This window comes from Cellulomonas sp. Root485 (genome assembly GCF_001426705.1).
Taxonomy (GTDB): Bacteria; Actinomycetota; Actinomycetes; order Actinomycetales; family Cellulomonadaceae; genus Cellulomonas.
The window spans coordinates 1-55,580 of record NZ_LMFC01000006.1 but is presented as its reverse complement, the minus strand read 5'-3'; the positions used below and the strand labels follow the sequence as shown (position 1 = coordinate 55,580).

The 55,580-nt window shown below is 71.6% G+C and carries 54 protein-coding genes and 2 pseudogenes (1 of these 56 running past the window's edge); 35 read left to right on the top strand and 21 right to left on the bottom strand.

Annotated features, from left to right (window positions below; genetic code table 11):
- The 3 genes from gatA to ASD16_RS21015 all read left to right on the top strand — a co-directional run.
- Positions 1-1,428, top strand: partial view of an Asp-tRNA(Asn)/Glu-tRNA(Gln) amidotransferase subunit GatA gene (gene gatA, locus ASD16_RS21025; RefSeq protein ID WP_055922728.1) — the 3' portion only. The gene continues 84 nt to the left of window position 1, outside the view; the window shows 1,428 of its 1,512 coding nt (coding positions 85-1,512); its start codon lies off the left edge, out of view; the stop codon is at positions 1,426-1,428.
- Complete coding sequence (gene gatB / locus ASD16_RS21020) at positions 1,425-2,921, top strand: Asp-tRNA(Asn)/Glu-tRNA(Gln) amidotransferase subunit GatB (protein ID WP_055922725.1); 1,497 nt, start codon at positions 1,425-1,427, stop codon at positions 2,919-2,921. Before gatA ends, gatB begins: the two co-directional genes overlap by 4 nt.
- A 122-nt stretch (positions 2,922-3,043) precedes the next feature.
- Positions 3,044-3,589, top strand: a complete 546-nt coding sequence (locus ASD16_RS21015; RefSeq protein ID WP_055922722.1) for a GNAT family N-acetyltransferase — start codon at positions 3,044-3,046, stop codon at positions 3,587-3,589.
- Positions 3,590-3,594: 5 nt separating this feature from the next.
- Here the strand turns inward: ASD16_RS21015 and ASD16_RS21010 are convergent, their stop codons facing one another.
- Positions 3,595-4,188: a TetR/AcrR family transcriptional regulator gene (locus ASD16_RS21010; protein WP_055922719.1), complete on the bottom strand. Its 594-nt coding sequence runs from the start codon at positions 4,186-4,188 to the stop codon at positions 3,595-3,597.
- 100 nt (positions 4,189-4,288) lie between these two features.
- On the opposite strand from ASD16_RS21010, the gene ASD16_RS21005 reads away from it, so the two are divergent.
- Positions 4,289-5,293: a hypothetical protein gene (locus ASD16_RS21005; protein ID WP_055922716.1), complete on the top strand. Its 1,005-nt coding sequence runs from the start codon at positions 4,289-4,291 to the stop codon at positions 5,291-5,293.
- Positions 5,294-5,351: 58 nt separating this feature from the next.
- Complete coding sequence (locus ASD16_RS21000; protein WP_055922713.1) at positions 5,352-5,582, top strand: hypothetical protein; 231 nt, start codon at positions 5,352-5,354, stop codon at positions 5,580-5,582.
- 9 nt (positions 5,583-5,591) lie between these two features.
- Here the strand turns inward: ASD16_RS21000 and ASD16_RS20995 are convergent, their stop codons facing one another.
- A complete protein-coding gene (locus ASD16_RS20995; RefSeq protein ID WP_055922711.1) occupies positions 5,592-6,383 on the bottom strand; it encodes an SDR family NAD(P)-dependent oxidoreductase in 792 nt (263 codons plus the stop codon).
- Between the two features lie 135 nt (positions 6,384-6,518).
- Between ASD16_RS20995 and ASD16_RS20990 the strand changes: the two genes are divergently transcribed.
- Positions 6,519-7,445, top strand: coding sequence for an RNA polymerase subunit sigma-70 (locus ASD16_RS20990; RefSeq protein WP_055922707.1), 927 nt, complete (start codon positions 6,519-6,521; stop codon positions 7,443-7,445).
- Here ASD16_RS20990 and ASD16_RS20985 read toward each other — a convergent pair.
- The gene (locus ASD16_RS20985; RefSeq protein WP_055922704.1) at positions 7,442-8,782 is read right to left on the bottom strand and encodes a deoxyribodipyrimidine photo-lyase; all 1,341 of its coding nucleotides are present in this window, start codon (positions 8,780-8,782) and stop codon (positions 7,442-7,444) included. The two genes, ASD16_RS20990 and ASD16_RS20985, sit on opposite strands and share 4 nt — an antisense overlap.
- Positions 8,783-8,868: 86 nt before the next feature.
- Here ASD16_RS20985 and ASD16_RS20980 point away from each other — a divergent pair, with 86 nt between their 5' ends.
- Together ASD16_RS20980 and ASD16_RS20975 are read left to right on the top strand one after the other, a co-directional pair.
- Positions 8,869-10,422, top strand: coding sequence for a peptide MFS transporter (locus ASD16_RS20980; protein WP_055922701.1), 1,554 nt, complete (start codon positions 8,869-8,871; stop codon positions 10,420-10,422).
- Between the two features lie 24 nt (positions 10,423-10,446).
- A complete protein-coding gene (locus ASD16_RS20975; RefSeq protein WP_055922873.1) occupies positions 10,447-11,109 on the top strand; it encodes a 4a-hydroxytetrahydrobiopterin dehydratase in 663 nt (220 codons plus the stop codon).
- A 123-nt stretch (positions 11,110-11,232) separates the two neighbouring features.
- Here the strand turns inward: ASD16_RS20975 and ASD16_RS20970 are convergent, their stop codons facing one another.
- A complete protein-coding gene (locus tag ASD16_RS20970; protein ID WP_200943026.1) occupies positions 11,233-12,213 on the bottom strand; it encodes a LacI family DNA-binding transcriptional regulator in 981 nt (326 codons plus the stop codon).
- 173 nt (positions 12,214-12,386) lie between these two features.
- Between ASD16_RS20970 and ASD16_RS20965 the strand changes: the two genes are divergently transcribed.
- The 6 genes from ASD16_RS20965 (at position 12,387) to ilvD (ending at position 21,288) form a co-directional block, all read left to right on the top strand.
- Entirely contained in the window at positions 12,387-13,688 is a 1,302-nt protein-coding gene (locus ASD16_RS20965) for an ABC transporter substrate-binding protein (protein ID WP_055922695.1), read from the top strand.
- Positions 13,689-13,693: 5 nt separating this feature from the next.
- Positions 13,694-14,734, top strand: a complete 1,041-nt coding sequence (locus tag ASD16_RS20960; protein WP_082571056.1) for a carbohydrate ABC transporter permease — start codon at positions 13,694-13,696, stop codon at positions 14,732-14,734.
- Positions 14,731-15,627: a carbohydrate ABC transporter permease gene (locus ASD16_RS20955; protein WP_055922693.1), complete on the top strand. Its 897-nt coding sequence runs from the start codon at positions 14,731-14,733 to the stop codon at positions 15,625-15,627. The genes ASD16_RS20960 and ASD16_RS20955 overlap by 4 nt, the downstream gene beginning before the upstream one ends.
- A gap of 117 nt (positions 15,628-15,744) precedes the next feature.
- Entirely contained in the window at positions 15,745-17,964 is a 2,220-nt protein-coding gene (locus ASD16_RS20950) for a glycoside hydrolase family 3 N-terminal domain-containing protein (protein WP_082571055.1), read from the top strand.
- Positions 17,965-18,190: 226 nt separating this feature from the next.
- The gene (locus ASD16_RS20945) at positions 18,191-19,474 is read left to right on the top strand and encodes an extracellular solute-binding protein (RefSeq protein WP_055922687.1); all 1,284 of its coding nucleotides are present in this window, start codon (positions 18,191-18,193) and stop codon (positions 19,472-19,474) included.
- A gap of 71 nt (positions 19,475-19,545) precedes the next feature.
- A complete protein-coding gene (ilvD, locus tag ASD16_RS20940) occupies positions 19,546-21,288 on the top strand; it encodes a dihydroxy-acid dehydratase (protein ID WP_055922684.1) in 1,743 nt (580 codons plus the stop codon).
- 51 nt (positions 21,289-21,339) lie between these two features.
- Here ilvD and ASD16_RS20935 read toward each other — a convergent pair whose 3' ends face one another.
- The 6 genes from ASD16_RS20935 to ASD16_RS20910 all read right to left on the bottom strand — a co-directional run bounded on the left by ASD16_RS20935 (position 21,340) and on the right by ASD16_RS20910 (position 27,534).
- A complete protein-coding gene (locus ASD16_RS20935; RefSeq protein ID WP_055922681.1) occupies positions 21,340-21,663 on the bottom strand; it encodes a transcriptional regulator in 324 nt (107 codons plus the stop codon).
- Positions 21,663-22,094 carry a hypothetical protein gene (locus ASD16_RS20930; RefSeq protein ID WP_157454058.1) on the bottom strand — a complete coding sequence of 144 codons (432 nt, stop codon included), beginning with the start codon at positions 22,092-22,094 and terminating at the stop codon, positions 21,663-21,665. The genes ASD16_RS20935 and ASD16_RS20930 overlap by 1 nt, the downstream gene beginning before the upstream one ends.
- Before the next feature lie 97 nt (positions 22,095-22,191).
- Entirely contained in the window at positions 22,192-23,100 is a 909-nt protein-coding gene (locus tag ASD16_RS20925; protein WP_055922676.1) for a carbohydrate ABC transporter permease, read from the bottom strand.
- Positions 23,100-24,035, bottom strand: coding sequence for a carbohydrate ABC transporter permease (locus ASD16_RS20920; protein ID WP_082571054.1), 936 nt, complete (start codon positions 24,033-24,035; stop codon positions 23,100-23,102). The genes ASD16_RS20925 and ASD16_RS20920 overlap by 1 nt, the downstream gene beginning before the upstream one ends.
- A gap of 2 nt (positions 24,036-24,037) precedes the next feature.
- Positions 24,038-25,327: an ABC transporter substrate-binding protein gene (locus ASD16_RS20915; RefSeq protein WP_082571045.1), complete on the bottom strand. Its 1,290-nt coding sequence runs from the start codon at positions 25,325-25,327 to the stop codon at positions 24,038-24,040.
- A complete protein-coding gene (locus ASD16_RS20910) occupies positions 25,324-27,534 on the bottom strand; it encodes an alpha-galactosidase (RefSeq protein ID WP_082571044.1) in 2,211 nt (736 codons plus the stop codon). The genes ASD16_RS20915 and ASD16_RS20910 overlap by 4 nt, the downstream gene beginning before the upstream one ends.
- A gap of 112 nt (positions 27,535-27,646) precedes the next feature.
- Between ASD16_RS20910 and ASD16_RS20905 the strand changes: the two genes are divergently transcribed.
- From ASD16_RS20905 to ASD16_RS20850, 12 genes are all read left to right on the top strand, one after another.
- Positions 27,647-28,798, top strand: coding sequence for an ROK family transcriptional regulator (locus tag ASD16_RS20905; protein WP_055922669.1), 1,152 nt, complete (start codon positions 27,647-27,649; stop codon positions 28,796-28,798).
- Between the two features lie 13 nt (positions 28,799-28,811).
- Positions 28,812-30,500 (top strand): alpha-glucosidase, encoded by a 1,689-nt coding sequence (locus ASD16_RS20900; protein ID WP_055922666.1) that lies wholly within the window; start codon positions 28,812-28,814, stop codon positions 30,498-30,500.
- A gap of 78 nt (positions 30,501-30,578) precedes the next feature.
- Entirely contained in the window at positions 30,579-31,307 is a 729-nt protein-coding gene (locus ASD16_RS20895; protein WP_055922663.1) for a DUF2306 domain-containing protein, read from the top strand.
- Positions 31,308-31,375: 68 nt separating this feature from the next.
- Entirely contained in the window at positions 31,376-31,810 is a 435-nt protein-coding gene (locus tag ASD16_RS20890; protein ID WP_055922660.1) for a hypothetical protein, read from the top strand.
- A gap of 90 nt (positions 31,811-31,900) precedes the next feature.
- Positions 31,901-32,479, top strand: a complete 579-nt coding sequence (locus tag ASD16_RS20885) for a pyridoxamine 5'-phosphate oxidase family protein (RefSeq protein WP_055922657.1) — start codon at positions 31,901-31,903, stop codon at positions 32,477-32,479.
- A gap of 251 nt (positions 32,480-32,730) precedes the next feature.
- Positions 32,731-34,575: an acetolactate synthase large subunit gene (locus ASD16_RS20880; RefSeq protein ID WP_055922653.1), complete on the top strand. Its 1,845-nt coding sequence runs from the start codon at positions 32,731-32,733 to the stop codon at positions 34,573-34,575.
- 3 nt (positions 34,576-34,578) lie between these two features.
- The gene (gene ilvN / locus ASD16_RS20875; protein ID WP_055922650.1) at positions 34,579-35,103 is read left to right on the top strand and encodes an acetolactate synthase small subunit; all 525 of its coding nucleotides are present in this window, start codon (positions 34,579-34,581) and stop codon (positions 35,101-35,103) included.
- Between the two features lie 45 nt (positions 35,104-35,148).
- Positions 35,149-36,177, top strand: coding sequence for a ketol-acid reductoisomerase (ilvC, locus tag ASD16_RS20870; RefSeq protein ID WP_055922647.1), 1,029 nt, complete (start codon positions 35,149-35,151; stop codon positions 36,175-36,177).
- A gap of 199 nt (positions 36,178-36,376) precedes the next feature.
- Complete coding sequence (locus ASD16_RS20865) at positions 36,377-36,931, top strand: ASCH domain-containing protein (RefSeq protein WP_055922643.1); 555 nt, start codon at positions 36,377-36,379, stop codon at positions 36,929-36,931.
- Between the two features lie 63 nt (positions 36,932-36,994).
- Entirely contained in the window at positions 36,995-38,059 is a 1,065-nt protein-coding gene (locus tag ASD16_RS20860; RefSeq protein WP_055922640.1) for a 3-isopropylmalate dehydrogenase, read from the top strand.
- 94 nt (positions 38,060-38,153) lie between these two features.
- The gene (locus ASD16_RS20855; RefSeq protein ID WP_055922637.1) at positions 38,154-39,263 is read left to right on the top strand and encodes a branched-chain amino acid aminotransferase; all 1,110 of its coding nucleotides are present in this window, start codon (positions 38,154-38,156) and stop codon (positions 39,261-39,263) included.
- On the top strand, positions 39,263-40,306 hold the full coding sequence (locus ASD16_RS20850; RefSeq protein WP_055922634.1) for a serine hydrolase: 1,044 nt from the start codon (positions 39,263-39,265) through the stop codon (positions 40,304-40,306). The genes ASD16_RS20855 and ASD16_RS20850 overlap by 1 nt, the downstream gene beginning before the upstream one ends.
- A gap of 3 nt (positions 40,307-40,309) precedes the next feature.
- Here the strand turns inward: ASD16_RS20850 and ASD16_RS20845 are convergent, their stop codons facing one another.
- Positions 40,310-40,921 carry a DUF6069 family protein gene (locus tag ASD16_RS20845; protein WP_055922631.1) on the bottom strand — a complete coding sequence of 204 codons (612 nt, stop codon included), beginning with the start codon at positions 40,919-40,921 and terminating at the stop codon, positions 40,310-40,312.
- Between the two features lie 364 nt (positions 40,922-41,285).
- Here ASD16_RS20845 and cimA point away from each other — a divergent pair, with 364 nt between their 5' ends.
- The 3 genes from cimA (at position 41,286) to ASD16_RS20830 (ending at position 44,920) form a co-directional block, all read left to right on the top strand.
- Positions 41,286-42,908 carry a citramalate synthase gene (cimA, locus tag ASD16_RS20840; protein WP_055922628.1) on the top strand — a complete coding sequence of 541 codons (1,623 nt, stop codon included), beginning with the start codon at positions 41,286-41,288 and terminating at the stop codon, positions 42,906-42,908.
- 89 nt (positions 42,909-42,997) lie between these two features.
- Positions 42,998-43,840, top strand: a complete 843-nt coding sequence (locus ASD16_RS20835) for a sensor domain-containing protein (protein WP_055922625.1) — start codon at positions 42,998-43,000, stop codon at positions 43,838-43,840.
- 21 nt (positions 43,841-43,861) lie between these two features.
- A complete protein-coding gene (locus ASD16_RS20830; RefSeq protein WP_055922623.1) occupies positions 43,862-44,920 on the top strand; it encodes a biotin/lipoate A/B protein ligase family protein in 1,059 nt (352 codons plus the stop codon).
- Positions 44,921-44,922: 2 nt separating this feature from the next.
- Here the strand turns inward: ASD16_RS20830 and ASD16_RS21965 are convergent, their stop codons facing one another.
- From ASD16_RS21965 to ybaK, 7 genes are all read right to left on the bottom strand, one after another.
- Entirely contained in the window at positions 44,923-45,228 is a 306-nt protein-coding gene (locus ASD16_RS21965; protein WP_055922621.1) for a DUF202 domain-containing protein, read from the bottom strand.
- The gene (locus ASD16_RS20820; protein WP_055922617.1) at positions 45,225-45,590 is read right to left on the bottom strand and encodes a YidH family protein; all 366 of its coding nucleotides are present in this window, start codon (positions 45,588-45,590) and stop codon (positions 45,225-45,227) included. The genes ASD16_RS21965 and ASD16_RS20820 overlap by 4 nt, the downstream gene beginning before the upstream one ends.
- A gap of 24 nt (positions 45,591-45,614) precedes the next feature.
- Complete coding sequence (locus tag ASD16_RS20815; protein ID WP_055922614.1) at positions 45,615-46,043, bottom strand: ATP synthase subunit I; 429 nt, start codon at positions 46,041-46,043, stop codon at positions 45,615-45,617.
- Entirely contained in the window at positions 46,030-46,224 is a 195-nt protein-coding gene (locus ASD16_RS20810; protein ID WP_055922611.1) for a helix-turn-helix transcriptional regulator, read from the bottom strand. Before ASD16_RS20810 ends, ASD16_RS20815 begins: the two co-directional genes overlap by 14 nt.
- On the bottom strand, positions 46,221-47,021 hold the full coding sequence (locus ASD16_RS20805; protein ID WP_055922608.1) for a CPBP family intramembrane glutamic endopeptidase: 801 nt from the start codon (positions 47,019-47,021) through the stop codon (positions 46,221-46,223). The genes ASD16_RS20810 and ASD16_RS20805 overlap by 4 nt, the downstream gene beginning before the upstream one ends.
- 244 nt (positions 47,022-47,265) lie before the next feature.
- Positions 47,266-47,970 carry a YggS family pyridoxal phosphate-dependent enzyme gene (locus ASD16_RS20800; RefSeq protein ID WP_055922605.1) on the bottom strand — a complete coding sequence of 235 codons (705 nt, stop codon included), beginning with the start codon at positions 47,968-47,970 and terminating at the stop codon, positions 47,266-47,268.
- On the bottom strand, positions 47,967-48,467 hold the full coding sequence (ybaK, locus tag ASD16_RS20795; protein WP_055922602.1) for a Cys-tRNA(Pro) deacylase: 501 nt from the start codon (positions 48,465-48,467) through the stop codon (positions 47,967-47,969). Before ybaK ends, ASD16_RS20800 begins: the two co-directional genes overlap by 4 nt.
- A 75-nt stretch (positions 48,468-48,542) precedes the next feature.
- Here ybaK and ASD16_RS20790 point away from each other — a divergent pair, with 75 nt between their 5' ends.
- Positions 48,543-48,941, top strand: a complete 399-nt coding sequence (locus ASD16_RS20790; RefSeq protein ID WP_055922599.1) for a YccF domain-containing protein — start codon at positions 48,543-48,545, stop codon at positions 48,939-48,941.
- On the opposite strand, the gene ASD16_RS20785 is transcribed toward ASD16_RS20790, so the two are convergent.
- The 3 genes from ASD16_RS20785 to ASD16_RS20775 are packed head-to-tail and all read right to left on the bottom strand — an operon-like array spanning position 48,942 to position 52,201.
- On the bottom strand, positions 48,942-49,202 hold the full coding sequence (locus ASD16_RS20785) for a hypothetical protein (protein WP_055922596.1): 261 nt from the start codon (positions 49,200-49,202) through the stop codon (positions 48,942-48,944).
- A gap of 28 nt (positions 49,203-49,230) precedes the next feature.
- Complete coding sequence (locus ASD16_RS20780) at positions 49,231-49,626, bottom strand: MmcQ/YjbR family DNA-binding protein (RefSeq protein WP_055922593.1); 396 nt, start codon at positions 49,624-49,626, stop codon at positions 49,231-49,233.
- Between the two features lie 10 nt (positions 49,627-49,636).
- Positions 49,637-52,201: an RNA helicase gene (locus ASD16_RS20775; protein WP_055922591.1), complete on the bottom strand. Its 2,565-nt coding sequence runs from the start codon at positions 52,199-52,201 to the stop codon at positions 49,637-49,639.
- A 9-nt stretch (positions 52,202-52,210) separates the two neighbouring features.
- Between ASD16_RS20775 and rnhA the strand changes: the two genes are divergently transcribed.
- The 5 genes and pseudogenes from rnhA to ASD16_RS22480 form a co-directional block, all read left to right on the top strand.
- Positions 52,211-52,699, top strand: a complete 489-nt coding sequence (gene rnhA, locus ASD16_RS20770; RefSeq protein WP_055922588.1) for a ribonuclease HI — start codon at positions 52,211-52,213, stop codon at positions 52,697-52,699.
- An 18-nt stretch (positions 52,700-52,717) separates the two neighbouring features.
- A complete protein-coding gene (locus tag ASD16_RS20765; protein WP_055922586.1) occupies positions 52,718-53,593 on the top strand; it encodes an oxygenase MpaB family protein in 876 nt (291 codons plus the stop codon).
- On the top strand, positions 53,590-54,336 hold the full coding sequence (locus ASD16_RS20760; RefSeq protein ID WP_055922583.1) for a glutamine amidotransferase: 747 nt from the start codon (positions 53,590-53,592) through the stop codon (positions 54,334-54,336). Before ASD16_RS20765 ends, ASD16_RS20760 begins: the two co-directional genes overlap by 4 nt.
- Positions 54,337-54,529: 193 nt before the next feature.
- Positions 54,530-55,299, top strand: a pseudogene (locus tag ASD16_RS21605) (RICIN domain-containing protein); the annotation flags it as partial.
- Positions 55,300-55,340: 41 nt separating this feature from the next.
- A pseudogene (locus tag ASD16_RS22480) lies at positions 55,341-55,580 on the top strand (hypothetical protein); the annotation flags it as partial.

Sequence of the window (55,580 nt, the reverse complement as noted above, 5' to 3'; positions counted from 1 at the left end):
GCGCACCTCGACCGGATCGCCGACGTCGACGGCGCGATCCACGCGTTCCTGCAGGTCAGCGGCGATGCTGCCCTGGCGACCGCCGCCGACGTCGACGCCCGTCGCGCTGGCGGGGAGTCGCTGCACGCGCTTGCCGGGGTGCCGATCGCCGTCAAGGACGTCGTGGTCACCAAGGGCCTGGAGACGACCGCGGGATCGAAGATCCTCCAGGGCTGGATCCCGCCGTACGACGCGACGCTGGTCGAGCGGATCAAGGCCGCGGGCCTGCCGATCCTGGGCAAGACCAACATGGACGAGTTCGCCATGGGGTCGTCCACGGAGCACTCCGCGTACGGCAACACCCACAACCCGTGGGACCTCGACCGCATCCCCGGCGGCTCCGGCGGCGGGTCCGCCGCGGCGGTCGCCGCGTACGAGGCGCCGCTGGCGATCGGCACGGACACGGGCGGCTCGATCCGCCAGCCCGCGGCCGTCACCGGGACGGTCGGCGTCAAGCCCACCTACGGCGGGGTGTCCCGCTACGGGCTCATCGCGCTCGCGTCGTCGCTCGACCAGGCCGGCCCTGTCACGCGCACGGTCCTCGACTCCGCGCTGCTGCACGAGCTCATCGGCGGCCACGACCCGCGCGACTCCACGTCCATCGACGAGCCGCTGCCCGCGCTCGTCGCAGCCGCCCAGCAGGGCGCCCAGGCGGACCTGACCGGCGTGCGCGTCGGCGTCATCCGTGAGCTGCAGGGCGAGGGCTACCAGCCGGGCGTGCTCGCGCGGTTCGAGGAGTCGCTGGAGCTGCTGCGTGGTGCGGGTGCCCAGATCGTCGAGGTCTCCTGCCCGCACTTCACGTACGCGCTCGCGGCGTACTACCTGATCCTCCCCGCGGAGGCGTCGAGCAACCTCGCCAAGTTCGACGGCATGCGCTTCGGCCTGCGCGTCGTGCCCGAGGACAACCCGACCGCCGAGCGCGTCATGTCCGCCACGCGCGGCCAGGGCTTCGGCGACGAGGTCAAGCGCCGGATCATCCTGGGCACCTACGCCCTGTCCGCCGGCTACTACGACGCCTACTACGGCTCCGCGCAGAAGGTCCGCACGCTCATCCAGCGCGACTTCACCGCCGCGTTCGAGCAGGCCGACGTGCTGGTCTCCCCGACGGCGCCGACCACGGCGTTCAAGCTCGGTGAGAAGCTCGACGACCCGCTGGCGATGTACCTCAACGACGTCGCGACCATCCCCGCCAACCTCGCGGGCGTGCCGGGGCTGTCGCTGCCGAGCGGCCTGTCCGACGACGGCCTGCCCGTCGGGTTCCAGGTCCTGGCCCCGGCCAAGGCCGACGACCGCCTGTACCGCGTCGGTGCCGCGCTCGAGGCCCTGTTGGAGAACGAGTGGGGCGGGCCGCTGCTGCTCAAGGCTCCTGAGCTGGAGGTCGGACGATGAGCACCTTGGTCGACTACGACGACGCGGTCGCGCGCTACGACACGGTCATCGGCATCGAGGTGCACGTCGAGCTGGGCACCAAGACCAAGATGTTCGACGGTGCGCCGGCCGGGTTCGGCGAGGAGCCGAACACCTCGGTCACGCCCGTCTCGCTGGGCCTGCCCGGGTCGCTGCCCGTCGTCAACGGGGTGGCGGTGGAGTACGCGATCCGCATCGGCCTCGCGCTGAACTGCTCGATCGCGGAGACGTGCCGGTTCGCCCGGAAGAACTACTTCTACCCGGACGTGCCCAAGAACTTCCAGACGTCGCAGTACGACGAGCCCATCGCCTACGAGGGCTGGGTCGACGTCGAGCTGGACGACGGGAGCATCTTCCGCGTCGAGATCGAGCGCGCGCACATGGAGGAGGACGCCGGCAAGAACACGCACGTCGGCGGCTCCGGCGGTCGGATCCACGGCGCCGAGTACTCGCTGGTCGACTACAACCGCGCGGGCATCCCGCTGGTGGAGATCGTCACCAAGCCGATCACCGGTGCCGGCGCCCGGGCGCCCGAGGTGGCCCGCGCGTACGTGCAGACGCTGCGCGACCTGTTCCGGGCGCTGGAGGTCTCCGAGGCCCGGATGGAGCGCGGCAACGTGCGTGCCGACGTGAACGTGTCGATCCGCCCGACGCCCGAGTCGCCGCTGGGCACCCGCACGGAGACGAAGAACGTGAACTCGTTCCGGTCGGTCGAGCGGGCCGTGCGCTACGAGGTCAGCCGCCAGGCGGGCGTCCTCGACGACGGCATCGCGATCATCCAGGAGACGCGCCACTGGCACGAGGACACCGGCACGACCGCCGCGGGCCGCGTCAAGTCGGACGCGGAGGACTACCGGTACTTCCCGGAGCCCGACCTGGTCCCGATCGCCCCGGACCGCGCGTGGGTCGAGGAGATCCGCGCGAGCCTGCCCGAGCTGCCCGCGGCGCGACGCCGACGGCTGCAGACGGAGTGGGAGTACGCCGACGCCGAGATGCGCGACGTCGTGAACGCCGGTGCCGTCGAGCTCATCGAGACCACGATCGCCGCCGGGGCCAGCCCGGCCGCCGCGCGCAAGTGGTGGATGGGCGAGCTGGCCCGCACCGCCAAGCAGCAGGAGGTCGAGCTGGCCGAGCTGCCGGTGACGCCGACGCAGATCGGGCAGCTGCAGAAGCTGGTCGACGACGGCCGCATCAACGACAAGCTGGCCCGGCAGGTCCTCGAGGGCGTGCTGGCCGGCGAGGGCGACCCCGAGACGGTCCTCGTCGCGCGCGGCCTGGAGGTCGTGTCCGACGACGGCCCCCTGCTCGAGGCGATCGACGCCGCGCTCGCGGCCCAGCCGGACATCGCGGAGAAGATCCGGTCCGGCAACCTCGGCCCGGTCGGCGCGATCATCGGTGCGGTCATGAAGGCCACCCGCGGGCAGGCGGACGCCGGCCGCGTCCGTGAGCTGCTGCTGGAGCGCATCAAGGCGTGACCGGCGAGGCGCCCCGCTCAGCGGCGGGGCGCCCGCTACCGGCCGTGATCCGCCGGTAACGTCCCTGGTACACCCGAGCCGTAGCGTTCGCCTCTGGTCGATGAGGGGACGAGGAGGCACCGATGGAGAAGCCCACGCTCCAGGGCGAGATGATCGTGCTCCGACCCCTCCGGGCGAGCGACGCGGACGCGCTGTGGGAGTCGGTCAACGACGCCGACGGCAACCGGCTCACCGGTACGACGCAGGTGTTCACGCGCCAGCAGATCGACGACTGGTGCGCGACGATCTCGTCGGTCGAGGGCCGGATCGACCTGGCGGTGACCGCGAACGGGTCCGACGAGTACCTGGGCGAGATCGTCCTCAACGAGATCGACGAGGTCGTCCGGTCCGCCAACCTGCGGCTCGCGATGCGTCCGGGCTACCGCGGGCGCGGGTACGGCACGGAGGCGATCCAGCTGATCCTCGGCCTCGCGTTCGACGGCCTCGCGCTGCATCGCGTCGAGCTGGACGTGCTGAGCATCAACGCCCGCGCGAAGTCCCTCTACGAGAACCTCGGCTTCCGGGTCGAGGGCCGTAAGCGCGACGCCTACCGGGACGGTGACGGGTACTGCGACGCGATCATCATGGGCCTGCTCGAGGACGAGTACCGCGCGAGCCAGCTGGACTAGCTGATCTACCGCGGTAGGTACTTCTCCACAGCCTTCAGGTAGGCCTCGGCGTCGAAGTCGGGCGCGAGCGCCGACTGGACGACGAACCCCTGCACGGCGGAGATGAGCAGCGGCGCCTGCTCGGCGGCGAGCACGTCGGCCTCCTCGGGCGGGGTGCCGTGCGTGCGTTGGTGCCACAGGGACGTGTACTCGATCAGCGCGCTGCGCAGCCGCACGATCACGTCGTGGGCGACGGCCCGCACCTGTGGCTCGGTGACGCCCTCGCCCCACAGCTGCAGCATGATCGCCGGGTTGCCGATCGCGCGGAGCATGCCGCCGATCAGGACGCGGGGGAGGGTGGGCGGCGGGGCCAGCGGCTCGGTGCGCGCGAGGCGCTCGACGTCGAGGATCCGGTTGCCGACGACGCGGGACGCGACGTCGACGATGATCGCGTCCTTGCTGGCGTAGTGCCCGTAGATCGCGCCGGCGGACAGGCCGGACTCGGCGATGATCTCCGCCATCGACGTGGCCTGGAAGCCCTTGCGGCGGAAGGCGCGCAGGGCGGCGTCGGCGATCTCGTCGCGGCGGGCGACGCGGTACTCCTCGGTGACCTTGGGCACCCCGCACTATAAAAACGAATGATCGTTCTTGACAAGCATGGCGTGTCGGGGGTTCGCTGGACCTACAAGAACGAACGTTCGGTTTAGAAAGGATCTCGTCATGCTGCACACCCCGTGGCGCCACCTGCTCGGCCTGGGCGCCGGGCTCGTCGGCGTCCTCACCGTCCTCGTGCTCGCCTTCCTCTGGCCGGCGGTCACCTCCGAGCCGCGCGACCTGCCCGTCGCCGTCGCCGGTCCGGCCGCCGCGGTCGCGCCCGTCGCGCAGGGCCTCGACGAGCGCGCGCCGGGTGCGTTCGAGGTGCTCCCCGCCGCCGACCGCGCCGCCGCCCTCGACCTCGTCGAGACGCGCGAGGCCTACGGGGCCCTGGTCCTGGGGGACCAGCCCGAGGTCGTCGTCGCCTCCGGCGGCAGCCCGCTCGTCGCGCAGCAGCTCACGGCCCTCGCGCCCGTGCTGCAGGCGCAGCTGGGCGTCCCCGTCCCGGTGACCGAGGTCGCCCCGCTGCTGCCCGGCGACGAGCGTGGCGCCATCCTCGGGGCCGTGACGTTCCCCCTGGTCATCGGCGGGATGATCGGTGGCATCGCCATCTCGGTCACGGTCGTCGGGGTCTGGCGCCGGGTCACCGCGGTCACCGCCTACTCGGCGCTCGGCGGGCTCGCGGTCGCCGGGGTGCTGCAGGGCTGGTTCGGCGCGCTCGCCGGCTCGTACTGGGTCAACGCGGGCATCATCGGCCTGGCGATCCTCGCGATCGGCGGTGTGATCGTCGGTGTCGTGTCCATCGTCGGTCGGCCCGGCATCGCGATCGGTCCGGTGCTGTTCCTGCTCATCGCGAACCCGATCGCGTCCGCCGCCCAGCCCTGGCAGATGCTGCCCGCGCCGTGGGGTGCGATCGGCCAGTGGATGCCCCCGGGCGCCGCCGCCGCTCTCCTGCGCGACGAGACGTACTTCCCGCAGGCCGACACCACGCAGCTGTGGGTCGCGCTGGCGTCGTGGGCGCTCCTCGGCCTGCTGCTGGCGACCGTCGGCCACTTCCGCGACACGGGGGCCGCCTCGCAGGCAGCGATCGAGGAGGCGTCCGCCGACCACGACCGGCTGGTGACGGTCTAGCACCACCCGATCCGTCGGCGAGAATGGTCGCCTCCCACGACGACGAACGGCAGCACCGATGGCACCCGACGACCGCGCGACACCCCCCGGCAGCACCGTGATCGACGACGCTCCCCGGTGGGTGTGGCCGGCGGTCGTCGCCGCCACGGTGCTGCTGTTCGTCGGCCAGACGCTCGCAGCAGCCGACAACGGCTGGCCGCTCGGTCGGACGCTGACGGCGCTGTCGATGTCGGTCGTCGTCGTCCTGACCAGCCTCTCCTGGCAACGGGCGAGACGCCGCCGCGAGTAGAGCTCCGGCTCAGTCGTCCAGGCTGCCCAACGTCAGGTTGAGGGTCGTCCCGGTCATCCCGCTCGCCCGGTCCGACGCGAGGAAGACAGCGGCGTCCGTCATCTCCTCGAGCCGCATCAGGCGGCGCGGGTGCGTCCGGGCGGCGAGCATCTCCTGCCACTGCTCCCAGGTCAGCCCGGACGCGGCGGCGCGCGGCTCGTAGGCCCGCCGGATCGTGCGCGTGTCCGGCATGGCCTGGGGGCGCAGGCCGACCACGCGGATGCCGTGCGGGGCCAGCTCGGCGGACAGGTCCCGCGTGAGCGCCTCCTTGGCGGCCTGCGCGGGGCCGTAGCCGCCGACCAGGGGAAGCCCGGTCCGCGAGTGCAGGGCGGTGACGGTCATGATCACCCCCGACCCGGCGGGGATCATCCGCCGGGCCGCCAGCCGGGCCGTGAGGAAGTACGACGTCGTGTACGTGGCGAGGGGGAGCGCGAACTGTGCGGCGTCGAGCTCGACGAGCGGCAGCCCCAGGATGTCCCCGTCGGGGATGCCGATGGCGTTCACCGAGATGTCGACGCGGCCCGAGGTGTCCACCACGTGCCGCAGGTGCTCGTCGACAGCCCGCTCGTCGAGCGCGTCGACCTGCGCCGCCTCGGCGGTGAAGCCCTCCGCGACGATCTTGTCGGTGACGACGTCGACCGCCGCCTTGTCGCGTCCCGTGACGTGGACCGTCGCGCCCTCGGCCGCGAACGCCCGGGCGAGCGCGCTGCCGATGGAGCCCGCGCCCCCGTAGACCACGGCGACCTTGTCCTGCAGCAACATGGTGATCCTCTTCCTGTCGGTGCGCCGTCCCTGCGACGGCAACCGACCAGGTAGACACCGCGACGCAGCGGAACTGGGCGCCCAGTTCGTGCACCGTCCGGTGTCTGTACGCCAGGGTGGGACGAGGGAGGTCGCATGACGCAGGTGGACGAGGACACAGCCTTCAGTGAGCTGACGGCGCCGTACCGGCGGGAGCTCCTGGTGCACTGCTACCGGATGCTCGGGTCGCTGCAGGATGCCGAGGACGTCCTGCAGGACGTGCTCCTGGCGGCGTGGCAGGGTCTCGACTCCTTCGAGGGGCGGTCGTCCCTGCGCACCTGGCTGTACCGGATCGCCACCAACCGGTGCCTCAACGCGCGTCGCGCGGCCGCCCGCCGGCCACCCCAGGCGTGGGACGTGCCCGGGGTGGACCTGGTCGAGCCCAGCCGGCTCGGGGAGGTCGTGTGGCTGGAGCCGTTCCCCGACGCCCTCGTCGGTCCGGGCCCCGAGGCGCGCTACGAGCGCACCGAGTCGATCTCGCTGGCCTTCGTCACGGCGCTCCAGGTCCTGCCGCACCGCCAGGTGGCAGTCCTTCTCCTGCGCGACGTCCTGGGGTTCCCCGCGCGCGAGGTGGCCGACATGCTCGACACCAGCGTCGACTCGGTGACGAGCGCCCTGAAGCGAGCGCGGGCCGGTCTGCGGGAGGCCCGACCGTCGGGCACCACCACCCCCGGCGACGACGCGCTCGTCGCCCGGTTCGTGAGTGCGTACGAGTCGGCCGACGTGGTCGCGCTGGTGGCCCTGCTCACCGACGACGTGTTCATCTCGATGCCACCGATGCCGTACGAGTACGTCGGCCGGGAGCTCGCCGCCCGCTTCTGCGCGGGCATCCTGGGCGGGGGCCGCCGGTTCGAGCTCGTCGCGACGTGCGCCAACGGGCAGCCGGCGTTCGTGACGTACCTGCGGGCGTCCGACGGGTCCCGCCGCGGCACGGGTCTCCTCGTCCTCACCCTGGACGGCGGGCGGATCTCCGCGATGACCCGCTTCGACGCGACGGTGCTGAGCAGGTTCGACGCCGGCTAGCCGCGGCCGCGGTGGAAGTCGTCGAGGGCGACCTTGCGCTCGACCGCGTGGTCGACGATCGGCGGGGGGTAGTCCTCGGGTGCCTCCAGCCCCAGCTTCCACGGCTGGTGCACGGCACGCCCGGCGATGCCGCGCAGCTCCGGCACCCACTGCCGCACGTAGGAGCCGTCGGGGTCGAACTTCTCGCCCTGCGACACGGGGTTGAACACGCGGAAGTACGGCGCCGCGTCCCGCCCGGTGCCGGCCACCCACTGCCAGTTCAGCTGGTTCTGGGAGATGTCCCCGTCGACGAGCCAGTCGAGGAAGTGCGCCGCTCCGCGCTGCCAGCGCACGTGCAGGTCCTTGACCAGGAACGACGCCACGACCATGCGGACGCGGTTGTGCATCCAGCCCAGCGCGCGCAGCTGGCGCATGCCGGCGTCGACGAAGGGGTAGCCGGTCCGCCCGCCCGCCCAGGCCTCGAAGGCGGCGCTCCCGGTGTCCCACGAGTCCTCCGGCACGACGGTGCGCAGCGACCGCTGCGTCGCGCCGGGGTGGTGCCACAGGACGTCGGCGTGGAACTCGCGCCACGCCAGCTCGGACCGGAACGTGGAGACGTCGAACGGCGCCTCCGCCAGGTCGGCCAGCAGCGTGCGGGGGTGCAGCTCGCCGTACTTCAGCGGGATCGAGAGCATCGAGGTGCCGTCGAGGTCGGGTCGGTCGCGCAGGCTGGCGTACTCGGCGAGCCCGTCGTGCAGGTACTCGGTCCAGCGCCCGTGGGCGGCGCGTTCACCGGCCCGGGGGAGCCGCACGTCCGTCAGGGGCTCGTCGGGGATCCCGTCGGAGCGCACGTCCGCCCACGGGACCCGCTGAGGTCGGGGCGCCGGGGCGGACCAGCCGTGGTCGAGCCACGCGCCGCGGAACGGGGTGAACACCTGGAACGGTGTACCGCCCTGCGTGGTCAGCCGGCCGGGCGCGACGGCGTACGGCGAGCCGGTGCGGACCAGCGGCACGTCGAGCGCGCGCTCGACTGCGTCGTCGCGCCGCCGGCCGTAGGGTTCGGTCGCCGCGGTGACGTGCACCGCCGGGGCGCCGACCTCGCGCGCGACCGCGGGCACCACGTCGGACGCCCGCCCGTGCCGGACCGCTAGCCGTCCGCCGAGCGACTCGTCGAGCGCCCGCAGGCTGCGCGTGAGGTAGGTCAGCCGCGGGGTTCCCGCTGCGCGCCACAGTGCGGGGTCGACGACGAACAGCGGCACGACCTCGTCGTCGGCATCGCGCGCCTGCTCGATCGCGGCGAGCAGTGCGGGGTTGTCCGCGAGCCGCAGGTCGCGACGGAACCAGTGGATCGTGGGCACCCGGCGACGGTAACCGGGGACCGTGCTCGCCGCTCGTCCGGCCGCTGCCGGTGGTGCGCACCCACCGGCGAGGCCACGATGGGCAGATGAGCGGCGCAGCCGACGCGCAGGTGGGGGGCCCTGGGGGGACCGAGCCGAGCGCCCGCAAGAGCGACACCCTGCCCAAGGACCGCGCCTTCTTCGGCCAGCCCCTCGGCCTGTTCACGCTGTTCGGCACCGAGCTGTGGGAGCGGTTCAGCTACTACGGGATGCGCGCCATCCTGCTCTTCTACCTGACGGACACGCTGGCCAACGGCGGTCTCGGGATCGAGCAGACGTCCGGCGAGGCGCTCGTCGCCGTCTACGGGTCCTCGGTCTACCTGCTGTCCGTGCTCGGTGGCTGGCTCGCGGACCGGTTCATCGGCGCACGGCGGTCGGTCCTGTACGGCGGCATCATCATCGCCGCCGGTCACCTGTTCCTCACGGTGCCGCAGGCGTCGTTCTCGTTCCTCGGCATCGTCCTGGTGGCCCTCGGCACCGGCCTGCTCAAGCCGAACGTGTCGAGCATGGTCGGCGAGCTGTACGACCGGGACGACCCGCGCCGCGACTCGGGCTTCTCGATCTTCTACATGGGGATCAACATCGGGTCCCTGGCGGCGCCGTTCCTGGTCGGCGCGGCGCGGGCGGTCGGCGGCTACCACTGGGGCTTCGCGGTCGCGGCGATCGGGATGGCGATCGCCCTGGTCTTCTTCGTCGCCGGGCGCAAGTACCTCGGGGGAGCGGGCGACGTCCCGCCGAACCCGCTGGCCCCCCACGAGCGCCCGGCGGTGGCCCGGCTGCTGGTGGTCGTCGCCGTCGGCGTCGTGCTCGCGTTCGGCCTCGCCGCGCTGATCCAGGGTGGCTTCGGCCTCACGTCGTTCATCGACGGGATCTCCTACCTCGCGTTCGCCGCGCCGGTCGCGACGTTCGTCGTGATGTTCCGGTCGCGCAAGGTGAACGACCACGAGCGGACCCGGCTGCGCGCCTACATCCCGCTCTTCGTCGCCGCCATGATCTTCTGGATGATCTTCGAGCAGGCCGCCAGCACCCTGGCGTCCTACGCGCAGGACAACACCGACCTGACGCTGTTCGGCGTGACCGTCTCGCCCGAGCTGTTCCAGTCGATCAACCCGGCCGCGATCATCGTGCTGGCGCCGGTGTTCGCGTGGCTGTGGATCAAGCTCGACGACCGTCCGCCGACCGCCGTGAAGTTCGCGCTCGGCCTGACGTTCGCCGCGCTGAGCTTCGTGTTCCTGGCCGGGGCGTCGTGGCTGGCCGACGGTGAGAAGACGTCGGCGTGGGTGCTGATCATCGTCTACGTGATCCAGACCGTCGGTGAGCTGTGCCTCTCGCCCGTCGGCCTGGCCGCGACCACCCTGCTGGCGCCGAAGGCCTACCGCGGGCAGGCGATGGCGCTCTGGTTCCTGGCGCCGTCAGCCGGCAATGCCATCGCCGCGCAGGTGATCCAGTCGACGCCGGACGTCGCCCCGGCCGCCTACTTCGGGGTCATCGGGCTCGTCGCGCTCGCCTTCGCCGGGGGCATGTTCGCCCTCGCCCCGTGGGTCACGCGGCACATCCGGGCGGGCGCCGACTCCGAGGCCGAGGCGGCGCTGCAGCACTGACCGCCCGGTGGCAGGGTGGTCGGCATGGCTGACACCACCCTCCTTCGGCACTCCGACGTCACGGCTGCGGTCGACCAGCGGCACTGGCGCGTCCTGCTCCAGTCGCTGCGCGCCACGTTCACGACGCCCGACTTCACCACGGCGGCCGCCTTCGTCTCGCGGATCGCGGCAGCGGCCGACGAGGCGAACCACCACCCGGACGTGGTGCTGCGCTGGGGGCAGGTCACGGTGACCACCTCCAGCCACGACGCCGGCGGCCTGACCCAGCGCGACGTCGACCTCGCCGCGACGGTGACCGCCCTCGCCGACGAGCTGGGGGTGACCGGCGCGGCCCCGTTGAGCGGGATGCTCGAGATCGCCGTCGACGCCCTCGACATCCCCGCGGTCCGCCCGTTCTGGGCGGCGGTCTTCGGGTACGACGTCCGCAACGACGACGACCTCGTCGACCCCGCCGGGATCGGCCCGTCCATCTGGTTCCAGCAGATGGACGCGCCCCGGCCCCAGCGCAACCGGATCCACTTCGACGTGATCGTCGGGCACGACCAGGCGGAGGCGCGCGTCGCGGCGGCGATCGCCGCGGGCGGCCACCTGGTCAGCGACGAGCGCGCGCCCGCGTTCTGGGTGCTGGCCGACGGCGAGGGCAACGAGGTCTGCGTGTGCACGTGGCAGGCGCGCAGCAACAGCTGAGCACAGGCAAGCCGAAGGCCCCGGATCGGAGTGGAGGTTGATCCGGGGCCTTCGACGTTCGGGGGTGCTACGACCGCGGCATCTGACGTGAGGTGTCCTGTCCGCGGGGACGGCGAGCGAGGGTCACTGGCGCGGCGGGGCGCAGGACGCGCGGACCACCAGCTCGGTCGGGAGCCGCAGGTGCGTCGGCCGTTCCTTGCCCTCGATCAGGTCGACCAGCAGGCGCAGCGCCGCAGCGCCCATCTCCTGCAGCGGCTGGTTGATCGTGGTCAGCGGGGGAGTGGCCAGCGCCGACTCGGGCACGTTGTCGAACCCGATCACCGACAGGTCGTCCGGCACCGTCATGCCCAGCTCGACCGCGACCGCCATCACCTGGATGGCCGAGAGGTCGTTCGCGGCGAACACGGCGGTGGGCCGGTCGGGGTTCCCCAGCAGCGCGCGCGCAGGCGCGTCCGCGGTCTCGGGGCGGTACCCACCGACGGCGACCAGGGACTCGTCGACCGGGAGGCCGGCCGCGTCCATCGCCTTGCGGAACCCGTCCTCACGCAGCCGGGCGGACTCGAGGTCGAGGCGTCCGCCCAGGAAGCCGATCCGGCGGTGCCCCAGGCTGATGAGGTGCTCGGTGGCCAGCACCGCGCCGGCGTAGTTGTCGGAGTCGACGGTCGGGAGGCCGGTCGGGCCGGTGTGCGGGTCGACGGCCACGACGTGCACGCCGGTGTTTGCCTCGACGACCGTCGGGGTCACGATGATGGCGCCGTCGATCAAGGTGCCGGACAGCCGGGACAGGTAGCGCCGCTCCCAGCCGACGTCGGCGCCGCGGCCACCACCGGAGTAGGCGAGCAGCTCGTAACCCGTCGAGCCGACGGCCGAGGACGCCCCCTTGAGGAGCTCCGTGCTGAACGGCTCGAACTCCGCCACGAGGATGCCGAGCACGTTGGTGCGGTGGCTGCGCAGCGACCGCGCGCCGAGGCTGGCCTCGTACCCGAGCTCGTCGATGACCTCCTGGACGCGGGTCAGCGTGGCCTGGGCGACGCCGTACCGCCCGTTGACGACCTTGGAGACCGTCGCGACAGACACGCCTGCCGTCCGGGCGACGTCTTCCATCTTCACGCGAGGTGTCGAGTCCACGTTGTGGAGCATAGAGCATAGTTTCGATAACGTTATCTACCTGAGACCTTCGTTTCGATAACGTTATCGACAACGATTGACACCACACAGACTCGGGTGCCAACCTTGGCGCCGTCCAGCCCTGTCAGTGACGACGAGGAGATTCAACGATGATGAGGACAACAGTCCTTCGCACCCTTGCCCTGGGTGCTGGTATTGCCCTGCTGGCGACCGCCTGCAGCTCGGGCGACGCGGGCGACGACTCGACCGACGGCGCCTCCGGCGACACGACGATCACGTGGTGGCACAACTCCAACACCGGTGACGGCAAGGACTACTACGACAAGGTCGCGGCCGACTTCGAGGCCGCCAACCCGGGCGTGACCGTCGAGGTCAACGCCATGCAGCACGAGGACATGCTCACCAAGCTCGACGCCGCGTTCCAGAGCGGTGACGCCCCCGACATCTACATGGAGCGTGGTGGCGGCGAGCTGGCCGACCACGTCGAGGCGGGTCTGACCAAGGACATCTCCGAGGCGGCCGCGGACACCATCGAGAAGATCGGTGGCTCCGTCGCCGGCTGGCAGGTGGACGGCAAGACCTACGGTCTGCCGTTCTCGGTCGGCGTCGTCGGCTTCTGGTACAACAAGGCGCTCTTCGAGCAGGCCGGCATCACCGAGCCGCCCGCCACGTGGGACGACTTCAACGCCGCCGTCGACAAGCTCAAGGCCGCGGGCATCGAGCCCGTCTCCGTGGGTGCCGGTGACAAGTGGCCGGCCGCCCACTACTGGTACTACTACGCGCTGCGCGAGTGCTCGCAGGACGTCCTGACCGACGCCGTGCAGACGCTCGACTTCTCGGACCCGTGCTTCGTCAAGGCCGGCGAGGACCTCGAGGCGCTCATCGGCACGGAGCCGTTCAACGCAGGCTTCCTGTCCACCCCGGCCCAGACGGGCGCGACCAGCGCCTCGGGTCTCCTGGCCACCGGCAAGGTCGCCATGGAGATGCAGGGCCACTGGGAGCCCGGCGTCATGCAGGGCCTCACGGAGGACGGCAAGGGTCTCGGCGAGAACACCGGCTGGTTCCCGTTCCCGGCCGTCGACGGCGGCGAGGGCGACCCGGAGGCCGCACTCGGTGGCGGTGACGCGTGGGCAGTCTCCGAGGAGGCGCCCGACGCCGCGGTGGACTTCGCGGTCTACCTGCTGTCGGACGAGGTCCAGAAGGGCTTCGCGGAGCTCGACATGGGTCTGCCGACCAACTCGACGGCCTCGCAGTACGTCTCGGACCCGGCCCTGGCCGAGCTCCTCAAGATCCGTGACGCGGCGCCGTACGTGCAGCTCTACTTCGACACGGCGTTCGGTGCCTCCGTCGGTGGCGCCATGAACGACGAGATCGCCCTGGCCTTCGCCGGCCAGGCCACCCCGCAGGACATCGTCGACGCCACGCAGGCGGCGGCTGACGCGGAGAAGTGACCGACGTGGCAGACGAGACGACCGCCCGCGTGGGCGTCACCGCCTCGCCTGCGACGTCCTCCCCACAGGCCTCGGCCACCGGTCGCGCTTCGGCGCGGCCGGTGGCCCCGGCCCCGGGCGGACGCCGTGGGACGGGATCGGCCCTCCGCAAGCGCCTGGAGATCGCCTTCTTCGTGGCACCCGCCCTCCTGCTGTTCCTGTTCTTCGTGGTGGTGCCGATCATCCGAGCCGTCCAGCTCTCGGCCTACCGCTGGAAGGGCTACGGCCCGCTGGTCGACTTCGTCGGCCTCAAGAACTATGTGAGCGTTCTCAACAACGACGTCTTCACCGGCGCGCTCCAGCACAACCTGATCATCGTGGTGGCGTCCGTCGCCATCCAGCTCCCGCTCGGTCTGGCCATCGCGCTGCTGCTCAACCGCAAGATGTGGGGGCAGGGCGTCCTGCGCACGATCATCTTCGTGCCGTACGTGCTGGCCGAGGTCATCGCGGGCGTCGTGTGGTTCCAGCTGTTGCAGCCGAAGTACGGCGTCATCGACGCCATGCTCGATGCCGTGGGGCTGAGCGGGCCCGAGCAGGGCTTCCTCGGCACCCCCGAGTACGCGCTCTGGACCGTCATCGTCGTCCTGACGTGGAAGTACCTCGGGCTCGCCGTGATCCTCTTCCTCGCGGGGCTGCAGGGCGTCCCGGAGGAGCTCTACGAGGCCTCGCAGATCGACGGCGCCAGCTGGTGGCAGACGCAGCGCAAGATCACGCTCCCGCTGCTGGGCCCGACCATCCGCACCTGGGCGTTCCTGTCGATGATCGGCTCGCTCCAGCTGTTCGACATGGTCTGGATCCTCACCCAGGGCGGCCCGGCCAACGCGACCACGACCATGGCGACGTTCCTCATCACCGAGGGCACCAAGCGGCAGAACTACGGGATCGCCGCGGCGGCCTCCGTGATCCTCTTCATCGTCGCCCTCGTCCTGGCCCTGCTGTACCAGCGCTTCATCCTGCGCCGGGACATCCAGGACCCCACCGCCTCCAAGAAGAAGGTGAAGGCATGAGCGCCGGCACCCTGGCCCCGACGTCCGCGACGTCGCCGAAGTCGCCCAGGACGCGAGGCGCGCGACGCAGGACCGGCAAGTACACCGGCGGCAACCCGCTCGTCTACGCGCTCGCCCTCGCCGTCGTCGCCCTCACCGTCGGCCCCGTGCTGTACGGCGTGCTCGGCGGCTTCCGGACCAACGCGCAGCTGGCCGAGTCGCCGGCGGGGATGCCGGACCCGTGGGTGCTGTTCAACTACACGGGCGTGCTGACCAACCCGAACTTCTGGAGGTACGCGCTCAACTCCACCGTGATCGCGCTCCTGACGACGGCACTCGTCGTGGTCTTCGGGATCATGGCGGCGTACCCGCTGGCCCGGTACAAGTTCAAGGGTCGCGAGCAGCTGTTCACCGTGTTCGTGCTCGGGCTCCTGTTCCCGGCGACCGTCGCGATCATCCCGCTGTTCATCCTCATCACGGACCTGGGCATGGGGAACACCTGGTGGGGCGTGGCCCTGCCCCAGGCGGCGTTCGCGCTGCCGGTGACGGTGGTCATCCTGCGCCCGTTCCTGCAGGCCCTCCCGGACGAGCTCGAGGAGGCGGCGCTGCTCGACGGTGCCTCCCGCATCGGCTTCTTCTGGCGGATCCTGCTCCCGCTGTCCGGGCCTGGCATGGTGACGGTCGGCGTGCTGGCGTTCGTCGGCTCGTGGAACGCGTACCTGCTCCCGCTGCTCCTGCTGCAGAGCGACATGAAGACGCTGCCCCTGGGCGTCGCGGACTTCTCGTCGGAGTACTCCTCCGACACCGCGGGCGTCTTCGCGTTCACCAGCCTGGCCATGATCCCGGCGCTCGTGTTCTTCCTCGCCATGCAGAAGCGGATCGTCAACGGCCTCCAGGGCGCGGTCAAGGGCTGATCCGTGCACACCCGCCCAGCACAGCACGTCACCACCGAAGGAGACAGATCCGTGACGGATCTTCAGACCCTGGCTGTTCCTGCTGTGGTCGACCGCGCGAGCGAGCTGCTCGCCCGGATGACCCTCGAGGAGAAGCTGGCGCAGATCGTCGGGTTCTGGGAGAAGGGCGACGGCGAGGTCGTGGCCCCGCTCCAGGGCGAGTTCACGCGCGAGCAGACGCTCGACGAGTCCACGCAGCACGGGCTCGGGCACCTGACCCGCGTCTACGGCACCCGCCCGGTCGACGCGGCCGAGCGTGCGCAGTGGCTGTGGAACCTGCAGCGCAGGCTGGTGCGCGAGACGCGGCTGGGCATCCCGGCCCTCGTGCACGAGGAGTGCCTGACCGGTCTGTCGGCGTGGCGCGCGGCGACGTTCCCGACGCCGCTGGCGTGGGGCGCGTCGTTCGACCCCGACCTGGTCGAGCAGATGGGTGCCGCGATCGGCGGGTCGATGCGGACGCTCGGCATCCACCAGGGTCTCGCGCCCGTCCTCGACGTCATCCGTGACCCCCGGTGGGGGCGGGTCGACGAGTGCATCTCGGAGGACCCGTACGTCGTCGGCACGGTCGGCACGTCCTACGTGCGCGGCCTGCAGTCGACCGGCGTGCACGCGACGCTCAAGCACTTCGTCGGCTACTCGGGCTCCCAGTCGGGGCGCAACTTCGCGCCGGTGCACGCCGGCCCGCGTGAGGTCGAGGACGTCCTGCTGGTGCCGTTCGAGATGGCGCTCCTCGACGGCGGGGCACGGTCGGTCATGAGCTCGTACAACGAGATCGACGGCGTCCCCGTCGCGGCCGACCCGCGCGTGCTCACCGGCATCCTGCGCGACCGCTGGGGGTTCGACGGACCGGTCGTCGCCGACTACTTCGGGGTGGCGTTCCTGCACCTGCTGCACGAGGTGGCCGGTGACCTCGGCGAAGCCGCGGGTCTCGCCCTCGCGGCCGGCGTGGACATCGAGCTGCCGACGGGCGACGCATATCTGACCCCGCTCGCCGAGGCGGTCCGTGCCGGACGCGTCGACGAGGCCCTGGTCGACCGGGCGGTCCTTCGGGCACTGCGGCAGAAGGAGGAGCTCGGGCTCCTCGACGCGACGTTCGACGACGAGCCGCCGGCCTCGGTGGACCTGGACAGCCCGCTGCACCGCGGTCTGGCAGCCCAGCTGGCCGAGGAGTCGGTCGTGCTGCTGTCGAACGACGGCACCCTGCCCCTGGTGAGCCCGGCGCGGATCGCGGTCATCGGCCCGAACGCCGACCGCGCCGAGGCCCTGTTCGGCTGCTACTCGTTCCTCAACCACGTGCTCGCGCACCACCCCGAGGTCGAGGTCGGGTTCGAGAGCCCGACGGTCCGGCAGGCGCTCGCGGCGGAGCTCCCGAACGCGGAGATCGTCTCCGCGCTCGGCTGCGCGGTCGACGACGACGACAGGTCGGGCTTCGAGGAGGCCGTGCGCGCGGCGACGTCCGCCGAGACGGCCGTGCTCGTCGTGGGCGACCACGCCGGGCTGTTCGGCCGGGGGACCGTGGGGGAGGGCTGCGACCGCGACGACCTCGAGCTGCCGGGCGTGCAGCGCGAGCTGGTCGAGGCCGTCCTGGCCTCGGGCACCCCTGTCGTGCTCGTCCTGCTGACCGGTCGCCCGTACGCGATCGACTGGGCCGTGGAGCGCTGCGCGGCTGTCGTGCAGGCGTTCTTCCCGGGCGAGGAGGGCGGCACCGCGCTCGCGGGGGTGCTCTCCGGCCGGGTCAACCCGTCGGGGCACCTGCCCGTCAGCCTGCCGCGCTCGGCCGGCGCGCAGCCGTTCACGTACCTGCACCCGAAGCTGGGCGGCAACGGCGACGTCACCAACCTGCGGAGCACCCCCGCGCTCCCGTTCGGTCACGGGCTGTCGTACACGACGTTCGTGCACAGCGACCTCGAGGTGGATGCGCAGGTGCCCACCGACGGGCACATCGGGGCGAGCGTCCGCGTCACCAACACGGGGGGCCGGCCCGGGGCCGACGTGGTGCAGCTCTACGTGCACGACGTCGTCGGCTCGGTCACCCGACCGGTGGCGCAGCTCGTCGGGTACCGGCGCGTCCACCTCGAGGCCGGCGAGTCCGCACTGGTGACCTTCTCGGTGCCGACGACCCGGCTGGCGTTCTCCGACCGTGACCTCGTCCGGGTGGTCGAGCCCGGCGAGGTCGAGCTCTGGGTGGGTCCGTCCTGTGCCGAGCGCGAGACCGAGGCGCGCACGTCGCTCACCGGCCCCGTCCACACGGTCGGCGTGGACAGCCCGCGCTGGACCGCGGTGTCCGTCACCGACTGAGCAGTCGAGAGGCCGTCGTCCGCGGGCTGCCGCAGGCGACGGCCTCGCTGTACCCACTGAAGCCTGCTGACCTGCAGAAATACCTGGATCCCCCGATCGGGGACAGCACTCTCGGTCTTCGATAACGATGTCGATAACGATGTCAGCCCGTCACGACCAGCACCGCCGCGCCGGTGCTGTCCGCACTTGTCCCAGCACGTCAATGACGACCTGAGAGGACGACGACATGGGAATCACACGCTGGGGGAGGTCGGTGGCCGCGGTCGCCGCCGCGACCGCCCTGCTCGCCGCCTGCGCAGGCACCGGGGGCGGCTCGGAGGGCTCCGACGGCCCGGTCACCCTGACGTGGTGGCACAACGGCGTCGACGAGCCGCTGAACAGCTACTTCGAGCGGGTGGCCCTCGGCTTCGAGGCCGACCACCCGAACGTCACGATCGAGAACGTGCCCATCCAGAACGAGGAGCTCAAGGCCAAGCTCGCCGACGCCCTGAAGACCGGTGGCTTCCCCGACATCTTCCAGCAGTGGGGCGGCGGGCAGATGGGCGAGCAGGTGGCCGCCGGGGTCCTGCTCGACCTGACAGACGACGTGAGCTCCGAGCTCGAGCTCATCGGCGGCTCGGCGGCCGGGTGGCAGCTGGAGGGCCGCACGTACGGGCTGCCGTTCAGCATGGGCGTGGAGGGCTTCTGGTACAACCGCGCGCTGTTCGAGCAGGCCGGGATCGAGAGCACCCCGATCCTCCAGGAGGACCTGGACGCGGCGGTCGCGAAGCTCCGGGCGGCGGGCATCGTGCCCATCGCCGTGGGCGCGGGGGACAAGTGGCCGGCCGCGCACTACTGGTACAACTACGCGCTGCGCGCCTGCGAGCCCGACACGATGATGGCGGCGGGCGCGTCGAAGAGCTTCAGCGACCCGTGCTTCGAGAAGGCGGGGACGGACCTGGAGGCATTCCTGGCCACGTCGCCCTTCCAGGACGGCTTCCTCGCAGCCCCGGCACAGCAGGGTGACACGAGCTCTGCGGCGCTCCTGGCCAACGGCGGTGTGGCGATGGAGCTGATGGGCCACTGGCACCCCGGTGTCATGTCGGGCCTGGCGGCGAACGGCACGGGCCTCGGCAACGACCTCGGCTGGTTCCCGTTCCCCCTGACCGCGGGTGGCCAGGGCAACGCGTACTCGGCGCTCGGCGGCGGCGACGGCTTCTCCTGCTCGGCGGACGCACCGCCCGAGTGCGTCGAGTTCCTGCAGTACATCCTGAGCGTCGACGTCCAGACGGACTACGCCGAGACGGGTGCGGGGCTGCCGGTCACGCAGGGGTCCGAGGCCGGGGTGAGCGACCCGAACATGGCGGCGCTGCTCGCCTTCCGCAACAAGGCGCCGTACGTGCAGCTCTGGCTCGACGTCGCGTACGGCAGCACGGTCGGTGGTGCGCTGAACGACGCGATCGCCCAGCAGTTCGCCGGCACCGGGTCGGCCGCGGGCGTCGTCGACGCGATGAACGCCGCCGCAGGGTGAGCGCGTGGGGACGCCGTCCGCAGGGTGACCCTCCTGCGGCAGCGCGCGGGCGCAGTCCTACACTCGCGAGCATGACCGTGACGTCGGACAACGCCCCCAGCTCACACGCCGGTCCTTCCGGCAAAGCAGTCGACATCAAGCCCCGCTCGCGCACCGTCACCGACGGCCTCGAGGCCACGGCCTCGCGCGGCATGCTCCGCGCGGTAGGCCTCGGCGACGACGACTTCGCGAAGCCCCAGATCGGCGTCGCCAGCTCCTGGAACGAGATCACGCCCTGCAACCTCTCGCTCCAGCGGCTGGCGCAGGCGGCGAAGGCAGGCGTGCACGCGGCGGGCGGCTACCCGCTCGAGTTCGGCACCATCTCGGTCTCGGACGGCATCTCGATGGGCCACGAGGGCATGCACTTCTCGCTGGTGAGCCGCGACATCATCGCCGACTCGGTGGAGACCGTCATGCAGGCCGAGCGCCTCGACGGCTCCGTCCTGCTGGCCGGCTGCGACAAGTCCCTGCCGGGCATGCTGATGGCCGCGGCCCGCCTCGACCTGGCCAGCGTGTTCCTGTACGCCGGGTCGATCGCACCGGGCTGGGTCAAGCTCGAGGACGGCACCGAGAAGGACGTCACGATCATCGACGCGTTCGAGGCTGTCGGCGCGTGCGCCCGCGGGCTCATGAGCCGCGAGGACGTCGACCGCATCGAGCGGGCGATCTGTCCTGGCGAGGGTGCCTGCGGCGGCATGTACACGGCCAACACCATGGCGTCCGTGGCCGAGGCGATCGGCATGTCGATCCCCGGCTCGGCCGCCCCGCCGTCCGCCGACCGCCGCCGCGACGCGTTCGCGCACAAGTCCGGCGAGGCCGTCGTCGAGCTGCTCCGCAAGGGCATCACCGCGCGCCAGATCATGACCAAGGAGGCGTTCGAGAACGCCATCGCCGTCGTCATGGCGTTCGGCGGCTCCACCAACGCGGTCCTGCACCTGCTGGCCATCGCGCACGAGGCCGAGGTCGACCTCACGCTCGCCGACTTCTCCCGGGTCGCCGCCAAGGTGCCGCACCTCGGTGACCTCAAGCCGTTTGGCCGCTACGTGATGAACGACGTCGACCGCATCGGCGGCGTCCCGGTCGTGATGAAGGCGCTGCTCGACGCGGGCCTCCTGCACGGCGACTGCCTGACGGTGACGGGCAGGACCGTCGCGGAGAACCTGGCGGACGTGAACCCGCCGGACCCCGACGGCAAGATCCTGCGCGCGCTGGACAACCCGATCCACAAGACCGGCGGCATCACGATCCTGCACGGCTCGCTCGCACCCGAGGGTGCCGTGGTGAAGTCTGCCGGCTTCGACTCCGACGTGTTCGAGGGGACGGCCCGCGTGTTCGAGCGCGAGCGCGCCGCGATGGACGCGCTCGAGGACGGCACGATCGTCGCGGGCGACGTCGTGGTCATCCGCTACGAGGGTCCCAAGGGCGGCCCGGGCATGCGCGAGATGCTCGCCATCACGGGTGCGATCAAGGGTGCGGGCCTGGGCAAGGACGTGCTGCTGCTCACCGACGGACGCTTCTCCGGCGGCACCACCGGGCTGTGCGTCGGGCACGTCGCGCCCGAGGCCGTCGACGGCGGCCCGATCGCGTTCGTCCAGGACGGCGACCGGATCCAGCTCGACGTGGCCAACGGGAAGCTGGACCTGCTGGTCAGCGCGGAGGAGCTGGAGGCCCGCAAGGCCGGCTGGGCGCCGCTGCCTCCCACGTACACGCGCGGGGTGCTGGCCAAGTACGCGAAGCTGGTGCAGTCGGCGTCGAAGGGCGCCGTCCTGATCTGAGAGGCGTGTGTCGAACGGCCCGGTCCTTCACGGACCGGGCCGTTCGCGCGTTCAGGCGCCCGCGATCGCCCGCAGCGCCGTGAGGTGCGCGCTCAGCGCCTCGCGGCCGGCCGGGGTCAGGCTGAGCCAGGTGCGGGGACGCTTGCCGACGTACCCCTTGCGCACGGCCACGTAGGCGGCCTGCTCCAGGGCGGTCACGGCCTTGCTGAGCGCCGAGTCGCTGATCTGCACCGCGTCGCGGACGGCGGCGAACTCGGCCTCGTCCGTCGCGGCCAGGGCGGCGACCACGGACAGCCGCACGGGGGAGTGGATGACCTCGTCCAGACGGGCGCGCGCCTCCTCCCCGACGGAGTCGCTGCCGGGGAGCGGGGGCATCAGGCGCGTCCCTCGCGCCAGGCGCCGACGGCCAGCGGGGCGGTGACGACGACCGAGGCGAGCAGCCAGAACAGGACGGACTCGCGCAGCCAGGTCAGGCCGACGATCAGCGAGACCGTGTAGGCGACGCCCCAGCCGCGGATGGCACCGATCCAGCGGCGTCCCATGCCTTCCTTGGTCACGGTGACGCCCCGGAGCAGGGCGAGGGAGAGCACCAGGCACGAGGCCATGTAGGCGCCGCACAGGACGAGGGCCGGGCCGTCGTCGGGGATCGTGCTCAGGCCGACGTAGAACATGAACGTGCTGGTCGCGAGGCCGGTGAGCCACTGGGCGTGCCGGTTCTGGCCGGCGGCGCGCAGCGATCCGGCGGCCCCGGCGGTCATCGCGAGCAGCTGGCGTGCCTCGTCGGGTGTGGGGTTTGTGGAGGTCATGGGAAGTACTTTCCACTAGAGAAACTACTTTCGCAAGACCTTGACGCCGTGGCGTGACGACAGGCCCGCTCCGGAGGGGGAGCGGGCCCGTCGTCGGCTACTTGATCGACCCGCGCGTGACCCCGGAGATGACCCAGCGCTGGCTGAAGATGTAGACCACCAGCAGGGGGGCCATGGCCATGAGGTAGGACGCGAACGCCACGGTGTAGTCGGTGTTGAACTGCCCCTGGAACACGTACTGCGCCAGCGGCAGGGTGCGCGCCCCGGGATCGGTGAGCACCACGAGCGGCATGATGAAGTCGTTCCACGCCCACACGCACGTGAGGATGCCGACCGTCGCGTTCATCGGGGTCAGCAGCGGGAAGATGATCTGCCGGAACACCCGCCACGTCGACGCACCGTCCACCCGTGCCGCCTCCTCGAGCTCGATGGGGATCGAGCGGATGTAGGCGGTGTAGATGAAGATGTTCAGCGACAGCCCGTAGATCGTGTAGAGCACGATCATGCCCGCCTGGTTGTCGAGCCCCAGGAGCGACGTCTGCTTCACGAGCGGCAGCATGATGATCGGGAACGGGATGAACAGGGCGGCCAGCAGGTAGAAGAAGACGCCCTTGAAGAACGGCCGGTGGATGTTGCGCGCGATGCCGTACGCGACGACCGAGCTGGTGAGCAGCGTGAGGACGACCGCACCGACGGTGATCATCGCGGTGTTCATGAGGGCCTGGGGGAAGCTCGTCCGCTCCCACGCCTCGGCGAAGTTCTCCCAGCGGACGGGGTTCGGCCACTCGAAGCCGGTGCCGGCGGCGAGCTGGTCGGGAGTCTTCAGGGCCACGACGACGGCCAGGTACAGCGGGATCAGGATCGTCAGGGAGCACACCGCGATCAGTGCGGTCACCCACCAGTTGATCTTGCGGGAGTCGTCGTCGGCGACGTTCTTGGTGCGACGGCGCCGGGGCTCGGGAAGGACGGCCTCGGCCTGGCCGAGCGCGGTTCCTGCGGTGGTCATCAGAAGTCCGCCTCTCTGCGCTGAAGGACCTTGAACTGGAACAGCGAGACGATGGTGATGACGATGAAGAAGATCACCGCGTTCGCCGACTGGTAGGCGAACTCCCCACCGGAGAACCCGCCTCGGAAGATGAGCAGGGTCACGGACTCCGTCGCCGTGCCCGGACCGCCGTTCGTCAGGGCGACGATCTGGTCGAACACCTGCAGGAAGCCCTTCAGGCTCAGCACGACGTTGATCGTGAAGAACGCGCTGATCAGCGGGAACGTGATCGACGAGAACTGCCGCCACGGCTTGGCGCCGTCCAGGGACGCGGCCTCGTAGAGCTCGCGCGGGATCGTCTGCAGCCCGGACAGGTAGATGATGATCGTGAAGGCGCAGGCCTGCCAGACGGCGAGCGCGACGATCGCCGTCCATGCCCAGGTCTCGTTCGTCAGGATGTTGTCGGCGATCAGGGGGATGCCCGACAGGATCTTCGGCAGCGAGCTGGAGAACAGGAACTGGAAGACGTAGCCGATGACCAGGGCCGCCAGGACGTAGGGCACGAAGTACACGCCCCGGAAGAGGTTGCGCGCCATGATCTTGGCGTTCAGGCCCATCGCGATGGCCAGCGAGATCGCGTTCGTCAGGATGGTCGCGGCGATCGCGAACAGGAACGAGAACCCGTAGGCCGCCAGGATGCGATCGTCCTTGAACAGGTTGGCGTAGTTGGACAGCCCGACGAAGTTCCACCCGCCGTAGCCGGCGTAGTTGGTGAAGCTGTAGAAGATGCCGACCAGCACCGGGACGGTGTGGAACAGGAAGAACGCGATGACCGCGGGCCAGACCATCCAGTAGAAGGTGGTCTGCGCGCGGCCGACCTTGACGGGCGGGATCGTCGTGCGGCCGGTGCCGCCGGCCGCGGGTGGGGCCGGTGGGGCTTGCGTGGAGGACGTCATCGTCATTCTCCCGTCACGGGGATGGTGCGAGCGGCGACCTTGCTCCACTCGCTGTCGAGGGTGGCGAGCGCAGCCTCTGCGTCGCCGCTGAACAGGAACTGCTGGTCGATGGCCGCCAGCGGGATGCTGGGCGGGATCTGGTGGTCGATGAAGCCGGCGATCCGGCCCTCGTCGAAGTACGGCGCGACCGACTGGATCGCCGGCTCGTCGCTGAGCTCGGCCCCCTCCACGGACGGGACCATGTTCTGCGAGGCGGCGAACTCCTCGATCACGTCCTTCTGGAACAGGTAGTCGATGAACCGCAGCGCCTCCTCCTTGCGCGGGGAGTCCTTGGCCATCGTGACGACGACGTCGACGCCGGAGACGAGCACCCGGTCGGCGGGGTCGTCCGCGGCCGGGTACGGGAAGATCCCCGCCCGGATGTCCGGGTTGATCCCCTTGACCGGGCTCAGCGCCCAGATGCCCTGCAGGAGCATGGCGACCTCGCCGTTCGCGAACGCAGCGTTGCCGTCGTCGTACGTCGCGCCCCGGTACCCGTCCTGCATGTACTCGAACAGCTGGTACTGCTGGTCCATCGCCTCGGCGAAGTTCTTCTCGAACGACACCTCCGAGTCGGGGCCGGTGTCCTCGCCCTGCTCGCGCATCTGGTCGAAGAAGTCGTCCATCGCGGGGTACGCGCCGAGGGCGTTGAAGGACGGCAGCCCGGTCCACGAGTCGGCCAGGGTGCCGTAGAACGGGGTGATGCCCGCGGCCTCGAGCGCGTCGCACACGGCGATGAGCTCGTCCCACGTCTCGGGGACCTCGAGGCCCTGCTCCTCGAAGATGTCCTGGTTGTAGATGACCCCGTTGGCGTTGTTGACGTAGCCGAGTCCGCTGACCTCGTCACCGTTGGTGCCCAGGTCCGCGATGATCTCCTGCACCGCGGGGTTGATGGTGTCGAGCACGGGCTCGTTCGAGAAGTCGTAGAAGACCCCGGCCTGCGCGAGCCGCCCGAAGTTCCCGCTGGCGTTCAGCGTGATGACGTCCGGCGCCTTGTCCTTGACCAGGAGCGTCCGGATGGCCGTGTCGGCGTCGGCGACCTGGTTCTGCACGACGCGGATGTCGGGGTTCTCCGCCTCGAAGTCGGCGATGATCTGGTTGAAGTCCTCGAGCGCCTCACCCTTGAACTGGAAGAAGCTCAGGGTGGTCACGCCGTCGGACGGTTCGTTCGCGCAGCCGGCGACGGCCGCCAGCAGGGCGACCGCCCCGGCCGCCGCAGCCACGCGACCTCGTCGCGTCATTCGGTGTCTCATCGTGCGCCTCCTTGCGCCTGGGGTGGTGCTCCGTTCTCGGCAACCAGCTCGATGACGGTGGATCTCTGGGGGTACTGGACCGGGGGTCGCAGGCCGACGGCGTCGAGCTCGTGGCCCGTCAGTGCGATGCCGTGGTCCTGCCACTCGAGGCCCGACTGGGCCGCGGCGCTCGTCGAGCCGCCGACGACCCGGATGCGGTACTGCCGTCCGGGGTCGAGCCCGGGGATCCGGACCCGTCCGGGCGGGTAGGCGACGGTCGTGTCGGTCTGCGTGAGGGTGAACACGGCCGAGGAGCTGTCGCTCGCGACGATGCCGCGGACGTCGATGCCGGGCTCGGTGCCGTCGACGTCGACGGTGCGACCTGTGGCCACGAGCGGGCGGATGCGCTTGGCGAGCGCGACCCACGCGGCGATACGGGCGCGGGTCTCGTCGTCGGTCGCGGTGAGGTCCCACTCGATCCCGACATGCCCGAAGAGGGCGACCGCGGCGCTGAAGTCCAGGTCGACGGTCCGGCCCGTGGAGTGCACGACGGGGCTGGTCAGGTGCATGCCCATCAGCTCGGGCGGCACCAGCAGGGCCGTGTACCGCTGGTTGGTCAGGCGCTCGAGCGGGTCGAGGGTGTCGCTGGTCCAGATGCGGTCGGTGCGGGCCAGGATGCCCAGGTCGACGCGCGCGCCCCCCGAGGCGCAGCTCTCGATCTCCAGCCCGGGGTGGCGGGCCTTGAGCTCGTCGAGCAGCCGGTAGAGCGCCAGCGTGTGCGCGCGGACCCGGGCGACGCCCTCCGGGCCGCTGCCGGCATCGAGCAGGTCGCGGTTGTGGTCCCACTTCAGGTACGCGATCGGGTACTCGTCCACCAAGGAGTGCAAGCGCTCCGCCACGTAGGCGTAGGCGTCGTCGTGCGCGAGGTCGAGCACCTGCTGCTGGCGTGCCGACGGCGGCAGGGCCATCCGCGCCCGCAGGATCCAGTCCGGGTGCTCCCGCGCGAGGTCGCTGTCGGGGTTGACCATCTCGGGCTCCACCCACAGCCCGAACTCCATCCCGCGCTCCTGGACATGGGCCACGAGGGGGTGCAGCCCGTCGGGCCAGACGGTCGCGTCGACGTACCAGTCACCCAGCCCGGCCGTGTCGTCGCGCCGGCCGGCGAACCACCCGTCGTCGAGCACGAACCGCTCGACGCCGACGGACGCGGCAGCGTCTGCGAGCGCGGTCAGCCGCTCGAGCGAGTGGTCGAAGTAGACGGCCTCCCACGTGTTGAGGGTGATCGGCCGGGCTCGGCGAGGATGGGCCGGTCGGCGTCGCCACTCGTCGTGGAACCGGTGGGCGAGCTCGCTCAGCCCGTCTCCCCAGGAGCCGATGACCTCCGGCGACGTGATCGACGCGCCGGGTGCGAGGACGACCTCCCCGGGGGCGAACAGCTCGCCGCCGGCGAGGAACGCCTCGCCCGACACGGACCGCTCCGCGACGAGCCGGTGGTTGCCGCTCCACGCGACGTGGACGGCGTGGACCCGTCCACGCTCGAACCCGAACCCGGGACGACCGGCGGCCAGCAGGAGGGTGGCGTCCGCGCCCGGCCGACCGCGGCGGCTCTCGCGAACGTAGGTCCCGTACCCGAAGGGGTGCCGCTGCGGCGACCGTTCCCGCAGATGGCGCCCGGTGGTGTCGAGGATCTCGGTGGCGTCCCACGGCACGGGGAACGCGAGGTGCAGGTGCTGGACGGTGTAGCGGGAGTCGCCGTCGTTGCGCAGCGTGATGCGCTGGCGGAGCAGTCCGGCGGCGCCGACGCCGAGCTCCAGCTGCACGCTGAGCCGGGCCTCCCGGTCGACGAGCGACAGCAGCGCGCGGTGGTAGTCGGCCTGGACGTCGACGAGCTCCAGCCGGACGCTGAACGAGGCTCCGTCGCGGTGCCCTTCCAGGCCGGGTGTGCCGAGCCAGCCGCCCCCCGGCGTCGCGACGAGCGTGGCGCGCGCGGTCTCGTCCAGGCCGCCCGAGACCCGCTGCGGGCGTGCCGCGACGGCCAGATTGCGCAGCGTCTGCTCGCTCGAACCCGTGAGCTCCTCGCCCCAGTGCACGATCGCCGGGTGCGGGAGGGCGTCGAGGTCGACCACGACGCTGGTGCCGCCGCGGTGCAGGTGCAGCACCCGTCCCGCCGCGTCGGGCTGGGATGCGGTAGCGGTGTGGTCGGTCGTCACCTCGTCGTGGGAGAGCATGGGTTAGTTCTAACACGGAAGAAAGAGACTGCACAAGACGCGCCAATCACAGAAATCACCCGGTTCCCGTCGCCGTTCGTGCCATGATGGAACCAATGAACCGGTCGAGCGCATGCTGAGTGACAGCGAGAGAGCCCTCGCACGCGCGGTGCTGATCCATGGGCCGATCTCCCGGAGCGAGCTGACCAGCCGCCTGGGGCTGTCGCCGCCGAGCCTCACGCGCCTGGCCAAGCCGTTCCTCGACCGCGGGCTCATGGTCGAGCTCGACGACCGGTCCGACGGGTCGGTCGGCCGGCCCGTCCGGCCGCTCGACGTGCGTCCGGGCCTGGCGCACTTCGCGGGCGTCAAGATCACGGGGCAGGCCCTCCACGTGGTCGCGACCGACGTGCGCGCGGGACTCCTGGCCTACGAGGAGCACCCGCTGCAGCGCCGCGACCCGGAGGGCGTCGCCGCCGAGATCGCCCGCGCGGTCCGCGGGCTGGGCGTCGACCGCCTGGCGGGCGTCGGGGTGTCGCTCGGGGGTGCCGTCCGGGACGGCCGGGTGGAGTTCGCCCCGTTCCTCGACTGGACCGACGTGCCCCTGGCCGCCCTCGTCGAGGCCGAGCTGGGAGTCCCGGCGTCGATCGAGAACGACCTCGTCGCCCTCGCCGAGGCCGAGCGCTGGTTCGGGCGCGGAGCCGGCATCCCCGGGTTCGTCGTCATCACCATCGGTGCCGGCATCGGCTACGCGCTCGTCGTGAACGGCCAGGCCGTGCACTCGCGCGAGGCGGGCGTCGGCCTGGGCGGGCACATCCCGCTCGCCGCCACCGGGCCCGTCTGCCACGCGGGTCACCGCGGGTGCGCGGAGGCCATGCTCACGTCGGGGTCGATCGCGGCCCAGGTGTCGGCCGCCCTGCAGCGCCCGGTCGACTACGACGAGGTGCTGCGGCTCGCGGCGGCGGGCGACCCCGCGGCGACGACCGTCGTCGACGAGGCCGCTGATGCTCTCGGACGTCTGGTCGCGATGGCCGCCAACCTGACCCTGCAGCCCGCGGCCGTGCTCGCCGGCGAGGGGATCGGGCTGTTCGCGCTGGCGGAGGACCGGGTGCGGGCGGCCGTCGCCGCGGACCGGGACCCGCGCGCCGAGCCCGTCGGGCTCTACGTCGACGACTCCGGCTTCTCCGCCTGGGCCCGCGGCGCCGCCACCATCGCGATCCAGGACGCCGTCGACCGCATCGACCTCGACCAGGTGGAGCAGGAGCTGCTGCCCATCCCCGCACCGTGAGAGGAGCCCCCGCATGACGTGGACGACGCAGGACGCCCCCTGGTGGACGAGTGCCGTCGTGTACCAGGTGTACCCGCGCTCGTTCGCCGACTCGGACGGCGACGGCATCGGTGACCTGCGCGGCATCCTCGGACGGCTGGACCACCTGGCCGAGCTGGGCGTCGACGTCGTCTGGCTGTCGCCGATCTACGCCTCCCCGCAGGACGACAACGGGTACGACATCAGCGACTACCAGGCGGTCGACCCGGTGTTCGGCACGCTGGAGGACCTCGACGACCTGGTCGCGGCGCTGCACGAGCGGGGCATGAAGCTGGTCATGGACCTCGTCGTCAACCACACGTCCGACGAGCACGCGTGGTTCGTCGAGTCCCGGGACCCGTCGAGCCCGAAGCGCGACTGGTACTGGTGGCGGCCGCCCCGCGACGGGATGGCGGCGGGCGCCCCGGGTGCCGAGCCGACCAACTGGGGGTCCTTCTTCGGGGGATCGGTCTGGGAGCTCGACGCGGCCTCCGGCGAGTACTTCCTGCACCTGTTCAGCCGCAAGCAGCCGGACCTGAACTGGGAGAACCCGCAGGTCCGCGAGGCGGTCTACGCGATGATGCGCTGGTGGCTGGACCGGGGTGTCGACGGCTTCCGCATGGACGTCATCAACCTCATCTCGAAGGACCCGGCGCTGCCCGACGGGGTGGTCACGGGCGGGCTGCTCGCCGACGGCTCCGCGTCCTACGTCTGTGGCCCGCGCATCCACGAGTTCCTCGCGGAGATGCACCGGGAGGTCTTCGCCGGCCGCCCCGACCGGCTGCTGACGGTCGGGGAGATGCCGGGTGTCACGGTCGAGCAGGCGCGTGACTTCACGGACCCGGCGCGCGCCGAGGTCGACATGGTGTTCCAGTTCGAGCACGTCGGCCTCGACCACGGCCCGGGCGGCAAGTTCGACGTCCGCCCGCTGCGGCTGCTCGACCTGAAGGCGTCGTTCGGCCGCTGGCAGGCGGGGCTGGCCGACGTCGGCTGGAACAGCCTCTACTGGGACAACCACGACCAGCCGCGGATCGTCTCCCGGTTCGGTGACGACGGCGAGTTCCGACGGGAGTCGGCGACCATGCTGGCCACCGTCCTGCACCTGCACCGCGGCACGCCGTACGTCTACCAGGGCGAGGAGCTCGGGATGACGAACGCGCACTTCACGCGGTTCGACCAGTACCGGGACATCGAGACGCTCAACCACGTCGCGATCGCGCGGTCGGTGGGCACCGGGTCGGACGAGGACCTGCTGGCGGGCATCGCCGCGATGGGCCGGGACAACGCACGGACCCCGATGCAGTGGGACGACACCCCGCACGCCGGCTTCACGACGGGAACGCCGTGGCTCGAGGTGAACGCCAACTACCCGACGGTGAACGCGGCGGCGGAACGTGCGGACCCCGGCTCGGTCTTCCACCACTACCGCGCGCTCATCGCGCTGCGGCACGAGGACCCGGTGGTCGCTCTCGGGGACTTCACGATGCTCCTGCCGGACCACGAGCACGTCTACGCGTTCACCCGACGCCTCGGCGACGTCACGCTGACGGTCCTGGGCAACTTCTCGGGCGAGGAGCAGGAGGTCTCCCTCGAGCACGGGGCCAGTGAGCTGGTGCTGGGCAACTACCCACCTCCGCTCGGCACGGCCCTGCGGCCGTGGGAGGCGAGGGTCTACCGTTCCTGACGGTGGGGCCAACCCCCGGGGCCACCCGTGGGTGGACAGGACAGACCGGGACCAATCGGACTGGCTAGCGTCGCGATCATGACGATCACGACGGCACCGCCGACGCAAGCCGTCCCCGTCGAGACCCCTCGCCACCGGACCGGCTGGACCGCGGTGGCGCTCTCGTCGCTGGCCATCGTCGCGTTCGCGGTGACCCCGTACCTGACCTCGTCCCTGCGCGAGCTCAGCGACGAGAGCTTCGGCCTGGCGTCCGCCTACGCGGACCAGCCGGCGTTCGTGCGGGCGGCGTTCTACGTGCACATCGTCGGCGGCGGGCTCGCGCTCCTCCTGGGGCCGTGGCAGTTCTGGGCGGGACTGCGCCGTCGTCGCCCCCGCGTGCATCGCTGGACCGGGCGCGGCTACCTGACCGCGGTCGCTGTCGGCGGCGTGGCCGCGCTCGTGATGGCGCCGTTCAACAGCGTGGGTTTCGTCGGGTTCTTCGGCTTCGGCACGCTCGGCGTCCTGTGGCTGTGGACGGGCTGGCGCGGCTACCGGGCGATCCGCTCCGGGGACGTACGCGCGCACCAGGCGTGGATGATCCGCAACTTCGCGTGCACGTTCGCCGCGGTGACGCTGCGGCTGTGGATCGGGGTGCTGCTGGGCGTCCAGATCCCGTTCCTGGGCAGCGAGCCGGACATCGAGGCGGCGTTCGCGAACGCCTACGCGGCGGTCCCGTTCCTGGCCTGGCTGCCCAACGTCGTGGTCGCCGAGCTGATGATCCGCCGCCGCGGCCTCCCGGCGCTGCGGGTCGACGACTCCGCGCGCTGACAGGAGCTCCCGTCGTCGGGAGGACCGCACCACCGGCGCCACCCCCGGGGCTCCCCTACGATCCGGCCATGCGCACCAGCGGGCGTGACCTGTTCTCGGCGCTCGTCGTCGCTGTCCTCGTCGTCGGAGCGGCAGGCTGCGGCGCGGAACCAGCCGCGGACGCCACGTCCACAGGCTCCGCGGTCGAGTGCCCCACGACCCCGCGCGACCCGGTCAGCGCCGAGCAGGCGGCCTCCTGCGTCTACCAGGGGTGGATCCACGGCGACGAGGCACTCGCAGCCGCCTACGGACGCGCCGGGATCCTCGACGACCTTCCGATCGCGATGGCGGACCCCGAGCTGACGCTCGCGGGCTGCAGCGACGACGGCGGCGAGAAGATCGACGGGCACGCGTGCATCTGGGAGGGAACCAGCTCGGACGGGCCCGTGTCGGTCGAGATGGCCATGACAGGAAGCGACACCGACGGATTCCGGGTGTCCGCGACGGCCGTCGTGCACAGCTAGATCGCAGACGCTCGGGGTGGGCGTGGGAGCGGCGCGCTGGTGGTGGACGCCGCAGCGGGCGCCCGTCGGGTGGTGGTTAGGCTCCACGGCATGGGCAAGGTGCACGAGAAGATCGACGGCCGGCTGCGTGCCTTCATCGACGCACAGCCGATGTTCTTCGTCGCGACGGCGCCGAGCGGCCCCGACGGGCACGTGAACCTCTCGCCCAAGGGCATCGCCGGCTCGTTCGTGGTGCTCGACGAGCACACGGTCGCCTACCTCGACCTGACCGCCAGCGGCGCCGAGACCATCGCGCACCTGCGCGACGACGGCCGGATCACGCTCATGTTCTGCGCGTTCCAGGGGCCGCCCAACATCGTCCGGCTGTACGGCCGCGGCCGGTTCGTCACCCTGTACGACGAGGGTTTCGACGAGCTCGCCGCGCTGTTCCCCGAGACGCGCGGTGCCCGGGCGGTGATCGTCGTCGAGGTCGACCGGGTCTCCGACTCGTGCGGCTACGGCGTCCCGCTGATGACGCTCGAGGGGGAGCGGGACCTGCTGCCGCCGTACATGGAGCGCAAGGGCGTCGAGGGCCAGGCCGACTACCGCCGGCTCAAGAACCGGACGAGCATCGACGGGCTGCCGGCGTTCGACATGGACCCGGCACCCTCCGCAGTGTCCACCGACTGATCCCGTGAACCACGATGTGAGACGCGACCGTGGTGGCGTGACACATCGGAAACGTGGGCGTAGTGTCCAACGGGTGCAGACGACCATGCTTCTCGTAGTACTTCCTGAGCGCGCCGGCTAGAGGCCTCCCGCACAGGCCTCGTCAGCGCGCTCGCCCCTCGTCCAGCCCGTACGTGGCTCGAGGGGCTTTTCTGTGTTCAGCCCCCGCACGCCACGCGCAGTACCCAGCAGCACGACCCAGGGAGACATCGATGGTCCAGGGCCCTCACCCGGCACCGCCGCGAACGCCCACGCCTACCACCGCTCGCGTCTCGGTTCCCGCCGCGACGTCGAGCGCGATCGGCCCCGAGCAGGTCACCGGCGCGCAGTCGATCGTCCGCTCGCTCGAGGAGGCCGGCGTCGAGGTCGTCTTCGGCATCCCCGGCGGCGCGATCCTCCCGACGTACGACCCGCTGATGGACTCCACCAAGGTCCGCCACATCCTGGTCCGGCACGAGCAGGGCGGCGGCCACGCGGCCGCCGGCTACGCCGCCGCGACCGGCCGGGTCGGCGTCTGCATGGCGACCTCGGGCCCGGGCGCGACGAACCTCGTGACCCCCATCGCCGACGCCCACATGGACTCGGTGCCGCTGGTCGCGATCACCGGTCAGGTGGCCGCGTCCATGATCGGCACGGACGCGTTCCAGGAGGCGGACATCGTCGGCATCACGCTGCCGGTGACCAAGCACAACTACCTGGTGACCGACCCCGACGACATCCCGCGCGTCATCGCCGAGGCGTTCCACATCGCCTCGACGGGCCGCCCGGGTCCGGTGCTGGTGGACATCGCCAAGTCGGCGATGGTCTCCCGCACCACGTTCTCGTGGCCGCAGGAGCTCGAGCTGCCCGGCTACCACCCGGTCACCAAGCCGCACGCCAAGCAGATCCGCGAGGCCGCCCGGCTCATCGCGACGTCGCGCCGCCCGGTCTTCTACGTGGGCGGTGGAGTCATCCGCGCCCGCGCAGCGGCCGAGCTGCGGGCGCTGACCGAGGCGTCCGGCGCGCCCGTCGTGACCACTCTGATGGCCCGGGGCGCGCTGCCCGACTCGCACCCGCAGAACCTCGGCATGCCCGGCATGCACGGCACCGTGGCCGCCGTCGCCGCGCTGCAGAAGGCGGACCTGGTGGTCGCCCTCGGTGCACGCTTCGACGACCGCGTGACCGGCCAGCTGTCGAGCTTCGCGCCCAACGCGACCATCGTGCACGCGGACATCGACCCGGCCGAGATCGGCAAGAACCGCACGGTCGACGTGCCCATCGTCGGAGACCTCAAGGAGGTCATGGCTGACCTGCTGCCCGAGCTCGCCCGCGAGCACACGCAGCACGGCAAGCCCGACCTCGAGGGCTGGTGGCGTCAGCTGGACGACTGGCGCTCGACGTTCCCGCTCGGGTTCGACGAGCCCGCCGACGGCCACCTGGCTCCGCAGCACGTCATCCAGCGGATCGGCGAGCTGTCCGGGCCGGAGTCGATCTTCGCCGCGGGCGTCGGCCAGCACCAGATGTGGGCCGCGCAGTTCATCAAGTACCAGCGGCCCAACTCGTGGCTGAACTCGGGTGGCCTGGGCACCATGGGCTACGCGGTGCCCGCGGCGATGGGCGCCAAGGTCGGGGACCCGTCGCGCACCGTCTGGGCCATCGACGGCGACGGCTGCTTCCAGATGACCAACCAGGAGCTGGCCACCTGCACCATCAACGAGATCCCGATCAAGGTCGCGATCATCAACAACTCGTCGCTCGGCATGGTGCGGCAGTGGCAGACCCTGTTCTACGAGTCCCGCTACTCCAACACCGACCTCAACACCGGGCACGGCACCGTGCGCATCCCCGACTTCGTGAAGATGGCGGACGCGTACGGCTGCGCCGGGCTGCGCTGCGAGACGGTCGGCGACGTCGACGCGACCATCAAGCGCGCGCTCGAGATCAACGACCAGCCGGTCGTCATCGACTTCACCGTCTCGCGGGACGCGATGGTGTGGCCGATGGTCGCCGCCGGCGTCAGCAACGACGACATCCAGTACGCGCGCGGGATCAGCCCCGCGTGGGACCGGGAGGACTGAGCCATGTCCCGTCACACCTTGTCGGTCCTCGTGGAGAACAAGCCCGGCGTGCTGACGCGCGTCGCCGGCCTGTTCGCGCGGCGGTCGTTCAACATCCACTCGCTCGCGGTCGGTCCCACCGAGCACGACGAGATCTCCCGGATCACGGTCGTCGTCGACGTCGACGCCCTGCCGCTGGAGCAGGTGACCAAGCAGCTGAACAAGCTGATCAACGTCATCAAGATCGTCGAGCTGGAGGACTCCGCGTCCGTCCAGCGCGAGCTGCTGCTGGTGAAGGTCAAGGCCGACGCCACGCAGCGCACCGGGGTCCTCGAGGTCGTCCAGCTGTTCCGGGCGCACGTCGTGGACGTCGTGCCGGACACCGTCGTCATCGAGGCGACCGGCGGACCGGGCAAGCTCGACGCCCTGCTCGCCGCCCTGGAGCCGTTCGGCATCCGGGAGATCGTGCAGTCGGGCACCGTGGCCATCGGCCGCGGGTCCCGCTCGATCACGGACCGCGCCCTGGAGCGCGTCAACCGCAGCGCCTGACTCTTCCCCCTTTTCCGCAGCACCCATCACCGAGGAGAACCCATCGTGGCCGAGCTGTTCTACGACGACGACGCCGACCTGTCGATCATCGCCAACAAGAAGGTCGCCGTCATCGGCTACGGCAGCCAGGGGCACGCGCACAGCCTCAACCTGCGCGACTCCGGTGTCGACGTGACCGTCGGCCTGCGCGAGGGCTCCGCGTCCCGCGCCAAGGCCGAGAACCAGGGCCTCAAGGTCGCCTCGGTGGCCGACGCGGTCCGCGAGGCCGACGTCGTCGTCATCCTGGCCCCCGACCAGGTGCAGCGCATCGTCTACCGCGACGAGATCGAGCCCAACCTCAAGGACGGCGCCGCGCTCGTCTTCGGCCACGGCTTCAACATCCGCTTCGGCTACATCAAGCCGGCCGCGGGTCACGACGTGCTCATGGTCGCCCCCAAGGGTCCGGGTCACCTGGTCCGCCGCGAGTACGTCGACGGCCGCGGCGTGCCCGTGATCGTCGCCGTCGAGCAGGACGCGTCGGGCTCCGCGTGGGACCTCGCGCTGTCCTACGCCAAGGCGATCGGTGGCCTGCGCGCCGCCGGCATCAAGACGACCTTCACCGAGGAGACCGAGACCGACCTGTTCGGTGAGCAGGCCGTCCTGTGCGGTGGCGTCTCGCAGCTCATCCAGTACGGCTTCGAGACCCTGACCGAGGCCGGCTACCAGCCCGAGGTCGCGTACTTCGAGGTCCTGCACGAGCTGAAGCTCATCGTCGACCTCATCTTCGAGGGCGGCATCACCAAGCAGCGCTGGTCCGTGTCCGACACCGCCGAGTACGGCGACTACGTGTCCGGCCCCCGCGTCATCACGCCCGACGTGAAGACGAACATGCAGGCCGTCCTCGCGGACATCCAGAACGGCGCGTTCGCGGAGCGCTTCATCAACGACCAGGACGCCGGCGCGCCGGAGTTCAAGGAGCTGCGCGAGAAGGGCCAGAACCACCCGATCGAGCCCGTCGGCCGCGAGCTGCGCAAGCTGTTCGCCTGGGTCAAGCCGTCGGAGACCGACTATGTCGAGGGCAGCGCGGCGCGCTGATCCACCCTTCACCCCAGAACGGCACCCGGGCTCACCCGGGTGCCGTTCTGCGTCGCGCCGAGATCGTGGGTTCGTCACGAGTGCGTGGGTCCGCACCCACGGTCTCGTGCCGGACCCACGATCTCGTCCGGGGCGGTCGCGATGTGCCGGTGGCCAGCGGGTACGCAAGGATGGGGGCCACCACGACGGAGGGACGACGATGACCGACGAGCAGGTAGAGCCGGCCGAGCACGCAGCCGAGGGAGCGGTCGAGGACCTCCGCGTCGCGGCGTTCTGGCAGGCGGCGCGCGGGCACGTCGGGATGGGCAAGCTGGACCAGGTGCTGGGCGGGACCGCTGACGACGTGGTGCCGCCGCCGTCGTGGTCCTACGGCGACGACGCCGAGGCGGACGACCTGCTGGCCCGGGTGCTCGACGGGCGCAAGACCGCCACGGCGCTCGCGGTCGCCGAGCTGACCCAGGTGGGGCTCGAGGTCCCGCGCGTGGGGGACCTGTCGATCGTCGTGGACGGTGCTGGGGACCCGCGCGCGCTGCTGCGCACCACCGACGTCGAGGTGGTCCCGTTCGACCAGGTGACGGCGGAGCACGCGGCGGCGGAGGCCGAGGGTGACGGCTCGCTGGAGTCCTGGCGGGCGCAGCACGAGGAGTCCTGGCGCCGCGTGCTGGGGGAGGCGTTCTCACCGTCGCTCGACGTCATGCTGGAGCGGTTCGAGCTGATCTACCCGACGACCGGCCCGACGCCCGCGGTCGACTGAGCGGCGCGTTCCGCAGGATGAGACATCCGTCCCGAGCGGTGGGACGGGGTTTAGGCTCGCTCCATGGTCGACACCTCTGCTGCCCGGGACATCCGCCTCGCCGTCGTCGCTGGTGACGGGATCGGCACGGAGGTCGTCGAGCAGGGTCTGCTGGCCCTCGACACCGCGCTGCACGGGGGCGCGGTCACGGTCTCGACGACGGACTTCGACCTGGGTGCCCGCCGCTGGCACGCGACCGGCGAGACCCTCACGGACACCGACCTCGACGCGATCCGCGCGCACGACGCCATCCTGCTGGGCGCCATCGGTGACCCGAGCGTGCCGTCGGGCGTGCTGGAGCGTGGGCTGCTGCTCAAGCTGCGCTTCGCCCTGGACCACTACGTCAACCTGCGCCCCAGCCGGCTGTACCCCGGCGTCGCGTCCCCGCTGGGCAACCCGGGCGAGATCGACTTCGTGGTGGTCCGCGAGGGCACCGAGGGCCCGTACGTGGGCAACGGCGGCGCCATCCGCGTCGGGACCCCGCACGAGGTGGCCAACGAGGTCAGCGTGAACACCGCGTTCGGCGTCGAGCGCGTCGTCCGTGACGCCTTCGCGCGGGCCGCGGCCCGCCCGCGCAAGAAGCTCACGCTCGTGCACAAGCACAACGTCCTCGTGCACGCCGGCCACCTGTGGCGCCGCACGGTCGAGACCGTGAACGCCGACTTCCCCGACGTGACGGTCGACTACCTGCACGTGGACGCGGCGACCATCTTCCTGGTCACCAACCCGGCGCGGTTCGACGTGATCGTCACCGACAACCTGTTCGGCGACATCCTCACGGACCTCGCGGCTGCCATCACGGGCGGCATCGGGCTCGCGGCGTCGGCCAACATCAACCCGGACCGCACGGCGCCCAGCATGTTCGAGCCGGTGCACGGCTCGGCGCCGGACATCGCCGGTCAGGGCAAGGCCGACCCCACCGCCACCGTCTTGTCGGTCGCCCTGCTGCTCGAGCACCTGGGCCTGACGGCCGAGGCCGCGCGGGTCGAGAAGGCCGTCGCCGACGACATCGCGGACCGCAAGGGAGCCGAGCGAGTACGGTCGACGGCCGAGGTGGGCAAGGACCTCGCCGCGCGTATCGCCGGCTGATCCGTCTCCTCGGGGCCCCTCGGCCCCGCCCGGATACCACCCGGCCGTCCTCACCGGTACCGTCAAACCTGACTCTGGTGAAAGGCCCCCGCACATGAGCACCACGACCCACCCCACGTCTGCCGACCTCTTCGAGATCCAGCGGACCGACACCCCCGTCCCCGACGAGCAGCGCGAGGCAGCGCTCGCGTCGCCGAAGTTCGGCACCGTGTTCACCGAGCACATGGCCCGCATCACGTACTCGAACGAGGACGGCTGGACCGGTCGTCGCGTCGAGAAGTACGGCCCCCTGCTGCTGGACCCGGCGACCGCCGTCCTGCACTACGGGCAGGAGATCTTCGAGGGCATGAAGGCGTACCGCCACGCCGACGGCTCGGTGTGGACGTTCCGGCCGCGGGACAACGCGGCCCGCTTCACGCGCTCGGCCCGTCGCCTGGCGCTGCCGGAGCTGTCCGAGGCGGACTTCCTGGGCGCCATCGAGGCGCTCGTCGCGACGGACGTCACCTGGGTGCCGTCCGGCGAGGAGACGAGCCTCTACCTGCGCCCGTTCATGTACGCCTCCGAGACGTTCCTGGGCGTGCGGCCCTCGCTCGAGGCGGAGTTCCTCGTCATCGCGTCGCCGGTCGGGCCGTACTTCGCCGGCGGCGTGCGACCGGTGTCCATCTGGGTGGACCAGGAGTACCACCGCGCCGGTGCCGGGGGCACGGGTGCCGCCAAGTGCGGTGGCAACTACGCCGCGAGCCTCCTGCCGCAGCAGCTCGCCTACGCCAAGGGCTTCGAGCAGGTGTGCTTCCTGGACGCGTCGACCAACACCCAGCTCGAGGAGCTGGGCGGGATGAACGTGTTCATCGTGCACGCCGACGGCAGCGTTGCCACGCCGCCGGTGTCCGGCTCGATCCTGGAGGGTGTGACGCGCTCGTCCATCCTGCGGCTCCTGACGGACGCGGGCCACGAGGTGTCCGAGCGCCAGATCCCGTTGTCGGAGCTGCGCGAGGGCCTCGCCGACGGGTCGGTGCGCGAGGTGTTCGCGTGCGGCACGGCCGCGGTCATGACGCCCATCGGCCGGATGGCCAGCGACGACTTCGACCTCACGGTCGGCGACGGTAACGCCGGCCCGGTGACCACCCGCATCCGCGCGGAGCTCACCGACATCCAGTACGGCCGCGCGACCGACCGGCACGGCTGGCTCCACCGGCTCGTGTGATGGACGCCGCCGCCGGGGCTGGTCGCGTCACGAACGCCGCTGACCTGGTCGCGGACGTCGACCGGATTGCGGCCGAGAGCAGCTTCGCCGGGGTGGTGCGGGTGGACCGCGCCGGCACGACGGAGCTCTCGGCCGCGTACGGTCTGGCCGACCGACGGCACGGCATCGCCATGACGCCGGACTCCCAGGTCGCGATCGCGAGCGGGTCCAAGGGCATGACCGCGCTCGCCGTGATGAGCCTGGTGGAGGAGGGGACGCTCTCGCTCGGCACCACGGCCCGGTCGCTGCTGGGGACGGACCTTCCCCTGATCGCCGACGACGTCACGGTCGAGCACCTGCTGGGGCACACGTCGGGCATCGGCGACTACCTCGACGAGGACGACGACATCCCGATCAGCGCGTACGCGATGACCGTCCCGGTGCACGAGCTGGACAGCACCGAGCAGTTCCTGCGCGTGCTCGACGGGTTCCCCACCGCGTTCCCGGCGGGGGACCGGTTCTTCTACTGCAACGGCGGGTTCGTGGTCCTGGCGCTGCTGGCAGAACGCGCGTCCGGTGTGCCGTTCCACGACCTCGTCCGCGACCGGGTGTGCCGCCCGGCGGGCCTCGCCGACACCGACTTCCTGCGGTCGGACGCCCTCCCCGGCCGCGCGGCGCTGGGGTACGTCGAGATGGACGGGCAGTGGCGGACGAACGTGTTCCACGTACCGGTCCTCGGCACCGGCGACGGCGGGATCTACACCACGGGCGCCGACGTGCACCGGTTCTGGACCGCGCTGTTCGCCGGCGCGATCATCAGCACGGACGGCGTGGCGCAGATGGTGCGGCCGCGCAGCACGGCACCCGAGGACCCGCGACGCTACGGCCTGGGTTTCTGGGTGCACCCCACCCGCGACGTCGCCGAGCTCGAGGGCTACGACGCGGGTGCCTCGTTCCTGAGCCTGCACGACCCGGCCGACGGGCTGACCGTGACGGTGATGGGGACGACCGCCGAGGCGGCATGGCCCCTGGCCCGCTTCCTGCAGGCGCGGCTGGTCGACTGAGGCTCAGTCGATCGGCATCGTCCCCGGGCGCAGCGTGCGGGTCAGCACGCCGATCAGGAGCGACCAGATCGCGATGCCGATGAGCGCGTTCACCAGGCCGGCGGCGATCGAGGACTCGAGCACGTCGGTCCAGGTGAGCGGCAGGAGCGCCGCCGTGAGGGTGCCCAGGAACATGATCCAGCCGAAGAACGCCTTGGGCTTGGGGGTGGTGAGCACGAGCAGGTGCAGCAGCCCGCCGGCGAGCACGGCGATGACGGCGGCCCCGACCACGTAGGCGGCCCCGGTCGAGTCCGTCCCGAAGATGTCCTGCACGACCAGCTCGATGCCGAGGATCTGGTCGACGATCACGACCCCGACGAGGCCGACCAGTGCCGCGACGAGGGCGGTGGCGACGACCCCGGCCCAGAACCGTCCGGCGTCCACGGACGGGTCCGCGGGCCGGGCGGGTGCGACGGGCACGGGCTGCACGGGCTGCACGGGCACGGGTGCGGGCTGCACCGCGGCGGGGTAGACGACGGTCGGATCCGGTGCCGGGGGCGGCGGGGCGGGCGACGGGGCCGGTGTCTGGTGCGGGTAGGCGGACTGGCGCTCCGGCGGGGGAGTGGGGATGGACATCGCTGCCTCCTGAAGGTCGACCGACCTGCGCGCCGCCGGTGACGACACGGGGCAACGCTAGCGAATCGGACATCTGCCCGCGCGGATGCGCGCGGCCGGGTCGTCCAAGGGGTGGAACGCGTGACCACGGAACGTGACGTGTGCCACGATGCACGGGTGACCCGCTCCTCCCTCATTATCGAGTAGCGCGTCGGCCCACCAGCTGACGCGCAGACCTCCCGTACCCCGGGGGGTCTTTTTGTTGGTCGGAGCACCACCCCCGCCCCGACTACCGTCGACTGCACCGGCACACCCCCGCCGGAAAGACTGAGGTCGCAGTACGACGCAGTTCGAGAAGTCGCCCCAGCACCGAAGAGAGCTCATCGTGTCCGTCCCCACCAGCACGCCGTTCCAGGTCTACGACACGACCCTGCGCGACGGCGCCCAGCAGGAGGGGATGAACCTCTCCGTCGCCGACAAGCTGGCCATCGCGCCGCTGCTCGACGAGCTCGGCGTCGGCTTCATCGAGGGGGGCTGGCCGGGCGCGGTGCCCAAGGACACCGAGTTCTTCAAGCGGGCCGCCAAGGAGCTGGACTTCCGCAACGCCGAGCTGGCCGCGTTCGGCAGCACCCGCAAGGCCGGGACGCGTGCGGTGGACGACCCGCAGGTCCGCGCGCTGGTCGACTCCGAGGCCCCCGTCGTCGCGCTCGTCGCCAAGCACGACCTGCGGCACGCGGAGCGTGCCCTGCGCACCACGGGCGAGGAGAACATCGCCATGATCGCGGACACCGTCGCGTTCCTGGTGCGCGAGGGCCGTCGGGTCGTGGTCGACGCCGAGCACTTCTTCGACGGCTATCGGTTCGACCCCGCGTACTCCCGTGCCGCGGTGCTCGCGGGGTTCGAGGCGGGCGCCGAGGTGGTCGCGCTCTGCGACACCAACGGCGGCATGGTCCCCACGTGGGTCGCGGACATCGTGCACGAGATCCGGGGCGCCGTCGGGCCCGACGCCGTCCTCGGCATCCACGCGCACAACGACTCCGGGTGCGCGGTCGCCAACACCCTGGCCGCGGTCGAGGCCGGGTGCTCGCACGTCCAGGGCACCGTCAACGGGTACGGCGAGCGCACGGGGAACGCCGACCTGCTGTCCGTCGTCGCCAACCTCCAGCTCAAGTACGGGCTGCCGGTGCTGAAGGTCGCCGACGGGCTGCCGGGCGGCCTGCCCGAGCTCACCCGGATCGCCCACGCCATCAGCGAGATCACCAACATCTCGCCGTTCGCGCGGTCGCCGTACGTGGGTGCCAGCGCGTTCGCGCACAAGGCCGGCATCCACGCGTCCGCCATCAAGGTGGACCCCGACCTCTACCAGCACATCGACCCCGCAGCCGTGGGCAACGACATGCGGATGCTGATCTCCGACATGGCCGGCCGTGCGTCGATCGAGCTGAAGGGCCGGGAGCTGGGCTTCGACCTGGCGGGGCGCCCCGAGCTGCTGGGCCGGGTCACGGACCGGGTCAAGGACGCCGAGGCCAACGGGTACACGTACGAGGCCGCCGACGCGTCGTTCGAGCTGCTGCTGCTCGAGGAGATCGACGGCCACCGGCCCCAGTACTTCCGCGTCGAGTCGTGGCGGACGATCGTCGAGCGCTCCGGCGGTCGGGGGACACCGGCCACCGCCGAGGCGACCGTCAAGCTGCACGCCGGCGGGGAGCGCGTCGTCAGCACGGGCGAGGGCAACGGGCCGGTCAACGCGCTCGACCACGCCCTGCGCCAGGCGCTCGTCCTGGTGTACCCCGAGCTCGAGACGTTCGAGCTCATCGACTTCAAGGTGCGCATCCTCGACTCGATGCACGGCACCGACGCGATCACGCGCGTGCTGATCGAGATGACGGACGGGCAGCGCTCCTGGAGCACCGTCGGCGTCGGCCCCAACCTGCTGGAGGCGTCGTGGGAGGCGCTCACGGACTCCGCCATCTGGGGGCTGCGCCACAACGGCGTGACGCCTCGCTGAACTTCATCCCTGCGCAGCCGACCGCCGCGGCTTAGCCTCGGGGGACCGGCCGCTGCAGCGCGGCCGCCGACGTGCGGAGGGGAGCGGTCGTGTCCGGCAGTACGCCGCCGCCCGACGTTGGTGCGCGGCCGTCGCGCGCCGGCTGGTGGTGGCTGCTCGTCGGCGTCCTCGCGATCGCCCTGGTCACCGCGCTCGTCGCGCAGCCCTGGGCACCGGTGGAGACCGAGCCGACGCCGACGGTCACCGTGACCGTCCCCGAGCCGACGGCGGAGCCGACCACGCAGTCCCCGTCGGTCCCGCCTCCCGGGTCGGACGCCGTGTTCGACGCGTCCACGGCGCCCGGCCTGTTCGTCACGTCGGAGGAGCTGCTCGCGGACGTCCCCGCGGCGGAGCCCGAGGTGCAGCAGCGGATCACGTCGGGGCAGCTGCCGTGGGGTCTGCAGCCGCCCGGCGCGACCGTCGACCCGCCGCAGTGCACGGTCGCCGTCACCGTCGTCGCCAGCCCGCCGGCATGGTTCGACGCCCAGGCGTGGGGCAACGACACGTTGTTCTTCGAGCAGGAGATCGTCCTGCTGCCCGACCCGGCCGCGGCGCGCGACGCGTTCCGCACCCTGGTGACCACGGTCGATGCCTGCCCGGAGTACAGCCAGGTCAACCCGGGCATCGACGGTGCCACCTGGGCGGCCGAGCCCGCGATCGAGGGGCAGGGCGTCTACCCGTCGATCGTGCAGGAGATCACGCTCTCCTCCGAGGGGAGCGAGATCCCGGGGTACCGCGGGCACATGCTCGTCGGCAACACCATCGTCAGCTGGACCGCGGAGGCGTACGGCCCGGACAGCCGGGACGCGGCGCTGGCCAGCCTGGGCGACGCGGCGAGCCTGTCCGCGATGGTCCAGGACCGCGCGCAGGCGGCGGTGCGGTCGCTCGGCTGAGAGCCGCCTACGCTGGGCGGCGTGCACGGTGAGTACAAGGTCCCCGGCGGCAAGCTCGTCGCGGTCGACCTCGACGTGGTGGACGGGCTGCTGGCCGGGGTCAGCGTCAGCGGCGACTTCTTCCTGGAGCCCGACGAGGCGCTCGCGGTGCTGTCGTCGGCCCTCGACGGGCTGCCCCGGGACACCCCGGTGAGCAGGCTCGAAGACGCGGTGACGACGGCGCTCGCGCACGATGACCAGCCCGTCACGATGGTCGGGTTCGACGCCCACGCGGTGGCGGTAGCGGTGCGGCGGGCGCTCGGGTACTCGACCGGCTGGGGTGACCACACGTTCGAGCTGATCCATCCGGGGCCCTTGCCGCCGGCCCTGCACACCGCGCTCGACCAGGTGCTCACCGAGGAGCTGGCGGCGGGTCGGCGCGGTCCGACCCTGCGGTTCTGGGAGTGGGTGGAGCCCGCGGTGATCATCGGGTCGTTCCAGTCGCTGCGCAACGAGGTGGACCTGGAGGCGGCCGAGCGGCACGGCATCACGGTCGTCCGGCGGATCTCCGGCGGAGGCGCGATGTTCATGGAGGCCGGCAACTGCATCACGTTCTCGCTGGTGGTGCCCGCGTCGCTGGTGGACGGGATGACCTTCGAGGACTCCTACGCGTTCCTCAACCAGTGGGTGCTGGGTGCGCTCGCGGACGTCGGCGTGCACGCGTTCACCAGCGGGCTCAACGACATCGCGTCACCGGCCGGCAAGCTGGCGGGCTCCGCGCAGAAGCGGATGGTCGGCGGCGCCGTGCTGCACCACGTGACGATGTCCTACGACATCGATGCCGACAAGATGCTCGAGGTGCTCCGGATCGGTCGGGAGAAGCTGTCGGACAAGGGCACGGCGAGCGCGAACAAGCGGGTCGACCCGGTGCGCTCCCAGACCCAGCTGCCGCGCGAGGCCGTCATCGCCGCGTTCGCCGCCCACTTCCGCAGCCGGTACCCCACGGTCGACGGTGCGCTGCGACCCGAGGAGCTGGCCCGCGCGAGCGAGCTGATGCGGACCAAGTTCACCGACGCCGCCTGGACCGCCCGCGTGCCCTGACCTCAGGGCCCGTGCAGCACCACGAACGCGACGGCGGCGACGCCGATCACGAGCATCCCCGCCGCGCTGACCGCCACGAGCCGCCCGCCCGGGGGCAGCGCACCGTCGACCAGGTGCCTCCGGTGCGAGACGGCCGCCAGCGCGACGGCCACGACGAGGGCGGTCGCCGCGAGGCTCCAGGCGGCCGGGCCGAGGAACTCCTGCAGAAGGTGTGCGGCCGCGACGCCGCCGCCGGTGAGTCCGATGGCGGTCCGTCGCCACGCCAGGTGGGTGCGCTCGGCCGCGAGCGTGGGTGGCGGCTCGGTCACGCCACGACCAGCCCGACGAGCACGAGGGCACCGGCCACGCAGACACCGATGACCAGCAGCCCGAACGCCGACGGCGCGGGCAACGACGTGCCCTGCCGAACTGCACGCTCGGCGCGCGCCCAGCTGATCCAGGCGAGCCCGGGGGCCAGCAGTCCGAGCACGACCAGCACGATCGCGGCGGCGAACCGCAGGTCCGACTGAACGGGCAGGTTGAGCGCCTCCAGCGCGACCCCGCCGGCCAGGAGGGCGAGCGAGGTGCGGATCCACGCGAGGAACGTGCGCTCGTTCGCCAGCGAGAACCGGGCGTCCGGGTCGGATCCCGTGCCGTAGACCCACCGCGGGAACCGGCGCTCGTCGCTCATGGCTCCATCCTGCCGTGCGAGCGGTCAGGTCCGCCGCGACAGCCACACGAACGCGCCGACGAGCACCGCGATGAGGAGCGCCTCGATGGCGCCGATGACGGTCGACCCGTCGGCACCCAGCGCCACGGCCGCGAGCCCGATCGCGTTCGCGAGGAAGGCGGTCAGGCCCACCCAGGCCAGCGACGCCGTGAGGATCGCCTTGTCGCGCTCGTCGGTGGTGCCCAGGAGCGTCCGGCTGAAGCCGCCGTCCGCCGTGGGGCCTCGACGCTTGGCTCGCCAGCGGACGACCAGGGCGAGGCCGGTCACCGCGAGCCCGCCGACGAGCGCGCCCGCGGCGGTGTCGGGCTGACCCGCCAGGACGAACACGAGACACAGGATGCCGACGGCGACGAGCCCGCAGGCGAAGGCGACGAGGAAGCGGCCGTCGGACAGGGAACGCTCAGGCGTCGACATGGAAGATCTCCTCGATCGTCGTGCGGAAGTAGCCGGCCACCGCGAACGCGAGCGGCAGCGAGGGGTCGTAGCGGCCGTTCTCCAGGGAGTTGACGGTCTGCCGGGAGACGCCGAGCGCCTCGGCGAGCGCGGCCTGGGAGAGCCCGGCCTCCTCGCGCAGCCGGCGGATGTCGTTCCTCATCGGGCGTCCGCGAGGACGGTCGACGTGGCAGGAGCGGGGCGCTCGAGCAGCAGGCGGAGGTCGACGAGCACGTGCAGGACCATCGGCAGCAGCAGGCTGCCCGTCGTCAGGTACAGCTGGGTCAGGACGGCTCCCATGGCCCCGGTGGTGAGCACGCCGAGCCTGCCCTGGTACCAGTGCGCCAGACCGAAGAGCACCGCGGCGACGGCGACGACCGCTCCGTGCGGGAGACCGGGGAGAGCGAGCGTCAGGGCGAGGACGAGGAAGCCGCGGTAGGTGATCTCCTCGGTGACACCGGCCGACAGGGACAGCCCTGCCCAGCCGCGGCGGGCGGCCGGCGTGGTGGGCAGCAGGGCGTCGACCGCGGCGTTGTGCGGCTGTGCGGTCGGCCACCGCCGCCGGACGAGCACGAGGGCGCCGCCGGCGAGGGTCAGCCCGACGATCGCTCCGACGGCCATCCCGGCGGCATCGTCGCGCTCGGCACCGGGCAGGAGGGCGCTGGTCTGCGGTAGCCGCAGACCGAGGTCCGCGAGCCGGACTCCCGGGAGGACCAGCACCAGCGCGACGACGAGAGTGCCCGTGAGCCAGCCCAGCCACGTCCAGCTCCGGTAGAGGCGGCGTCGGACGCGGTCCCGTTCGAGGTCGTCGGCGCTCGCGGCCAGGTCCTCGACCATCCCGGCGTACTGGCGGCGGCCGAGGACCGGGTCGAGGATGACGAGCGCGGCGACGGCGACGACCACGACGAAGGTGGTGACGGCCGGGACGTCCAGGTCCCGCAGGGCGTCCAGGGTGTTCACGAGACCTCCGCTGGATGACAAGCGTGCTTGACGTGACAAGCGTGCTTGACACTTGTCGGAGTGTCAAGCCTCCTTGTCATGGACGGGTGTATCAGGGCGAGCGGGCGGCGCTCATCACCGGCATGGACCTGGACCGAGAGCTCCGTCGGCTCACCGTGCTGCACGCTCGCGAGCTCGCCGTCGGGCGCCGCCGCGCACCCGGTGCCGCCACCCGCACCGCGCAGGTTGTGCTGCTCCGTGGCGGCTACGTCGGCCGCGCCCCGAAGACCGCGCTGCCGACCCGCACCAGCGTCGCGCCCTCCGCGACCGCCAGCTCCAGGTCCCCGCTCATGCCCATGGACAGCTCGGTCGCCGTCTGAGTGCCCGCCGCGACGAGCTCGTCCCGCAGCGACCGCAGCAGGGCGTAGCCGGCCCGCACGACCCCGTCGTCGTCCGACCGCGCGCCGACGGTCATGAGGCCCGCCACCCGCAGGTGCGGCAGCGCGGCGACGGCCCGCGCCAGCGCGACCGCCTCGTGCGGCGGCACCCCGTGCTTGGACTGCTCGCCGGAGACGTTCACCTGCACGTAGACGTCGAGGGGCTCGGTCGCGCGCGCCGAGAGCCGCTGCGCGAGGTCCAGCGACTCCACCGACTCGATGCAGGACGCCCAGCGCAGGGCCGCGTTGACCTTGTTGGACTGCAGCGGCCCGATCAGGTGCAGCGTCGCGAGGCCGGAGAGCGACGGCCCTTTGGCGACGAGCTCCTGCACGCGGTTCTCGCCGACGAGCACGGCGGTCAGTGTCGGGTCCTTGGCCCTGGCCCGCGCGTCGGCCGCGAGCGCCTCGCGGACCACGTCGACCGGTTGCGTCTTGGTCGCCAGGAGCAGACGGACGTCGGCGGGGTCGCGTCCCGCATCCAGCGCGGCCTGCGCCACGCGTCGCCGGACGTCGGCCAGGCGCTCGGCGATCACGGGTCGGACCGTGCGATGTCCGCGACGGTCGCCGAGGTGAGGCGGACCAGGTCGTCGGGGGAGAGCTCGACGTCGAGTCCGCGTCGGCCACCGGAGACCAGGACCGTGTCGAAGAGCCACGCCGTCTCGTCGACCACCGTGGGGTGCGGCGACCGCTGGCCCAGCGGAGAGATGCCGCCGACGACGTACCCCGTGGCGCGCTCGGCGTCCGGTTTGGGTGCCATCGACGCGCGCTTGCCCCCGACGGCCTGCGCGAGCGCCTTGAGGTCCAGCTGCCCCGTCACAGGCACGACCGCGACCGTGAGCGTGCCGTCCACGACCGTCATCAGGGTCTTGAACACCTGCTCCGGCGGGACGCCCAGCGCGGCCGCGGCCTCGAGCCCGAACCCGAGGGTGCTCGCCGGGTCGTGCGTGTACGCGTGCGCCGTGTGTGCGACGCCGGCCGCCGTCAGCGCGACCAGGGCGGGGGTGCCGGTCGGCGCGTGCTCCTTCTTCACCACGGAGCCACGATAGGGGCGGATCAGGGTCCTCCCGGATACCGTCCGCGGCCGTGCGGGGTGCAGGCTGGGTGCGTGAAGACGCTGCTCAACCTCATCTGGCTCGTGCTCGCCGGCTTCTGGCTGGCCCTGGGCTACGTGCTCGCCGGCATCATCTGCTGCATCCTCATCGTGACGATCCCGTTCGGCATCGCGTCGTTCCGGATGGCCAGCTACGCGCTCTGGCCGTTCGGCCGCACCGTGGTCGACAAGCCGACGTCCGGGGCGTGGTCCGTGATCGGGAACGTCATCTGGGTGATCGTCGCCGGCTGGTGGCTGGCCCTCACGCACATCGTCACGGGGATCCTCGAGGCGATCACGATCATCGGCATCCCGCTGGCGCTGGCCAACTGGAAGATGGTGCCCATCTCGCTGTTCCCGCTGGGCAAGCAGATCGTCCCGTCGGACCGGATGATGGCGGCCTACGGGCAGTAGCTACTGGCCGGTGATCAGCACGATGACCAGGTAGATCAGCGTTCCCGCGGCGACGCCCGTGCTCGCCGCGAACCAGGTGGCGGGGTTCTTGCCCCGGGCCTGGAGCACCATCGCTGTCACGACCAGGATCACGGCGGCAGCGATCGTGAGGATGCCGAGCACCCAGATCGCCGACACGAGCGCGGCGACCAGGCAGATCAGGAAGACAAACCGCGGGGACCGCGTGCGGCGCACGGCGGCGTCGGTGGGCTCGGTGCTCATGCGCGAACGGTAACCCGGCGGGACCTCCTCAGGACGGTCCGTCCGGGTGACTGTCGAGCCAGGCCTTCGCGACGCGCTTGGGCGCCTGCGTCAGCCACGCCTCGACCACCAGGTCCTGGAGCTCGTCGGTGTCGATCGCGTCGAGCCGCACGAGGATCGCGGGGTAGCCGTCGAAGTGCGGGGTCACGAAGTACACGTCCGGCAGGCGCGCGAGCAGCTCCTCCTTGGCGTCGAGGTCCGGCACCCGGGCGCCGAGGATCGGTCCGTCGGGTGCCGACGAGCCGAGCGCCTGGTGGTCGACCGCGCGCAGCGGCCGGTCCCAGACGAGCGGCTTCGACCTCCCGACCCGCCAGCTCCGCCCGGGCTCCTCGAACGTCTCGGGCAGCGCGGCGACGGCGTCCCGCACGTCGTCCCAGGTGGCCATGACGGCCAACTTACGTGAGGTCGCCCAGGGCGCCCACGGCCACGATCCGCAGCTGCACCTCGCCCGTCTCGTCGGAGCCCGCCAGGTCGACGACCGCGTCGATGCGCCAGTCGTGGTCGCCCTCGGGGTCGTCGAGCAGCTGCCGGACCTGCCAGGTCCCGCGGCCGGGCGTCACCTGGAACAGGGCCGGGCCGCGGGCGGGGGCGCCGGTGAGGATCTCGTCGTGGTCGTCGTAGAACGGGTCCAGCGCGGTCCGCCAGCGGTCGGCATCCCACGGCTCGCCGTCCGCGTCGAGGTCAGCCAGCTGTGCGAGCCCGCCGTAGAACTCGCGCGCGGCCAGCTCGACCCGGCGGAACAGCGCCCCGCGCACGAGCGCACGGAACACCCGCGGGTTGGCCGTGATGGGCTCGGGCACGTCCTCGTCGATGCCGCCGGGCGCGTCGGCGCCGTGCTCGTCGAGCGGGTTGCTCAGCCGCTCCCACTCGTCGAGCAGGCTGGAGTCCGTGCGGCGGACCAGGTCGCCCAGCCACTCGATGATCTCCCACAGCTCCTCGGTGCGGGCCTCCTCCGGGACCGTCTGGCGCAGCGCGCGGTAGGCGTCGGCGAGGTAGCGCAGCAGGACGCCCTCGGTGCGGTCCAGCTGGTAGAAGGCGACGTACTCCGCGAAGCTCATCGCGCGCTCGTGCATGTCGCGGACCACCGACTTGGGGGACAGGGCCAGGTCGGCGACCCACGGGTTTGTCTGCCGGTACGTGACGAACATGGCCTCCAGCAGCTCCGCGAGCGGCTTGGGGTAGCCGACGTCCTCGAGCAGGGCCATGCGCTGGTCGTACTCGAGCCCGTCGGACTTCATCTGGGCGACGGCCTCGCCGCGGGCCTTGTTCTCCTGCGCGGACAGCACCTGGCGGGGATCGTCGAGGGTGGCCTCGATGACCGAGACGACGTCGTGCGCGTACGCCGGGTCGTCGCGGTCGAGCAGGTCGAGCGCCGCGTACGCGAAGGGGGACAGCGCCTGGTTGAGCGCGAAGTTCGGGGCCAGCTCGGCGGTCAGCTGCACGGCCCGCCGGCGCCCGTGCGGGGCGGTCGGGTCCTCGACCCAGGGGCGCTCGATCACGCCGGCGGCGCGCAGCGACCGGTAGACCGCGATCGCGCGCCGGACGTGCCGGCCCTGGGCGCCCGCCGGCTCGTGGTTGTCCGTGAGCAGCTTCGTCATCGCGGCGACGGGATCGCCCTCGCGGGCCAGCACGTGCAGGACCATCGCGTGCGACACCGCGAAGCTGCTGGTCAGCGGCTCAGGCGGTGCGTCCCGCAGGCGCTCGAACGTGGAGTCGGTCCAGTTGACCTGCCCCTCGGGGGCCTTCTTGCGGATGATCTTCTTCAGCTTGCGCGGGTCGTCGCCGGCCTTCTCCAGCAGCTTGCGGTTCTCGATCACGTGCTCCGGCGCCAGGATGATGACCTCGCCCACCGTGTCGAACCCCGCGCGCCCGGCGCGCCCGGAGATCTGGTGGAACTCGCGCGCGGACAGGTGCCGCATGCGGACGCCGTCGTACTTGACCAGGCTGGTCAGCAGCACCGTGCGGATGGGGACGTTGATGCCGACGCCGAGCGTGTCGGTGCCGCAGACCACGGGCAGCAGGCCGCGCTGCGTGAGGCGCTCGACCACCCGGCGGTACTTGGGCAGCATGCCCGCGTGGTGCACGCCGACGCCGTGCCGCAGCAGCCGGTTGAGGGTGCGCCCGAAGCCCGGACCGAAGCGGAACCCGGCGATCTCGTCGGCGATGCGGTCCCGCTGCTCGCGGCTGGCCAGGGGCGTCGACATGAGCGACTGCGCCCGCTCGACGGCCTCCTTCTGCGTGAAGTGCACGACGTAGACGGGGGCGCGACGCGTCTTCACCAGCTCGTCGAGGAGCTCGTGCAGCGGCTCGATCGCGTAGGAGAACGTCAGCGGCACCGGCCGTTCGGCGTTGGCGATGACGGCGACGGGCTGGTGGGTCCGCCGCGTGAGGTCCTCCGCGAAGAAGCCGACGTCGCCGAGCGTCGCGGACATGAGCACGAACTGGACCTTGGTGAGCTCGAGCAGCGGCACCTGCCAGGCCCAGCCACGCTGCGGGTCGGCGTAGAAGTGGAACTCGTCCATGACGACCTGGCCGACGTCGGCGCCGTCCCCGTCGCGCAGAGCCACGTTGGCCAGGATCTCCGCGGTGCAGCAGATGATCGGGGCGCCCGGGTTGACCGCGGAGTCGCCCGTCATCATCCCGACGTTGGCTGACCCGAACGCGTCCACGAGAGCGAAGAACTTCTCGCTGACCAGCGCCTTGAGCGGCGCGGTGTAGTAGGTCCGCCGACCCTGCGCCAGCGCCACGAAGTGCGCGGCGACCGCGACGAGCGACTTCCCGGAGCCGGTGGGCGTCGACAGGATCACGTGCGCGCCGGTGACCAGCTCGAGCAGCGCCTCGTCCTGGTGCGGGTACAGCGTGAGCCCCTGGTCGGTCGCCCAGTCGGTGAACGCCTCGTACAGCGCATCGGGGTCCGTGGGATCTGCGGGGATGCGGTCGGCCAGGGTGCGGGTGCTCATCGTGCGTCGATGGTCCCACGGGCACCGGCGTCTAGGGTGTGGGCCGTGAGCGAGCGGCCGACGGTGGAGATGTGGACCGACGGGGCCTGCAAGGGCAACCCGGGCGTCGGTGGCTGGGGTGCGTGGATGCGGTACGGCGCGCACGAGCGCGAGCTGTTCGGCGGCGAGGTCCTCACCACGAACAACCGCATGGAGCTCACCGCCGTGATCGAGGGCCTGCGTGCGCTGACCAAGCCCTGCGACGTGGTCCTGCACGTCGACTCGCAGTACGTGATGAACGGCGTCACGAAGTGGGTCGCGGGCTGGAAGCGGAACGGCTGGCGGACCGGCGACAAGAAGCCCGTGAAGAACCAGGAGCTGTGGGAGGCCCTCGACGCGGAGGTCGCCCGGCACACGGTCCGCTGGGTGTGGGTCAAGGGTCACGCGGGGGACCCGGGCAACGACCGAGCCGACGAGCTGGCCAACCGGGGCGTCGAGCAGGTGCGCTCCCGAGCCTGACGGCCGCAGGATGGGGACGTGAACCCCGCCTCGTCCGTCCGTGACCGCGCCGGCACCTCCTTGTTCCTGCGCGTCGCGGGACCCGACGGGCTGGCCAGCCGCGAACGGATCCACGGGACACCCGGACCGCGGTGGTTCCCCCCGGGGGCGCCGATCCGGACGGTGCACGGCGACGCCTCGATGTTCGTCGGCGGCATGCGTGCACTCCTCCTGCAGTCCCTGCACCCGGCGGCGATGGCGGCGGTCGCGGCGCACTCGGGCTACCGCGGCGACCCGTGGGGTCGGTTGGCCCGGACCAGCACGTTCATCGCGATGACGACCTTCGCCACCATCGACGACGCGACCGCCGCCATCGACCAGGTCCGCCGGGTGCACGAGCGGATCCGGGGCGTCACGCCCGACGGGATCGCCTACGCCGCCGGCGACCCGACGTTGCTGAGGTGGGTGCACATCGCCGAGGTCGACAGCTTCCTGCGCGCGCACCGGGTCTACGGGCAGCGGCCCCTCGACACCGCCGGTGCCGACGAGTACGTCGCGCAGGCCTCGCGCGTGGCCGTCGCGCTCGGGGCGGAGCGGGTGCCGGAGTCGACCGCGGAGCTGGCGAAGGCGCTGGACGAGTTCCGGCCGGCCCTCGGCCCGTCCACGGCCGCGCGCGACGCGGCCGACTTCCTGCTGCACGAGCCGCCCGTGCCGCGCTCGCTGCGCCCCGGCTACACGCTGCTGGCCCGGGCCGCGGTCGCGTCGATGCCGGCCTGGTCGTTCGAGATGCTCGGGCTGGAGCGGCCCGGTCCGGTGGGGCTGAGCGCCGCCCGGGCCGCCGGTGCCGTGGCCACCCGGTCGATCCGGTGGATGCTCGGGCCCGACGACGCGAGCCGGGTGGCAGGCGTCGGATGACCCGCTTCCTGCTGCTCAGCTCCCGTGCGGAGGACATCGCTGCCGACGGGGAGTACGCGGCGTTCCTGAGGTTCAGCGGCCTGCGCGCCGACGAGCTGGAGCGGGTCCGCATGGAGCAGGCGTCCATCCTGCCGGTGCCGCTCGACCGGTACGACGGCGTGCTGGTCGGGGGCAGCCCGTTCGATGCGAGCACCCCCGAGGAGAACAAGTCGCCGGCCCAGCGTCGGGTCGAGGCGGAGGTGTCGACGCTCCTCGACCAGATCGTCGAGCGGGATCTGCCGTTCCTCGGCGCCTGCTACGGCGTCGGCACGCTGGGTGTGCACCAGGGCGCCATCATCGACCGCACGTTCGCGGAGCCGATCAGCGCCGTCACCATCACCCTCACGGAGGCGGGGCGGCTGGACCCCTTGCTCGCGGACCTGCCGGAGTCGTTCGACGCGTTCGTCGGGCACAAGGAGGCGTGCAGCGTGCTCCCCCCGGACGCGGTCCTGCTCGCGTCGTCGCGGACGTGCCCTGTGCAGATGTTCCGGGTGCGCGACAACCTCTACGCCACCCAGTTCCATCCCGAGCTCGACCTCCCGGGCATCATCACGCGCATCGGTGTGTACCGGGACTACGGCTACTTCCAGCCGAAGGAGCACGACGAGGTCGTCGCCCGCGTGCGCGACGCCGACGTGTGGGCGCCCCCGCGCATCCTGAAGGCCTTCGTGCGCCGCTACCGCCGGGACTGGACGCCCGACTGAACACATGAGAAACGGCCCGATGAATCCATTCGGGAAACCGGTTCCCCTGGCTTGTCGAAGCGCTTCTCCCTAGTTTGGCCGACGAGCGGAAAGCGCTTGTCTCATCGCGGCGGATCGGCCGGTCCGCCGCGGTCCCCGACGTCCTCCCGGACGCCGCCGGCTCAACTCCACTCGACCATCCCCAGGGGGATCGATGAGGATCCAGAAGAAGACCAGCATCCGCAGGCGGCTCGCCGCGGCGCTGGCGACGGGCACCGCCCTCGTGCTCGCAGGCGTCGGGCTCACAGCCCTTCCTGCGGCAGCAGCGAGCGTCGACACCGGCGCCTACTACGTCCTGGTCAACCGCCAGAGCGCCAAGGCGCTCGAGGTGCGCGACTTCTCCACCGCCGACGGCGGCATCATGCAGCAGTGGACCCGCAACGACGGGAACTGGCAGCAGTTCAAGTTCATCGACTCCGGCTCGGGCTGGTACCGGCTGCAGAACAGGCACTCCGGCAAGGTGCTGGACGTGTGGGGCTGGAGCACCGCGGACGGCGGCGAGATCCGGCAGTACACCGACGCGAACGCCGCCAACCAGAAGTTCAAGCTGGTCGACTCCGAGGGCGGCCGCGTGCGGCTGGTGAACCAGAACAGCGGCAAGGCCGTGACGGTCACCGACCGGTCGACCGCCGACGGGGCCACCATCACGCAGCTCACGGAGAAGAACCAGTACAACCAGCAGTGGGAGCTGGTGAAGGTCGGGAGCGGCTCGGAGCCGACCTCGAACCCGACCACTCCGCCGGCCACCGGCCTGGTCGGCTGGGCGTCGCAGAACGGCGGCACCACCGGCGGCGGCTCCGGCTCGGCGACCACGGTGACCAGCGCGTCGGCGCTGTCCAGCGCGCTGTCCGGGTCGGCGCCCGTCGTGCGGGTCTCGGGCACGATCTCGTGCTCGGGCATGCTCACCGTCGCGTCGAACAAGACNGTCGGCGCTGTCCAGCGCGCTGTCCGGGTCGGCGCCCGTCGTGCGGGTCTCGGGCACGATCTCGTGCTCGGGCATGCTCACCGTCGCGTCGAACAAGACCGTGCTCGGGGCCAGCGGCGCCAAGCTCGTGGGCTGCGGCCTGAACATCAAGAACGCGAAGAACGTCATCGTGCGGAACCTGACGTTCGACGACTGGGACGACGACGCGATCAACATCGAGACGTCGACCAACGTCTGGATCGACCACAACACGTTCTTCACCGGCTACGACGGCTCGGTG

What these genes read in the sequence shown, in the direction of transcription:
- gatB (WP_055922725.1), top strand. Translation starts at nt 1,425, where the DNA reads ATGAGCACCTTGGTCGACTACGACGACGCGGTCGCGCGCTACGACACG.
- ASD16_RS21015 (WP_055922722.1), top strand. Translation starts at nt 3,044, where the DNA reads ATGGAGAAGCCCACGCTCCAGGGCGAGATGATCGTGCTCCGACCCCTC.
- ASD16_RS21005 (WP_055922716.1), top strand. Translation starts at nt 4,289, where the DNA reads ATGCTGCACACCCCGTGGCGCCACCTGCTCGGCCTGGGCGCCGGGCTC.
- ASD16_RS21000 (WP_055922713.1), top strand. Translation starts at nt 5,352, where the DNA reads ATGGCACCCGACGACCGCGCGACACCCCCCGGCAGCACCGTGATCGAC.
- ASD16_RS20995 (WP_055922711.1), bottom strand. Translation starts at nt 6,383, where the DNA reads ATGTTGCTGCAGGACAAGGTCGCCGTGGTCTACGGGGGCGCGGGCTCC.
- ASD16_RS20990 (WP_055922707.1), top strand. Translation starts at nt 6,519, where the DNA reads ATGACGCAGGTGGACGAGGACACAGCCTTCAGTGAGCTGACGGCGCCG.
- ASD16_RS20980 (WP_055922701.1), top strand. Translation starts at nt 8,869, where the DNA reads ATGAGCGGCGCAGCCGACGCGCAGGTGGGGGGCCCTGGGGGGACCGAG.
- ASD16_RS20975 (WP_055922873.1), top strand. Translation starts at nt 10,447, where the DNA reads ATGGCTGACACCACCCTCCTTCGGCACTCCGACGTCACGGCTGCGGTC.
- ASD16_RS20970 (WP_200943026.1), bottom strand. Translation starts at nt 12,213, where the DNA reads ATGGAAGACGTCGCCCGGACGGCAGGCGTGTCTGTCGCGACGGTCTCC.
- ASD16_RS20965 (WP_055922695.1), top strand. Translation starts at nt 12,387, where the DNA reads ATGATGAGGACAACAGTCCTTCGCACCCTTGCCCTGGGTGCTGGTATT.
- ASD16_RS20955 (WP_055922693.1), top strand. Translation starts at nt 14,731, where the DNA reads ATGAGCGCCGGCACCCTGGCCCCGACGTCCGCGACGTCGCCGAAGTCG.
- ASD16_RS20950 (WP_082571055.1), top strand. Translation starts at nt 15,745, where the DNA reads ATGACCCTCGAGGAGAAGCTGGCGCAGATCGTCGGGTTCTGGGAGAAG.
- ASD16_RS20945 (WP_055922687.1), top strand. Translation starts at nt 18,191, where the DNA reads ATGGGAATCACACGCTGGGGGAGGTCGGTGGCCGCGGTCGCCGCCGCG.
- ilvD (WP_055922684.1), top strand. Translation starts at nt 19,546, where the DNA reads ATGACCGTGACGTCGGACAACGCCCCCAGCTCACACGCCGGTCCTTCC.
- ASD16_RS20935 (WP_055922681.1), bottom strand. Translation starts at nt 21,663, where the DNA reads ATGCCCCCGCTCCCCGGCAGCGACTCCGTCGGGGAGGAGGCGCGCGCC.
- ASD16_RS20930 (WP_157454058.1), bottom strand. Translation starts at nt 22,094, where the DNA reads ATGACCTCCACAAACCCCACACCCGACGAGGCACGCCAGCTGCTCGCG.
- ASD16_RS20925 (WP_055922676.1), bottom strand. Translation starts at nt 23,100, where the DNA reads ATGACCACCGCAGGAACCGCGCTCGGCCAGGCCGAGGCCGTCCTTCCC.
- ASD16_RS20920 (WP_082571054.1), bottom strand. Translation starts at nt 24,035, where the DNA reads ATGACGTCCTCCACGCAAGCCCCACCGGCCCCACCCGCGGCCGGCGGC.
- ASD16_RS20915 (WP_082571045.1), bottom strand. Translation starts at nt 25,327, where the DNA reads ATGAGACACCGAATGACGCGACGAGGTCGCGTGGCTGCGGCGGCCGGG.
- ASD16_RS20910 (WP_082571044.1), bottom strand. Translation starts at nt 27,534, where the DNA reads ATGCTCTCCCACGACGAGGTGACGACCGACCACACCGCTACCGCATCC.
- ASD16_RS20905 (WP_055922669.1), top strand. Translation starts at nt 27,647, where the DNA reads ATGCTGAGTGACAGCGAGAGAGCCCTCGCACGCGCGGTGCTGATCCAT.
- ASD16_RS20900 (WP_055922666.1), top strand. Translation starts at nt 28,812, where the DNA reads ATGACGTGGACGACGCAGGACGCCCCCTGGTGGACGAGTGCCGTCGTG.
- ASD16_RS20895 (WP_055922663.1), top strand. Translation starts at nt 30,579, where the DNA reads ATGACGATCACGACGGCACCGCCGACGCAAGCCGTCCCCGTCGAGACC.
- ASD16_RS20890 (WP_055922660.1), top strand. Translation starts at nt 31,376, where the DNA reads ATGCGCACCAGCGGGCGTGACCTGTTCTCGGCGCTCGTCGTCGCTGTC.
- ASD16_RS20885 (WP_055922657.1), top strand. Translation starts at nt 31,901, where the DNA reads ATGGGCAAGGTGCACGAGAAGATCGACGGCCGGCTGCGTGCCTTCATC.
- ASD16_RS20880 (WP_055922653.1), top strand. Translation starts at nt 32,731, where the DNA reads ATGGTCCAGGGCCCTCACCCGGCACCGCCGCGAACGCCCACGCCTACC.
- ilvN (WP_055922650.1), top strand. Translation starts at nt 34,579, where the DNA reads ATGTCCCGTCACACCTTGTCGGTCCTCGTGGAGAACAAGCCCGGCGTG.
- ASD16_RS20865 (WP_055922643.1), top strand. Translation starts at nt 36,377, where the DNA reads ATGACCGACGAGCAGGTAGAGCCGGCCGAGCACGCAGCCGAGGGAGCG.
- ASD16_RS20860 (WP_055922640.1), top strand. Translation starts at nt 36,995, where the DNA reads ATGGTCGACACCTCTGCTGCCCGGGACATCCGCCTCGCCGTCGTCGCT.
- ASD16_RS20855 (WP_055922637.1), top strand. Translation starts at nt 38,154, where the DNA reads ATGAGCACCACGACCCACCCCACGTCTGCCGACCTCTTCGAGATCCAG.
- ASD16_RS20850 (WP_055922634.1), top strand. Translation starts at nt 39,263, where the DNA reads ATGGACGCCGCCGCCGGGGCTGGTCGCGTCACGAACGCCGCTGACCTG.
- ASD16_RS20845 (WP_055922631.1), bottom strand. Translation starts at nt 40,921, where the DNA reads ATGTCCATCCCCACTCCCCCGCCGGAGCGCCAGTCCGCCTACCCGCAC.
- ASD16_RS20820 (WP_055922617.1), bottom strand. Translation starts at nt 45,590, where the DNA reads ATGAGCGACGAGCGCCGGTTCCCGCGGTGGGTCTACGGCACGGGATCC.
- ASD16_RS20815 (WP_055922614.1), bottom strand. Translation starts at nt 46,043, where the DNA reads ATGTCGACGCCTGAGCGTTCCCTGTCCGACGGCCGCTTCCTCGTCGCC.
- ASD16_RS20810 (WP_055922611.1), bottom strand. Translation starts at nt 46,224, where the DNA reads ATGAGGAACGACATCCGCCGGCTGCGCGAGGAGGCCGGGCTCTCCCAG.
- ASD16_RS20785 (WP_055922596.1), bottom strand. Translation starts at nt 49,202, where the DNA reads ATGAGCACCGAGCCCACCGACGCCGCCGTGCGCCGCACGCGGTCCCCG.
- ASD16_RS20780 (WP_055922593.1), bottom strand. Translation starts at nt 49,626, where the DNA reads ATGGCCACCTGGGACGACGTGCGGGACGCCGTCGCCGCGCTGCCCGAG.
- ASD16_RS20775 (WP_055922591.1), bottom strand. Translation starts at nt 52,201, where the DNA reads ATGAGCACCCGCACCCTGGCCGACCGCATCCCCGCAGATCCCACGGAC.
- rnhA (WP_055922588.1), top strand. Translation starts at nt 52,211, where the DNA reads ATGGTCCCACGGGCACCGGCGTCTAGGGTGTGGGCCGTGAGCGAGCGG.
- ASD16_RS20760 (WP_055922583.1), top strand. Translation starts at nt 53,590, where the DNA reads ATGACCCGCTTCCTGCTGCTCAGCTCCCGTGCGGAGGACATCGCTGCC.